This is a genomic window from Lentzea sp. NPDC102401, assembly GCF_044765805.1.
Taxonomy (GTDB): domain Bacteria; phylum Actinomycetota; class Actinomycetes; order Mycobacteriales; family Pseudonocardiaceae; genus Lentzea; species Lentzea sokolovensis.
In genome coordinates this window covers 169810-211123 of sequence record NZ_JBIWKS010000016.1, presented here as the reverse complement: position 1 = coordinate 211123, position 41314 = coordinate 169810, and the positions used below count along the sequence as shown (strand labels likewise).

The 41314-nt window shown below is 69.3% G+C and carries 40 protein-coding genes (1 of these 40 cut by a window edge); 20 read left to right on the top strand and 20 right to left on the bottom strand.

The features are described from left to right. Positions 1–341: 341 nt before the first annotated feature. The 6 genes from ACIRG5_RS41220 to ACIRG5_RS41195 form a co-directional block, all read right to left on the bottom strand. On the bottom strand, positions 342–1469 hold the full coding sequence (locus tag ACIRG5_RS41220) for a sensor histidine kinase (RefSeq protein ID WP_402915604.1): 1128 nt from the start codon (positions 1467–1469) through the stop codon (positions 342–344). A gap of 3 nt (positions 1470–1472) precedes the next feature. Beyond that, complete coding sequence (locus ACIRG5_RS41215; protein WP_093599437.1) at positions 1473–2156, bottom strand: response regulator transcription factor; 684 nt, start codon at positions 2154–2156, stop codon at positions 1473–1475. Between the two features lie 46 nt (positions 2157–2202). Then, positions 2203–2844: an SPFH domain-containing protein gene (locus ACIRG5_RS41210; protein ID WP_402915601.1), complete on the bottom strand. Its 642-nt coding sequence runs from the start codon at positions 2842–2844 to the stop codon at positions 2203–2205. Positions 2845–3066: 222 nt separating this feature from the next. Then, on the bottom strand, positions 3067–4971 hold the full coding sequence (dxs, locus tag ACIRG5_RS41205; RefSeq protein ID WP_402915599.1) for a 1-deoxy-D-xylulose-5-phosphate synthase: 1905 nt from the start codon (positions 4969–4971) through the stop codon (positions 3067–3069). 62 nt (positions 4972–5033) lie between these two features. After that, positions 5034–6239, bottom strand: a complete 1206-nt coding sequence (locus tag ACIRG5_RS41200) for a class I SAM-dependent RNA methyltransferase (protein WP_402915596.1) — start codon at positions 6237–6239, stop codon at positions 5034–5036. Next, on the bottom strand, positions 6236–8221 hold the full coding sequence (locus ACIRG5_RS41195; protein ID WP_402915593.1) for an APC family permease: 1986 nt from the start codon (positions 8219–8221) through the stop codon (positions 6236–6238). Before ACIRG5_RS41195 ends, ACIRG5_RS41200 begins: the two co-directional genes overlap by 4 nt. Before the next feature lie 82 nt (positions 8222–8303). Here ACIRG5_RS41195 and ACIRG5_RS41190 point away from each other — a divergent pair, with 82 nt between their 5' ends. Beyond that, positions 8304–8966 carry a potassium channel family protein gene (locus tag ACIRG5_RS41190; RefSeq protein WP_402915591.1) on the top strand — a complete coding sequence of 221 codons (663 nt, stop codon included), beginning with the start codon at positions 8304–8306 and terminating at the stop codon, positions 8964–8966. After that, positions 8966–9622, top strand: a complete 657-nt coding sequence (locus ACIRG5_RS41185) for a TrkA family potassium uptake protein (RefSeq protein ID WP_319978216.1) — start codon at positions 8966–8968, stop codon at positions 9620–9622. The genes ACIRG5_RS41190 and ACIRG5_RS41185 overlap by 1 nt, the downstream gene beginning before the upstream one ends. Here the strand turns inward: ACIRG5_RS41185 and ACIRG5_RS41180 are convergent. Next, complete coding sequence (locus ACIRG5_RS41180) at positions 9619–10113, bottom strand: RICIN domain-containing protein (protein WP_402915589.1); 495 nt, start codon at positions 10111–10113, stop codon at positions 9619–9621. The two genes, ACIRG5_RS41185 and ACIRG5_RS41180, sit on opposite strands and share 4 nt — an antisense overlap. An 89-nt stretch (positions 10114–10202) precedes the next feature. Between ACIRG5_RS41180 and ACIRG5_RS41175 the strand changes: the two genes are divergently transcribed. After that, on the top strand, positions 10203–12749 hold the full coding sequence (locus tag ACIRG5_RS41175; RefSeq protein WP_402915587.1) for an AAA family ATPase: 2547 nt from the start codon (positions 10203–10205) through the stop codon (positions 12747–12749). Between the two features lie 43 nt (positions 12750–12792). After that, positions 12793–15339 carry a LuxR C-terminal-related transcriptional regulator gene (locus tag ACIRG5_RS41170; protein WP_402915585.1) on the top strand — a complete coding sequence of 849 codons (2547 nt, stop codon included), beginning with the start codon at positions 12793–12795 and terminating at the stop codon, positions 15337–15339. Between the two features lie 363 nt (positions 15340–15702). Here ACIRG5_RS41170 and ACIRG5_RS41165 read toward each other — a convergent pair whose 3' ends face one another. After that, positions 15703–16464, bottom strand: a complete 762-nt coding sequence (locus ACIRG5_RS41165; RefSeq protein WP_402915583.1) for a DUF3159 domain-containing protein — start codon at positions 16462–16464, stop codon at positions 15703–15705. Next, positions 16461–16841: an OB-fold nucleic acid binding domain-containing protein gene (locus ACIRG5_RS41160; protein ID WP_030474780.1), complete on the bottom strand. Its 381-nt coding sequence runs from the start codon at positions 16839–16841 to the stop codon at positions 16461–16463. Before ACIRG5_RS41160 ends, ACIRG5_RS41165 begins: the two co-directional genes overlap by 4 nt. Positions 16842–16910: 69 nt before the next feature. On the opposite strand from ACIRG5_RS41160, the gene ACIRG5_RS41155 reads away from it, so the two are divergent. After that, positions 16911–17567 carry an alpha/beta fold hydrolase gene (locus ACIRG5_RS41155; RefSeq protein WP_402915580.1) on the top strand — a complete coding sequence of 219 codons (657 nt, stop codon included), beginning with the start codon at positions 16911–16913 and terminating at the stop codon, positions 17565–17567. On the opposite strand, the gene ACIRG5_RS41150 is transcribed toward ACIRG5_RS41155, so the two are convergent. Both ACIRG5_RS41150 and dut read right to left on the bottom strand, forming a co-directional pair. Beyond that, a complete protein-coding gene (locus tag ACIRG5_RS41150) occupies positions 17564–18181 on the bottom strand; it encodes a DUF3710 domain-containing protein (protein ID WP_402915577.1) in 618 nt (205 codons plus the stop codon). The two genes, ACIRG5_RS41155 and ACIRG5_RS41150, sit on opposite strands and share 4 nt — an antisense overlap. 4 nt (positions 18182–18185) lie before the next feature. Further along, positions 18186–18659: a dUTP diphosphatase gene (gene dut, locus ACIRG5_RS41145; RefSeq protein ID WP_319978224.1), complete on the bottom strand. Its 474-nt coding sequence runs from the start codon at positions 18657–18659 to the stop codon at positions 18186–18188. A 24-nt stretch (positions 18660–18683) separates the two neighbouring features. On the opposite strand from dut, the gene ACIRG5_RS41140 reads away from it, so the two are divergent. Next, on the top strand, positions 18684–19145 hold the full coding sequence (locus ACIRG5_RS41140) for a DUF3093 domain-containing protein (protein ID WP_402915574.1): 462 nt from the start codon (positions 18684–18686) through the stop codon (positions 19143–19145). Between the two features lie 63 nt (positions 19146–19208). On the opposite strand, the gene ACIRG5_RS41135 is transcribed toward ACIRG5_RS41140, so the two are convergent. Then, positions 19209–19508, bottom strand: coding sequence for a DUF4193 domain-containing protein (locus ACIRG5_RS41135; RefSeq protein WP_030474775.1), 300 nt, complete (start codon positions 19506–19508; stop codon positions 19209–19211). Between the two features lie 421 nt (positions 19509–19929). On the opposite strand from ACIRG5_RS41135, the gene cei reads away from it, so the two are divergent. Beyond that, positions 19930–20658: an envelope integrity protein Cei gene (cei, locus tag ACIRG5_RS41130; RefSeq protein ID WP_402915571.1), complete on the top strand. Its 729-nt coding sequence runs from the start codon at positions 19930–19932 to the stop codon at positions 20656–20658. Positions 20659–20760: 102 nt separating this feature from the next. On the opposite strand, the gene ACIRG5_RS41125 is transcribed toward cei, so the two are convergent. Continuing rightward, complete coding sequence (locus tag ACIRG5_RS41125; protein WP_402915569.1) at positions 20761–21567, bottom strand: inositol monophosphatase family protein; 807 nt, start codon at positions 21565–21567, stop codon at positions 20761–20763. 115 nt (positions 21568–21682) lie between these two features. Between ACIRG5_RS41125 and ppgK the strand changes: the two genes are divergently transcribed. The 5 genes from ppgK to ACIRG5_RS41100 all read left to right on the top strand — a co-directional run bounded on the left by ppgK (position 21683) and on the right by ACIRG5_RS41100 (position 25565). Further along, positions 21683–22444: a polyphosphate--glucose phosphotransferase gene (ppgK, locus tag ACIRG5_RS41120; RefSeq protein ID WP_402915566.1), complete on the top strand. Its 762-nt coding sequence runs from the start codon at positions 21683–21685 to the stop codon at positions 22442–22444. A gap of 218 nt (positions 22445–22662) precedes the next feature. Then, positions 22663–23985: an RNA polymerase sigma factor gene (locus ACIRG5_RS41115; protein ID WP_330277993.1), complete on the top strand. Its 1323-nt coding sequence runs from the start codon at positions 22663–22665 to the stop codon at positions 23983–23985. Positions 23986–24053: 68 nt separating this feature from the next. Further along, positions 24054–24281: a nucleotidyltransferase family protein gene (locus ACIRG5_RS41110; protein ID WP_402915563.1), complete on the top strand. Its 228-nt coding sequence runs from the start codon at positions 24054–24056 to the stop codon at positions 24279–24281. A gap of 144 nt (positions 24282–24425) precedes the next feature. Beyond that, positions 24426–24968, top strand: coding sequence for a helix-turn-helix domain-containing protein (locus ACIRG5_RS41105; RefSeq protein WP_402915561.1), 543 nt, complete (start codon positions 24426–24428; stop codon positions 24966–24968). Positions 24969–25385: 417 nt separating this feature from the next. Further along, a complete protein-coding gene (locus ACIRG5_RS41100) occupies positions 25386–25565 on the top strand; it encodes a hypothetical protein (protein WP_231642793.1) in 180 nt (59 codons plus the stop codon). Positions 25566–25636: 71 nt separating this feature from the next. On the opposite strand, the gene ACIRG5_RS41095 is transcribed toward ACIRG5_RS41100, so the two are convergent. The 4 genes from ACIRG5_RS41095 to ACIRG5_RS41080 all read right to left on the bottom strand — a co-directional run bounded on the left by ACIRG5_RS41095 (position 25637) and on the right by ACIRG5_RS41080 (position 30225). After that, entirely contained in the window at positions 25637–26791 is a 1155-nt protein-coding gene (locus ACIRG5_RS41095) for an ROK family protein (RefSeq protein WP_402915559.1), read from the bottom strand. A gap of 4 nt (positions 26792–26795) precedes the next feature. Continuing rightward, positions 26796–28226 carry a sugar ABC transporter permease gene (locus tag ACIRG5_RS41090; protein WP_402915556.1) on the bottom strand — a complete coding sequence of 477 codons (1431 nt, stop codon included), beginning with the start codon at positions 28224–28226 and terminating at the stop codon, positions 26796–26798. 23 nt (positions 28227–28249) lie between these two features. Then, on the bottom strand, positions 28250–29023 hold the full coding sequence (locus ACIRG5_RS41085) for an ATP-binding cassette domain-containing protein (RefSeq protein ID WP_402915553.1): 774 nt from the start codon (positions 29021–29023) through the stop codon (positions 28250–28252). A gap of 77 nt (positions 29024–29100) precedes the next feature. Beyond that, positions 29101–30225, bottom strand: coding sequence for a substrate-binding domain-containing protein (locus ACIRG5_RS41080; protein ID WP_402915550.1), 1125 nt, complete (start codon positions 30223–30225; stop codon positions 29101–29103). Positions 30226–30471: 246 nt separating this feature from the next. On the opposite strand from ACIRG5_RS41080, the gene ACIRG5_RS41075 reads away from it, so the two are divergent. Next, positions 30472–31260: a class I SAM-dependent methyltransferase gene (locus ACIRG5_RS41075; protein ID WP_402915547.1), complete on the top strand. Its 789-nt coding sequence runs from the start codon at positions 30472–30474 to the stop codon at positions 31258–31260. 31 nt (positions 31261–31291) lie between these two features. Here ACIRG5_RS41075 and ACIRG5_RS41070 read toward each other — a convergent pair whose 3' ends face one another. Then, a complete protein-coding gene (locus ACIRG5_RS41070) occupies positions 31292–32977 on the bottom strand; it encodes a DEAD/DEAH box helicase (protein WP_245822203.1) in 1686 nt (561 codons plus the stop codon). A 141-nt stretch (positions 32978–33118) separates the two neighbouring features. On the opposite strand from ACIRG5_RS41070, the gene ACIRG5_RS41065 reads away from it, so the two are divergent. Next, positions 33119–34222, top strand: a complete 1104-nt coding sequence (locus ACIRG5_RS41065) for a YihY/virulence factor BrkB family protein (RefSeq protein WP_402915544.1) — start codon at positions 33119–33121, stop codon at positions 34220–34222. A 76-nt stretch (positions 34223–34298) separates the two neighbouring features. Here ACIRG5_RS41065 and ACIRG5_RS41060 read toward each other — a convergent pair whose 3' ends face one another. Beyond that, positions 34299–34550, bottom strand: coding sequence for a DUF3039 domain-containing protein (locus ACIRG5_RS41060; RefSeq protein WP_090006425.1), 252 nt, complete (start codon positions 34548–34550; stop codon positions 34299–34301). 31 nt (positions 34551–34581) lie between these two features. On the opposite strand from ACIRG5_RS41060, the gene ACIRG5_RS41055 reads away from it, so the two are divergent. After that, positions 34582–35472 carry a pseudouridine-5'-phosphate glycosidase gene (locus tag ACIRG5_RS41055; RefSeq protein WP_319978237.1) on the top strand — a complete coding sequence of 297 codons (891 nt, stop codon included), beginning with the start codon at positions 34582–34584 and terminating at the stop codon, positions 35470–35472. Further along, positions 35469–36347: a carbohydrate kinase family protein gene (locus tag ACIRG5_RS41050; RefSeq protein ID WP_402915542.1), complete on the top strand. Its 879-nt coding sequence runs from the start codon at positions 35469–35471 to the stop codon at positions 36345–36347. The genes ACIRG5_RS41055 and ACIRG5_RS41050 overlap by 4 nt, the downstream gene beginning before the upstream one ends. A 283-nt stretch (positions 36348–36630) precedes the next feature. On the opposite strand, the gene ACIRG5_RS41045 is transcribed toward ACIRG5_RS41050, so the two are convergent. Beyond that, complete coding sequence (locus tag ACIRG5_RS41045) at positions 36631–36945, bottom strand: DUF3099 domain-containing protein (protein ID WP_330278003.1); 315 nt, start codon at positions 36943–36945, stop codon at positions 36631–36633. Positions 36946–37022: 77 nt separating this feature from the next. Here ACIRG5_RS41045 and ACIRG5_RS41040 point away from each other — a divergent pair, with 77 nt between their 5' ends. The 4 genes from ACIRG5_RS41040 to ACIRG5_RS41025 form a co-directional block, all read left to right on the top strand. Continuing rightward, positions 37023–38507, top strand: a complete 1485-nt coding sequence (locus ACIRG5_RS41040; RefSeq protein ID WP_402915539.1) for a PucR family transcriptional regulator — start codon at positions 37023–37025, stop codon at positions 38505–38507. 28 nt (positions 38508–38535) lie between these two features. Continuing rightward, complete coding sequence (locus ACIRG5_RS41035; RefSeq protein WP_402915536.1) at positions 38536–40005, top strand: methyltransferase; 1470 nt, start codon at positions 38536–38538, stop codon at positions 40003–40005. After that, positions 40002–40427: a D-aminoacyl-tRNA deacylase gene (gene dtd / locus ACIRG5_RS41030; protein ID WP_402915534.1), complete on the top strand. Its 426-nt coding sequence runs from the start codon at positions 40002–40004 to the stop codon at positions 40425–40427. The genes ACIRG5_RS41035 and dtd overlap by 4 nt, the downstream gene beginning before the upstream one ends. Before the next feature lie 250 nt (positions 40428–40677). After that, positions 40678–41314, top strand: the 5' portion of a protein-coding gene (locus ACIRG5_RS41025; protein WP_258950595.1) for a sigma-70 family RNA polymerase sigma factor. It continues 353 nt past the right edge of the window; 637 of the gene's 990 nt are visible here — the first part of the coding sequence; its start codon is at positions 40678–40680; its stop codon lies beyond the right edge, outside the window.

Here is a 41314-nt window from a genome sequence, read left to right as displayed (position 1 = left end):
CAAAGGAACTACCTCGACGAGGAGGTAATTCATATATTACTGGCTGTGTTTCGGCACGCTGTTGAGTTCTCAAAGAACACGCGCACACCGCAGCTCATCTCCGAGGAGAGTCACTTCCGGGGCTGTGTCAGGCTTAGAAGTCTTTCGCCGCACTCCGTTCCGGCTGTGTTTTCCGGCCCGTTCCGTGCTGGCATGGAGAAATTTACACGGGCACCCCAGGAGATCCAAATCGGGGGTCACTAACGGCGTAACCGCAGGTCAGACACTACGCGGACGGCCCAAACCCGCCAAGATCGACGCACAGTGTGACCGGGGCCACGCCGACAATCTTGTATCCGGCGTCAGCGAGGTGCGGCCGGCAGGTGCACGGAGACCGACAGACCACCGGTCGGCACGGCCACTGCCTGCGCAAACCCGCCATGAGCGGCCACCGCGGCACGCACGATCGAGAGCCCGAGACCCGTGCCGGACTGGCTGGTCCGGTCCTTGCCCCCGCGGCGGAACGGCTCGAACAGCTCCTCCACCCGGTCCGGCGGGATCAGCTGACCGGACGACGACACCCGCAGCACCGACCACTGCGGTCCCGTCTCCACCACCGTCTCGATCCATCCGCCGACGTGGTTGTGCCGGATGGCGTTCTCCAGCAGGTTGCCGGCGATGCGCTCCAACAGCGCGGGATCCCCGACCGCGAGCGCCGGCACACACCGGAACACCGCGCGCAGGTTCCGTGCCTCGGCCTCGGCCCGTGTCGCCTTCCACGCGGACTCGACCACCGCGGACAGATCCACTGGTTCACGAACCGCGAGCCCGATGCCGTCCGTGCGCGCGAGCAGCAGCAGCGCCGACACCAACTGTTCGGCGCGCTCCCCCGCCGCACGCACGACACCGGCCATGCGTCGCAGCTCTTCGACGTCGGCGTCTGGATCGGACAGAGTCACGTCCAGTTCGGTGCGCACCACTGAGAGAGGAGTGCGCAGTTCGTGCGATGCGTTCGCCACGAACCGGCGCTGCGAGTCGAAGGCAGCTTCCAGCCGGTCGAGCATCGAGTCGAACGTGTCCGCGAGCTCCGCGACCTCGTCACGCGGACCCTCCAGCCGCAATCGCGACCCCAGTGACTCCGCCGACAACCGGCGGGCGGCACCCGTCACGTCGTGCAGTGGCTGCAGGACACGGCCGGTGAACGTCCACGCCAGGACAGCAGCAGCTACGACCATGCACGCGAACGCGATCAGTCCGGCGCGCAGCAGGTCCTGACGCGCGGTGGCCGTCAACGCGTCGGTCAGCACCTTCACGGTGACGGTGACGCCGTCGACCGTGACCTGGGTGTCGGAGGGGAACGACGGCGACGAGTCGAAGACCCGTCCGACCAGCGTCCAGCCGAGGAAGAGCAGGACAGCACTCACCACGGCGACGAGCGCGGTGGTGAGCAGCGTGATCCGGAGACGCAGTCCTGGCCCGCGTCGGCGCACAGGTCAGTCCTCTGCAGAGCCGTTCGAGGCACTGGGGACCCGATAGCCCGAGCCCACGACGGTGTCGATGATGCCCGGCTCGCCCAGCTTCTTGCGCAACGTCATCACGGTGACGCGCACGGTCGTGGTGAACGGATCGGCGTTCTCGTCCCACACGCGCTCAAGCAGCTCTTCGCTGCTGACGACCGATCCCTTGGCCGCGAGCAGCACCTCGAGGACGCCGAACTCCTTACGGGTCAGCTCGATCGGCTGCCCGCCGCGCGACACGGTGCGCCGCGCCGGGTCCAGTTCGACGTCCTGAGCGGCGAGCACGGGCGGCGTCGCCGGGGTCGCGCGCCGGGCCAGCGCCCGCACGCGCGCGACCAGTTCGGGGAACGCGAACGGCTTCGCGAGGTAGTCGTCCGCGCCCAGCGACAGGCCGGACACGCGATCTTCGATGGACCCGCTCGCCGTCAGCATCATGACCCTGGTGAGCGCGCCGGAGCTGAGGATCTCCTTGCACAGCTCGTCGCCGGACATCCCAGGGAGGTCGCGGTCGAGCACGACCACGTCGTACCGCGTGACGGTCGACTTCTCGTGCCCGCTCTCGCCGTCGTAGGCGACGTCCACGGCCATGCCTTCGCGCCTCAGGCCGCGAGCGATCGCGTCGGCCAGAGGCGCCTCGTCCTCGACTACCAGAATCCGCACGCCTCAAAGGTGCCACATTCACCTGAGAAGGCGCTTAACGACACCTTCACTTCCTGCGTGCAGGCCGATCGACCACGACCGTCGAGGCGGTCTGCAGTGCGCGGATCTCCAGCAACGCCGGGTGCTCCTCCGCCAGCCGGGCCGCGTTCAGCAACGACCGCAGCGCCGCCGTCTCCCCACGCGCCCGCTCCAGAGCCGCACGTCCCTCGGACGCCGCCACCAGCTCGGCCAGCGCCGCACGCCGCAGCTCACCGGGCATGACGACATCGCGAACGGCCAGGTCGGACACGGTGACGCCGAGTTCGGCGGCCCTCGCGGCCACGGCGACAAGCACCTCGGCGGCGATGGCGTCGCGCTCAGCGTCAACCGCCGAGTGCACGCGCGTCAGCACCGCACCGCGCAACGCCAGCTGCACGGCCGTGTAGAGCTCGGCCTCAGGCCCGGCGGACGCCACCACGAACGTCGTCGCCGAGGACACGGCCCACCGCACGACAACGGTCACGCGCACAAGCACGCCGTCAGACGTGGGTACGTCCTGTGCGGCAGGAGTCATCGTGCGCGGACGAACGTCGACACGGTGCAGCACCACGTGTCGCGGGAACTTGTGCTGGCCGGGCTCCACCTCACCCACCAGAACACCGCGATCGAACCGAACACCCCGCTCCCACGGGTACAACGTGTGCTTCATCGTCTCCACCTCGTCCGGACAGACCACGACCCCGGCCGGCGGAGCGGCGAACGGGAGTCCACAAGGGACTCGCAAAGTTCGTCGCCCCCGTGTGCGGCCGGGGTCGTGGCGCTCAGGAGTTGAACCCGGTGCCTCTCAGCGCCAGCGCCGCCCCGACAGCGGAACCCGGCGAGGAAGTCCTGCCGGGCCGCGGAAGGCGGCGCGAGGTGGAGATTAGCCGAACTACTTCTCCGCGGGCGCGTCCATTTCCACGGGCAGGCACTCCAGGCGAGCGGCCCACTCCGTCACGCGCCGTGCGACGTCCTGCGCGGTGATGCCGCACAACGCCAGCACTTCGCCACGGTCACCGTGGTCGTGGAAGCGCTGCGGCAGAGCGATGTCGCGCAACGGTACGTCGACGTCGGCATCGCGCAGCGCGGCCGCGAGAGAGGAGCCGAAGCCACCGTGGCGGCCACCGTCCTCGACCGTCACCACGAGCTTGTGCGACGCGGCCATCTCCACGAGGTCCACCGACATCGGGTAGATCCACCGCGGGTCGACGACCGTCACGCCGATGCCCTGGTCCTCCAGCCGTTGCGCGGCCTCGAGACCAAGCCCGCCCAACGCGCCGACCGTCACCAGCAGCACGTCGTTGCCCGAGCGCCGAAGCACGTCCACGGAACCCACGCGCTCCAACGCGGGCAGGTCCGGGCCGACCGAGGCCTTCGGGTAGCGGATCACCGACGGCGCGTCCGAGATCGCCACGGCCTCGCGCAGCTCCTCGACCAGCGTGCCGGCGTCACGCGGCGCCGCCACGTGGACGCCGGGGATGACGCCGAGGATCGACATGTCCCACATGCCGTGGTGCGACGCGCCGTCCGGACCGGTGACGCCGGCCCGGTCCAGCACGACCGTGACGCCCTGCTTGTGCAGCGCGACGTCCATCAGCAACTGGTCGAACGCGCGGTTGAGGAATGTCGCGTAGACGGCCACGACCGGGTGCAGACCGCCGATCGCCAGACCGGCTGCGGACGTCAGCGCGTGCTGCTCGGCGATGCCGACGTCGAAGAAGCGCTCCGGGTACGCCTTGGCGAACGGGTCGAGTCCGGTGGGCCCCTGCATCGCGGCGGTGATCGCCACGATGTCGGAACGCTCGCGGCCGACCTGCACCAGCGCGTCGGAGAACACGTGCGTCCAGGTCCGGCTGGACGGTTTGACGTCCTCGCCGGTGATCGGGTCGATGACGCCGGTGGCGTGCATCTGGTCGGCCTCGTGGTTCTCGGCCGGCGCGAACCCCATGCCCTTGCGGGTGACCGCGTGCACGATCACCGGGCCGCCGAACGACTTGGCGCGCTGCAGTGCTGCTTCCAGCGTCGCCATGTCGTGGCCGTCGACCGGGCCGATGTACTTGAGGCCGAGGTCCTCGAACATCGCCTGCGGCGCCAGCGCGTCCTTGATGCCGCGCTTGGCGGCGTGCAGCGCGGCGTAGAGGGGCTTGCCGAAGAACGGCGTCTGCTGCAGCGCGCTCTTGCCCTTCTCCAGCACGCGCTCGTAGCCGGGACGCAGCCGCAGCGACGACAGGTGGTCCGCGAGACCACCGATCGTCGGTGAGTACGAGCGGCCGTTGTCGTTGACCACGATCACGACGGGACGGGTCTTGTCCGCCGCGATGTTGTTCAACGCCTCCCAGCACATGCCGCCGGTCAGCGCGCCGTCACCGACGACGGCGACCACGTGGCCGTGGGCGCCGTTGATCTGCTTCGCCTTCGCCAGGCCGTCCGCGTAGGACAGCGCCGTGGAGGCGTGCGAGCTCTCCTGCACGTCGTGCTCGGACTCCGACCGCGACGGATAGCCCGACATGCCGCCCATCTTGCGCAGCCGGTCGAAGCCGTCGCGGCGGCCCGTGACGATCTTGTGCACGTACGACTGGTGACCGGTGTCGAACACGATCGGGTCCTGCGGCGAGTCGAAGACCCGGTGCAGTGCCACGGTCAGCTCGACGACACCCAGGTTGGGGCCCAGGTGCCCGCCCGTCTTGGACACCTTGTCGACCAGGAAACGCCGGATCTCCTCACACAGGCGCGACAGCTGCGCCTCGTCCATCCGTTTCAGATCAGCTGGTCCGTGCACGGACTCCAGCAGGGTCACCACGCCCACCTCACTCCTGAAGACTTCGGCTCAGTCTACGGAGACGCGACTGAGACGCTGCCTCAGCTCGTCTCAGGCACGAGCAGGGCGATGCACTCCATGTGATGGGTCATGGGGAACGCGTCGAACGCCCGCAGCTGCGCGAGCCGGTACCCCTGAACTGTGAATTCGGCCAGGTCGCGGGCCAGCGCGGCGGGGTCGCAGGCGACGTAGACGACCCGTTCGGGACGGCGTCGTGCGACTTCAGCCACAACGACCTTGCCCGCCCCCTTGCGAGGGGGGTCGAGGACCACGACGTGGGGGTTCTCGACGGGCAGTTTGCGGGTCACGGCGAGCTCCACCTTGTCCGCCACCCACTCCACCTGTGACATGCGGCGGAGGTTGCGCCGGCCGTCCTCCACGGCACCGGGGAAGGACTCCACGACCAGCACGGATCCGCTTTCGCCGACCTGCCGTCCCAGCACGGACGCGAAGAGGCCCGCGCCACCGTAGAGGTCCCACGCGCGTTGCCCCGGCTCGGCCGCGGCCCACTCCCCCACGACGGACGCGAACGTGTCCGCGGCGGCCGGGTGGACCTGCCAGAAACCATCGGCCGAAACTCGCCACTTTCGTTGGGCGGCGGTCTCGACGGCCGTACCGGTTCCGGCGCGTCGCGTGGTGTGTCGGCCACGCACCTCACCCACATGACGGTTGCCGTCACCGTCCTGGACGATCGTGAGCTCCTGCGCCCGCCACTTTCGGTCGGTCACCGACTCGACCATGCCCGGCCGGGAGATCACACAGTGGTCGATCGGGATCACATCGTGGGAACGCAGACCGCGGAAGCCCGGCTTTCCGTCACGGCCGACGGCCATCCGGATCCGGGTCCGCCACTCCAGCGGGCCGCCCGGCAGCGCCTCCACGACCACGTCGCGTTCGATCTTGGCGAGCCTCGCCAGCTGCTCGCGGACGACCTCGGCCTTCAGCTCCCGTTGCGCGTCCCACGAGACGTGCTGGAAGTCGCAGCCACCGCACATCCCCGGCCCGCTGAACGGGCACGGCGCCTCGACGCGGTCCGGTGACGGCTCCAGGATCTCCACGGCGTCGGCACGGCAGAACGAGCCGCCGTTGTCCTCGTACACCGACACCACGACGCGTTCGCCGGGCAGCGCGTGACGCACGAACAGAACGCGCCCCTCGTGCCGTGCGACGAAATGCCCGCCGTGGGCGACAGGTCCTACTTCTACTTCGAACTTGCGTCCGGTCCAGTCTTCCTTGGTGGTGCTCATCGGTCGTCAAGTCCCCTTCGGACAGCGCCGGGCGCGATGACGTCCTTGTCCTTGACCTTCACCGAGGATTCGAGCTGCCACGGGACACTGGTCACCATCACACCCGGCTGGAAAAGCAGCCTTCCCTTGAGCCGCAACGCGCTCTGGTTGTGCAGCAGCTGCTCCCACCAGTGGCCGACCACGTACTCGGGAATGAACACGGTAACAACGTCGCGCGGGTTGTCCGTCTTGACGCGCTTGACGTAGTCGAGAATGGGCTTGGTGATCTCCCGATAGGGAGACTCGATCACCTTCAGCGGGATCTTGAAGTTCTCCTTCTCCCACTCCGCGACGAGCCGGCGCGTGTCGTCGTCGTCGACGTTGACCGTGACGGCCTCCAGCACGTCGGGACGCACGGCCTTGGCGTAGGACAACGCCCGCAGCGTCGGCATGTGCAGTTTGGACACCAGCACCATCGCGTGGTTGCGCGCGGGCATGGTGCGCACGCGCTCCTGCTTGCGCAGTTCCTCGGCGACGGTGTCGTAGTGCTTGCGGATCGCCGTCATCAACGCGTAGATGGCGGCCATCGCGGCGATGGCGATCCAGGCGCCCTTGGTGAACTTGGTGATCAGCACGATGACCAGCACGGTCGCGGTCATGACGAGACCGAACGTGTTGATCGCCTGCGACCGCCGCATCCGCCGGCGTGCCTGCTCGTCGGTCTCGGTCTCGAGCAGCCGGTGCCAGTGCTTGATCATGCCGAGCTGGCTCAGCGTGAACGACACGAACACGCCGACGATGTAGAGCTGGATCAGCCGGGTCACCTCGGCGTCGAACGCGATCACCAGCACGACCGCGAACCCGGCCAGGAACACGATGCCGTTGGAGAACGCCAGCCGGTCGCCGCGGGTGTGCAGCTGCCGCGGCAGGTAGCGGTCCTGGGCGAGGATCGAGCCGAGCACCGGGAAGCCGTTGAACGCGGTGTTCGCCGCGAGCACGAGAATCAGCGCGGTCACCGCGGTGACGAAGTAGAAGCCGGGCGGGAAGTTGTCGAACACCGCGCCCGCGATCTGGGCCAGCATCGTCTTCTGCTCGTAGTCCGCAGGGGCGTTCGTGATCTGCTGTTTGGGGAACTCGGCCATCCGCACGTCGGTCAGCTGGGCGAGCACGATCAGGCCCATCAGCATGGTCACCGAGATACCGCCCATCAGCAGCAGCGTCGTCGCGGCGTTGCGGGACTTGGGCTTGCGGAACGCGGGCACGCCGTTGCTGATCGCCTCGACGCCGGTGAGCGCGGCACAGCCGGACGAGAACGCCCGCATGACCAGGAACGCGAAGGCGAGGCCCATGAGGTGGTCCTGCTCGGCGTGGATCTCCAGGCCGGAGCTCTCCGCCCGCATGTCGTCGCCCATCACGAAGCCGCGGATGAGGCCGTAGCCGATCAGGCCCATGATGCCGATCATGAACGCGTAGGTGGGGATGGCGAACGCGGTGCCGGACTCACGGATACCGCGCAGGTTGATCGCCGTGAGAACGACGATCGCGGCGACCGCGAACTCCGCCTTGTGCGTCGCCACGAACGGGATGGCCGAACCGATGTTCGCCGCCGCCGCCGAGATCGACACCGCGACCGTGAGGATGTAGTCGACGAGCAGGGCGCTCGCCACCGTGAGTCCTGCTCTGCGTCCCAGGTTGACCGTCGCGACCTCGTAGTCACCGCCGCCGGACGGATAGGCGTGCACGTTCTGCCGATAGCTCGCGACGACCGTGAGCATGACCAGGACGACCGCGACACCCACCCACGGTGCCAGTGCGTAGGCGCTCAGGCCCGCCACCGACAGCATCAGGAAGATCTCCTCCGGCGCGTACGCGACCGACGACATGGCGTCGGAGGCGAACACGGGCAGGGCGATGCGTTTGGGCAGGAGGGTGTGCGCGAGGCGATCACTGCGGAACGGCCGTCCGACGAGGAGGCGTTTGGCAGCGGTGGCGAGCTTGGACACCGGCAGAGCGTAAGGGGTCCGCTCACCGGGACGGGCTAATGCTCGGTAGGTTCTGCGGAGAGTTCGCCTGAGGAGGCATGTCGTGCACGTGGTGATCATGGGGTGTGGCCGGGTGGGGGCGTCCCTGGCCAGGGCTCTGGAGCGACTCGAACACCAGGTCGCCGTGATCGACAAGGACCCGCAGTCGTTCCGCAGGCTGGGCAGCGACTTCCACGGGCAGCAGGTCGTCGGCAACGGTTTCGACCGCAATGTCCTGATCGAGGCGGGTGTCGAGCGCGCGGGCGCGTTCGCGGCGGTCTCCAGCGGTGACAACTCGAACATCATCTCGGCGCGGGTCGCGCGCGAGACGTTCGGAGTCGAGCACGTCGTCGCGCGCATCTACGACCACAAGCGCGCCGCGGTGTACGAGCGGCTGGGAATCCCGACCGTGGCGACGGTGCCGTGGTCGACCGACCGGTTCCTGCGGATGTTGCTGCCAGAAGGCGCGGCGACGGCGTGGCGCGACCCGTCCGGGACCGTGGCGGTGCTGCCGATCGAGGTCGACGAGGCGTGGGTCGGGCAGCCGGTGCGCGAGCTCGAAGAGGCGATCGGCGCGCGCGTGGCGTTCGTGATGCGCTTCGGCACGGGCGTGCTGCCCGACGGCAAGACCGTCGTGCAGGCCGACGACACCATCTACGTGGCGGCGCTGTCCGGCACGATCACCGACGTCGCGGCGGCGGCGCTGCAGGCACCGGAGGAGAGCTGATGCGGATCGCTATCGCTGGTGCGGGAGCGGTGGGGCGGTCCATCGCGCAGGAGCTCGTCTCGGACGGGCACCAGGTCATGCTCATCGAGCGGGACCGCAAGCACTTCGACCCGAACTCGGTCGAGCAGGCCGAGTGGGTGCAGGCCGACGCGTGTGAGTTGTCCTCTTTGGAGGACGCGGGCATGCACCTGTGCGACGTGGTGATCGCCGCGACCGGTGACGACAAGGTCAACCTCGTGGTGTCGCTTCTGGCCAAGACGGAGTTCGCGGTCCGTCGCGTCATCGCGCGTGTGAACGACCCGACGAACGAATGGCTCTTCACCGAGTCGTGGGGTGTCGACGTCGCCGTGTCGACGCCACGGCTGTTGGCCGCCATGGTCGAGGAGTCCGTGACGATCGGTGACGTCGTACGGCTGATGACGTTGCGTCAGGGCCAGGCGAACCTCGTGGAGATCACGCTCGACGAGTCGACGCCGTTCGCCGGCCGTGCGGTCTCGGAGCTGGAGCTGCCCCGTGACGCCGCTCTGGTGACGATCCTGCGTGGCGGGCGGGTCATCGTGCCGCAGCCGGACGACACGCTCGAAGGCGGCGATGAGCTGTTGTTCGTCACCACCGCCGCCGTCGAGCAGGACATCAAGACCGCGCTGGGGTACTAGGCCCACCAGTACTGGTTGCCGCCTCCGTGGCAGTCCCACAGCTGCACGGAGGCGCCGTTCCACCAGTTCGAGCCCGCGATCTCGACGCACCGGTTGCCGGACTGCCACGACCGGATCCGGCCGACCTCCGCGGTCGTCGAGGCGGGGCGGTAGAACAGCTGGAAGGCGTTGTTGCTCGCCTGGCAGTCGTACATCTGCAGGTGGGCGCCGTTGTCGAGGTTGCCCCATGCGGCGGTGAGGCATCTGCCGCCGTCGGCGTTGCGCAGTCTCAGCCCGTCCCAGTACCAGCGCTGGGTGAGGGCGTTCTGGCAGTCGACCATGATGACGCCGGCACCGTTCTGCCCGGTCGCCGCCGTCATGCACCGGCCGTTGAACTTCGACTGGACGTAGATGGTGTTCTGCGCCTGCGCCACGGAGGACGTCACGAGGACGCCACCGGCGACGAGGGTCAGTGCTGCCAGGATCGCGGCCTTGCGTTGGAGAAGGTTCATGGACTTTCGACGTCTGCCGCTCACCGCCTGATACAGGGCATGCTCGTCCGGTCCGGTATCTGCGCATCGGAAGCGAGCACTTACCACCTGTGAGCGATCAGCTGCCCCTGGTCGGGCGCGAGAGAGAGCTTCGGACCGCGTTGCGGGCGTTGGCCGTGGACGGCGCGGTGCTGCTGTCCGGTCCTCCGGGCGTGGGCAAGACACGTCTGGCCGCCGAGGCGCTCGCCGCCGTGCCCCACCCGGTGGTGCGTTGTTACGCCACGGTCGCCACGTCCCGGATTCCGCTCGGCGCGATCGCGTCGCTCGTGCCCATCGACCTGCCTGTCTCGCGGGGGTCGATCCTGCCGTCGTCGTCCGTGCGCGCGGCCGCAGAACATCTCTCTCGTGGCGGGCGGCGGGTGTTGTCGGTCGATGACGCGCATCTCCTCGACGAAGCGTCGTTGTTGGTGTTGCAGCATCTTGTGCGTCACCGGCTGACGCGGGTCATCTGCACCGCACGGTCCGGTTGGGGCATGGAGGGGTTGACCGTCGTCGGGGTCGACGCGCTGGACCAGGAACGCGCGGGCGCGTTGCTGGCGACGGCTCTCGGCGGACCTGCCGACGCCTCGACGCGGAACCTGGTGTGGGTGAACAGCCAGGGAAATCCGTTGTACCTCAAAGAACTCGTCGCCGCGGGACGGCACTCCGGCGCGCTGACGGAGACCGTGCGCGGGTGGCACTGGAGCGGGCCGCTGGAGCTGTCCGGGCGGCTCGCCGAGCTCGTCGACCTGACGCTGGGGCGGCTCGCGGAACCGCAGCGGCGGGCGTTGGAGCTGCTCGCGTACGGCGAACCGCTCGAATCCAGGTTGTTGCCCGTTCCGCAGGACCTCGTGGACATGGGGTTCGTGCGCGTCGGTGATGACGGACGTGCGCGCGTCGCGCATCCGCTCTACAGCGCGCGCCTACGAGCGACGTGCCCGACTCTGCGGGCGCGAGCGCATCGCCGCGCACTGGCCGACCGGCTCGAATCGGAAGGCGCGGACCGGCCTGATGACGCGGTGCGCGTCGCGACGTGGCGGCTCGACAGCGGGACGGCCGAGTCGCCGGACGTGCTGGCCCGGGCCGCCGAGCACGCACTGTCCGCTCAGGACTGGGAGCTCGCGGAACGGCTCTCGCGCGCCGCCATGGCCCGTGGGGCGACATTACGCGTGGGGCTCGTGCTGGGTCTTGTGCTGATGTACCAACGTCAGTGCGCACAGGCCGAGGAGGTGCTCGCCGAGACCATGGCAGCGGGCGGCGACGTGCTGACGGTGATCCAGGTCGGCTGTACGCGCGCGTACAACCTGTTCTTCGGCCTCGGTGACGAGGACGCCGCCGTGGCCGTGCTGGATCTCGTCACCGCACGGGAGCTGCCGGCCGAGTCGGAGCATGCGGTGCTGTTCTTCGCACTGACGTTCGCGCTGGAGGCAGCGCCGTTGGGAATCGCACGGCTCGGTGGAGAGCTGCTGATCGCCGAGGGCGGTTGGGCGGCGACGGCGGGACGGCAGGTGCTGGCGTTCGCAGACCAGTTCGCGGGCCGCTACACCGAGGCCATCGCACGGGTCGAGGACAACCATGAGGCCGTGCTGGCGACAGCGGGGCGGTTCCCGTCGTTGATGAGCGCGGCGAACGGTGTGCGCAACGAGAGCACTCTGCGGTGCGGTGATCTCGTGGGGGCGGAGAGGCAGGGCGCGCAGACGCTGGCCGAGGTGATCGAGGAGGACCGCTGGCCGGTCACGCAGGTGCCGCCGCGGGTGTTGCTGAGTCAGAGCGCCCGGTTGCGGGGAAGGGCCGCGTCGGCGGTGCGGATCACCGCCGAGGGCGTTCCGGACCCGGCCGCGCTGCCGATGATGTGGGACGTGCTGCTGCTGGCCGAGTTCGCGGCCGGTGCGGCGTTGCAGGGGCAGTCGGATCGCGCCTTCCGCGCGTTGGCTCGCGCAGAAGCCGGGTTGCGTCCCGCGTGGCGTATCACGCAGTTCGCCGTGGGGACCGCACGGTCATGGGTGCTCGCGAGCGCCGGGCGCGTCAACGAAGCGATGCAGACCGCGTTGGACAACGCGGCCTTGGCTCGGGCGCACGGCGCGTATTCCGAGGAGATCGGGTCGCTGCACGACGCCGCACGGTTCGGCGCGGACACCTCGCCTCGTCTGCTGGAGCTCGCGAAGTCGCGCAAAGATCCGCTCACGACCGCGTACGCCTCGCACGCCCAGGCGCGCGCGTTGCGTGACCCGGCGGGGCTGGAGGAGGTGGCGGCGGCGTTCACGGCGTGCGGTGCCGCGTTGTACGCGGCCGAGGCGCTCGCAGAGGCCAGCAGGCTCTCGCGGTTGCACGACCGGCCTCGTGACGCGGACCGGCTGGAGCGGCAGGCTGCGGCGCTCGCGGAGTCGTTCGACGGCGCGACCACGCCCGGTCTGGTGGTGACGAGCACGCTCGCCGCGTTGACGCCACGCCAGTTGGAAATCGCGCGGCTGGCTGTGGCCGGGCTGACGAACGTGGAGATCGCCGAACGGCTGGCGATCGCCAAACGCACCGTGGACAACCATCTGCACACGACGTACGCGGCGGTGGGCGTGACGGGACGGGGTGGCTTGCGCGCGTTGTTCGGCCAAGGCGCGTAAATCGATGTGCGCGGTGAGCCGGACCTTCGGCACACTGCGAGTTGTGTGGCCGTTCGTGGGCAGAGTACGGGAGCTCGAGGACGTGATGTCCACGCTCACCGCAGCCGACGAGAAGGGTGCCGCACTCGTCGGTCCCGCCGGTGTGGGCAAGACCCGGCTCACGGACGAGGTCGTGGCACGGCTGGAGCGCACCGGTCTGACCGTGCGGCGCTGTTACGCGACGGTGGCGACGTCGACGATCCCGTTCGGGGCGATGGCCGCGATGCTGCCCGCCGACATGCGCACGGCGAACCCGCTCGGTCGCGCCGTGGAGCATCTTCTGGATTCGCCGCGGCCGTTGACGATCGTGGTGGACGACGCGCATCTGCTCGATGACGCCTCCGTCGCGTTGCTGCACCACGTGATCCGGCACGGACACGCGCGGGTGCTGGTGACTTCGCGGCCCGGTGAGCGCACGGAGCTGTGGCAGGAGGGATTGCTGCGACGCTACCCGCTGGGCGACCTGTCACGGGCCGAGTCCGATCTGCTGCTCGAACGCGCGCTGGACGGACCGATCGACACCCCGTCGGCGTCGCTGCTGTGGTCGGGCAGCGCGGGAAACCCCTTGTACCTCAGGGAACTCGTCGTGTCGGGCCGCGCGATGGGAGCGTTGCGCGCGGAGGACGGCATCTGGTCGTGGCACGGCGCGATCGAGCTCGGCGGACGGCTCGCGGAACTCGTGCGGTCCAACCTAGGCCGGCTGGAACCGCCGCACCGGCACGCGCTTGAACTGCTCGCCTATTCCGAGCCGGTGGAACTGGACCTGCTGGCGTCACTGGTGCGGGAAGAGACGCTCGACGACCTGGAGACGCGCGGGTTGATCCGTGTCGTGCCGTCGGGGCGCCGCGTGGTCGTGCGGCTCGGGCACCCGTTGTACGGCAGCCTGCTTCGCACGACGTGCCCGACGTTGCGCGCGCAGTCACACCAACGCGCATTGGCCACCGCACTGGAAGCAACGGGCGCACGCCGCCGTGAAGACCTGATGCGCATCGCCACCTGGCGACTGGACGGCGGCTCGCTCATCTCGGTGAACCTGCTCGCCGCGGCCGCCGAACAGGCCTGGGCCGCACAGGACGTGGCGCTCGCCGAACGCCTGTGCCGCGGCGCCGTCGATGCGGGCGGGCTGAACCGCGTCGGGCACGTGTTCGGCCAGGTCCTGATGCACGGCCGCGCACCCGACCAGGCCGAGGTGACGCTGGCGGACGTGATGGCGGGCCCGCTGTCGGCGGAGGACCTGAGCCGCCTCGGCGCCACCCGGTCGATGAACCTCCACTTCGGCCTCGGCGACGCGGACGCCGCCGCCGCGGTGCTCGACCGCGTCGACGTGCCCGGCCTCCCCGCCGACCTGCGCGACTGGCTTCAGGTCGTCCGGGTGATCGAGGCCGCGCAACACGGCCACGTGGCGACAGTGCTGGAGAGCACCTATCAGCCCGTGGCCCCGCATCTGACCGTCCACTTGCGACGCACCAGAGCGCTGTGCCTCCTGCACGCGGGCCGCTATCGCGAGGTTTCGGAGGAGATCGCCGCCTACGAGGCGTTGGAGGACTTGTCCGAGCCCGACGATGGCGCTCTGCGCATGCGTTGCTTCGCGCTGGCGTTCGCCGGCAACCTCGCCGAGGCGGAAGCCCTCGCGCTGACGATGCACAACCGAACGTTCGACGAGTTGGCCTTCACCGGCGCGACGTCGCTCTACGGCGTGCTGTCGTTCTGCGCGCGCATGCGAGGCCACGGCTCCCAAGCGCTGCGTCTGGCCCGCGAAGGCAGCCCGAAATCCCGCTCGCGTCCGTTGATCTTCGACGCCATCGCACTGGCGAACCTGGCCGGCTCTGCGGCGATCTGCGGCGACGCCGCCCTGGCCCAGGAAGCCCTGGCCCGCGCCGAGAAGGCCCGCCGCCCGGCGTGGCGCCTGACCGGAACCACGGTCTCGGTGACCCGTTCCCAGGTGCTCGCCGGCACCGGCGATCTCCGCGCCGCCGCAGACGCCGCGATGGCCGCCGCCGACGAATGCGCCGAACTGGGAGCGCGCGGAAACGAAGCGATGGCCCTGCACAACGCCGCCCGTCTCGGCGTGGACACGTCCCTGCGCCTCACGACCCTCACGGCCACGATGAACGACCCGATGACAGCGGCCTACGTGGCACACGCGACCGCCCTCGCGCACGCCGCACCGACCGCGCTGGAGGCCACGGCAACGGACTTCCAGCGCTTGGGCGCCACCCTCTACGCCGCCGAGGCCCTCGCCGCCGCCACCCGCCTGCACCGAGCCCAGGGCAACGCCCGCGCCGCCTCCCAGGCCTCCGCCCGCCAGGCCCTGCTGATGCGCGACTTCGACGGCGTCCGCACCCCGGCCCTGCGCGCCGACGACCTCACCCACCTGACCCGGCGCCAGGCCGAGGTCGCCCGCCTCGCCACGTCCGGGCTCACCAACCAGCAGATCGCCGAACAACTCCACACGTCCAAGCGCACCGTCGACAACCACCTGCACGCGATCTACGGGGTTCTCGGCGTGACGGGGCGCGACGAACTGCGAACCGTGCTCGGCCCGTCCTGACCCGTCGCCGACATCCGATATATCGCGCTCTCAGCCCTGGCCTCACGCGCCTACATGCCCTTTCGGGCACCTTTGCAATGAGTCTTTTGCGGACGTCCGCAAACGTTTTTTGCATCCGGGCGGGCGGCGGCGTGAGCAAGGACGGGCGAAGACGAGCAGGCGCCCCGAGCCGATATATCGGATATCAGCGTCTGACGGTCACGCCTGGGCACACGTGGTCGAGACTCCGGCGACGCTCCCTGACGGCGATCAGCCGGGCGACCTCATCGCCACCGAGCGGCCCCTTCATCGACATGCGCACAACCGAACGCGGCCGCCCCCCCCAAATTGGGAGGCGCCGGCCGCGTCAGAAGTGGAGCGGGGTCAGTCTCTGGACTTGTCGCGGGACTCGGCGTCGACGACGCGCTTGAGCTCGTCCATGTCCGGGGTGAGCAGGTCGTCGGCCGTGCGTGCCAGCACGTCCTCGGCCTCGGCCTCCGCCTTGACCTTGGCCTCGGCCTCCTCGGCTGCCTTGAGGCGCTTGTCGGCGCGGCGAACCGCCCAGACCGTGGCGAGCAGGGCGATGGCCATCAGCGGGTAGCCCATGCCGAGGCGGGCGACGGCGAGCCAGCCGACCTGGTCCTCGTCGTAGAGCCAGCGCTGGACCACGAAGCGGGCGAAGAAGACCAGGGCCCACACGAAGGTCGCGATGTCGTAGTCGCGGACCGAGGCCTTGTCGTCGCGCCAGGAGCGGTCTCTGCCGTTGAGGAACGTCCAGATCACGCCGGCGAGCGGCCGGCGCACGATGATCGACAGCAGGAACGCGCTGCCGTACACGACGCTCTGCCAGATGCCGAAGAGGAAGAACCCCTTGGCCTCGCCCGTCTTGTAGGCGATGAACGCCGCGACGCCCACGCCGAAGACGGCGGAGATCGCGGGCTGGATGGTGCCCTTGCGCACGGCCAGGATCACGCCGATGACGACGGCGGCGGCGAGCGAGCCGATGATCGCGGCCATCAGGTTCTTGGTCGCGAAGTTGATGATCACGAAGACCAGGACGGGCAGCGACGAGTAGAGCATTCCGCTCACGCCGCCCATCTGTTCTAGGACGGTGGGCGGCTTTTCTTCGGTCTCAGCTGAGGTCATGAAGCGTTCTGCAACTCGTAATAGGGGTTGTAGAGCACCTTGCGCCCGTCGCGCACGGCGATGCGGCCCCGGGCCTTGATCGTCCGACCAGGCTCGATTCCCGCGATGCGACGGCGGCCGAGCCAGACGAGCGTGACGCCCTCGGTGCCGTCGTAGAGCTCGGCTTCCAGGGTGGCGGCCGCGTCCCGCGGGCAGAGCTCCACGCTGCGGAGCCTTCCGAGGACGGTGACCTCCTCACCGGACTTGCAGTCGCAGGCCTTCACCGCGCCGACGGCCTCCGCTTTTCGCGAGAGGTCGTCCGCGTCGAGCTCGGTGACGTCGCTGGTCAAGCGACGCACCAAGCGGCGCCAATAGCCGCTCATCCCCGACTCCTGCATTGCTCTGGTGGCCCCGTGGTGTGGGCCGTCTGACAGTGAGGGTACGCACGGGCGACGACAATCCCGGGTGTGCCTGCCGAGACCGTCCTCCTGCTGCCCGGAACCGCCTCCGACGAGGTGTTTGTCCGATCCGTGTTCACCGAGCCGTTGTCGCAGGTCGGTGCCGTTCTTGACGCACCACGCGTTCGCACACTCGGTGAACGGTTGACGGCCCTCGAAAATGCCCCGGCAAGCCACCCGATCGTGGTGGGTGGCGTCTCACTCGGCGCGCACGTCGCCGCGCGGTGGGCCGTGGCCAACCCGGACCGGTGCGCGGGGCTGATCCTGGCGCTGCCGGCGTGGTCCGGGGCCCCGGACGAGGCACCGGCGGCGCTCGCGGCCAAAGCCAGCGCGGAGATCGTCCGAACGCAGGGGCTCACGACGGCGCTCGCCGGCACGACCGGCTGGCTGCACGACGAGCTGAACCGGGCCTGGCGCGGCTACGGCGAGCAGCTCGTGCCGCACCTCGAAGAGGCCGCCGAGTCACTCGCGCCGACGCTGGACGAGCTGAGGTCGCTGGACGTGCCGACGGGAATCGTCGGGTGCACCGATGATCCGGTGCACCCGATCGCGGTCGCGCGGGCTTGGGCGGAAGCCATCCCACGCGCCGTGCTCGTCACAACGACGCTGAACGCCTACCCGCACGCACTGGGGCGTGCGGTGCAGGCGTGGCAGCGGGCTCGCTAGCCCTCTTGCTGCTGGATGTGCCGGGCGATCGCCTCGGGCAGCTCGACCGGCAGCGGCGTGCGGGGCGGCATCGGCTGCTCGCCGCGCACGACCACGGTGCCCCGCAGCATCTCGCGCAGCGCCTGCGCGTTCTGCTCGAAGTGCTCCTCGGGACCGGCCGCGACGCCGCGCAGCATCCACCGCGGGCCGTCGACGCCGACGAAGAGGATCTGCACGCCCTGGTTGCGCGCGGTGATCTCCTCGCCCCACTCGCCGTTCTCCCGGTTGATGCGGGCGCCGTCCTCCTTGAGGCCGTCGATCAGCTCGGCGCCGACCTCGCGCCAGAGACCGCCCGACTTCGGCGCGGCGAACGCGCTGACCGTCAGCTGGCCGACGGACGTGAGGACGTGCACGGCGCGCACGGAACCGTTCTGCTGGTCCATCTCGACCTGCAGCTGGGCCTCGTCGGGCATCGGCAGCTGCACCGAACCCAGGTCGAGCCGCTCGACGTCGTCCTGGGGCGCGACCGTCGAGTCCCACGGGCCTTCGACGTCGTCGAAGACCTCGTCGTGCTCGGGACCGGTGTCGACCGCCCCCGAGGAGTGACGACCGCGCTTGCGGCGCCTTCCGAACATGCCCCTACCCCTCCGCCTTCATCCGGGCGAGCACCACGTGCCCGCCGGTCGAGCCATAGCCTCCCGCACCGCGTTCCGTTTCCGGCAACTCGGTGACCTCGCGGAACACCGCGTGCTCGACGCGTTGCACGACGAGCTGGGCGATCCGGTCGCCACGCGACAGCGCGATCGGCTCACGAAGATCATGGTTCACGAGGCAAACGCGGATCTCACCGCGGTAGCCGGAGTCGATCGTGCCGGGCGTGTTGACCACGCTGAGGCCGACCCGCGCGGCCAGTCCGGACCGCGGGTGCACGAACCCGGCGAACCCGTCGGGCAGCGCGATCGCGACACCGGTTCCGACCACGGCACGCTCACCTGGTGGAATGACCACGTCCGACGTGGTGACCAGATCAGCGCCCGCGTCGCCATGACGGGCGTAGGCGGGCACGGGAACCCCCGGATCGAGCCGGGTCAGCAACACCTCGACGCTGGACACGGCGGCCGAGATTACCCTGACGACGTGAGTGAGACTGCCGTGACCGCCACTACGACCTTCCGCGAACGCCTGTACGTGACGTGGTGGATCTGGCCGCTGCCGCTGCTCGCGGCCGCGTTGCTGGCCGCCGAGGTGCACATGGGCTTTCCCGGCGTCCGTTCCTGGCTGCCGTACGTGATCCTGGTGCCGCTGACGATCGTGCTGATCGTGCGGATGGGATCGACGAAGGTGGAGGTCGCGGACGGCGAACTGCGCGCCGGTGACGCGCACATCCCGCTGGAGCTGCTCGGCGAGGTCGAGATCATCGCCGCCGAGGACCGCCGCAGGGTCATGGGCCGCGAGCTCGACCCGGCGGCGTTCGTCGTGCACCGGGGCTGGGTCAAGCCTCTCGTGCGGGTGCGCGTGACCGACCCCGAGGACCCGACGCCCTACTGGGTGATCAGCACACGTCATCCGAACGAGCTCGCCGCCGCGATCAAGTCCTGAAAGAACACAACTGGGCGCCACCCGTGAGGGTGAGCGCCCAGTTCTTTCTTCGGCGGACTGAACTCAGGCGCAGTCCCGGCAGATGTACGTGCCGCCGTTGTCCTCGGCGAGCCTGCTGCGGTGGTGCACCAGGAAGCACTTCGAGCACGTGAACTCGTCGGCCTGCTTGGGCAGGACCTTGAACGTGAGCTCCTCACCGGACAGGTCGGCGCCCGGAAGCTCGAAGTTCTCCGCGCTCGCGTCCTCGTCGACGTCGACGACGCCGGACTGCGTCTCGTTCCGCCGGGCTTTCAACTCCTCGAGGGAGTCCTCAGCGAGTTCGTCCGCCTCGCTGCGACGCGGCGCGTCGTAGTCGGTCGCCATCTTCTTCACCCCTGCGGTCTACGGAGACTGTTCGTGTCGCTGGTTAACGCTCCAGCGACCTCTTTTGTGCCCCACGTCAAGGTGACGTAGGTCTCGCACACCCGGCGGGCAAGCCAACCCCCTTGACGTGACCGTCGGCTTGATCGAAATGTGTGCGGAGCGCGCAGAGGGTAGCTCATTGCCCAGGTGGCTCGTCATCGGGTTACCCCTTACCGACCGGACGGGTGACACAACCTTTCTACGCTGGACCGATACCCTGTGCGGGAGCACGTGTGCTCGGGCGTGCAACCTGGCGCCGGACCGGTACCGTCCTGACTGTGAGCAATCAGGCCGGTGCGTTCGGTCACGCACGTCAGGGCGCGCAACAGCCGGGCAGGGCCTAGGCTGATCTCAGGGGACGGATCACGGGGAGGACTCGAACGTGGGATCCGCATCGGGAAGCTTGACGCCTTACAAGAGGCGTCGGCCCGTGCCCGCGCTCGTCCTGTTCGCGGTGCTGTTGGTCAGTTCCGTGTTCGTGTGGGTGAAGGTGCTCGGCAACGCGAGCGACGTGGACGCTGCCATCAAGTGCAACGTGCCCGGCAACGTCGCGGCGACGACCTCGGCGGTCGCGGGGGCCGATCCGGTCGGCGCCACGCCGACGGCACCGCCGCCCGCGCTCGGCACCGTCCTGGAGCACGACGCGCTCGACCGCACGAACCCGGTGCCGGTCGGCGAGGTCAACTTCAAGGTCGTCAACGCCTCGACGCAGCGCAACCACGCCAAGGCCGTCGCGACGATGTTCACCGAGCTCGGCCTGAAGCAGGCGGCCGACCCCGGCAACGACCTGGTCTACCCGGCGGGCGACATGAACTGCCGCGGCCAGATCCGCTTCGGCGCGCCCGGTGCGTCGGCCGCGAGGACGCTGTCGCTGCTGGAGCCGTGCCTGGAACTGGTGCGCGACGACCGCCAGGACGCGACCCTCGACATCGCGATCGGCAAGAAGTTCGACGAGGTCAAGCCGAACAGCGACGCCCGCAAGGTGCTCGACCAGCTCAAGGAGTGGGCCGAGCAGCAGCCGGAGCAGCAGGGCGGTCAGGTGGCCGCGGCCGCACCGCCCACGCTCAGCGCGGACAGCCTGGCCGGCGCGCGCGACGTCACCTGCTCCTGATCTTCGAACACCTCGAACACCGCCTCTTCATGCAATGAACGTTTGCGGGCGTCCGCAAACGTTCATTGCACAACCAATATATTAGCGTCCTGAACTGGGGTTTCAGACCTCGCCGAAGCCGGACTCGGCGAGCGCGCCGTACAGGGCGTCGGCGATGCCGGGCGTGGCGGCGAACGTCGCGTCCTCCCCCAGTTCGGGAGAGGAACCCGGCAGCCGCACGACCGCGCCGGCCTCCGCGGCGATCAGCGCGCCGGCTGCCCAGTCCCACCGGCCGAGACCGTGCTCCGTGTAGGCGTCGAGCCTTCCGGCGGCCACCGAGCAGAGGTCCAGCGACGCCGCGCCGGCCCGGCGCAGGTCACGCACCCGAGTCGACATCCGCGCCCACGCGTCGGCCTGCCGCTGACGCCGTTCGGGCCGGTAGGCGAATCCGTACCCCAGCAACGACAGGGACAGGTCCGTCGTCGCGGAGACGCGCAACGGCGCACCGTCCAAGAAGGAGCCGTAGCCGCGTGCGGCGGTCCACACGCGGCCGGTCGCCGGTTCCACCACGGCGCCCGCGACGGACTCGCCGTCGAGCTGCGCTGCGATCGACACCGAGTACCAGGGGATTCCGTAGAGGTAGTTGACGGTGCCGTCGATGGGGTCGACCACCCAGGTCAGGCCCTCGACGGCAGCACCGTCTCCAGGGCCGCCCTCCTCCTCACCGAGCACCGGCTCACCGGGGCGCAACTCGGAAAGACGCGTCCGGACGAGTTGTTCTGAGGCGCGGTCCGCGGCGGTCACCACGTCCGTCGATGTGCTCTTGGTGTCGAACGAGACGACGGCGGAAGCACGCATGCGCTGAACAAGAGCGCCCGCTTCCCGTCCGATGGCCGTCGCGATGTCGACGAGTGGCCGGGGATCGAACACGACCGGTTCCCTCCTGCGTCACTAGCACGGGACTATCGGAGACCGTCAGGCTAATGTCTGCGCACCACAGGTACTGAATCGAAGCAAGCAGGATCGAGTAGGAAGGACCACGGGGATGGGCATCACCCGCGGGTTCGGTGTGGACATCGGCGGCTCGGGCGTCAAGGGCGGCCTGGTCGACCTCGAAGCAGGAGCACTGGACGGCGAACGCTTGCGGATCCCCACGCCCCAGCCTTCGACACCGGAGGCGGTGGCGGAGGTCGTCGCGGAGATCGTCGAGAAGTTCCAGTGGGACGGCCCGGTCGGCGTCACGCTGCCGTGCGTGGTCAAGCACGGTGTCGCCCTCAGCGCCGCGAACGTGGACAAGGGCTGGATCAACTGCGACGCCCAGCAGCTCTTCGCCGAGCGCCTCAAGCGCAGGCCCGAGGACATCGTCGTGATGAACGACGCGGACGCGGCCGGCATCGCGGAGATGTCGTTCGGCGCGGGTGTCGGCAAGAACGGGACCGTGGTGCTGCTGACGTTCGGCACGGGCATCGGCAGTGCGGTGTTCCTCGACGGCAAGCTCGTCCCGAACACCGAGTTCGGCCACCTCCAGGTCGACGGGCACGACGCGGAATCGCGCGCGGCCGCCTCCGTGAAGGAGGACAAGGGCCTGTCCTGGGAGGAGTGGACGCCCAGGGTGACCCGGTACATCAACGTGCTCGAGGACCTGATCTGGCCGGACCTCGTCATCGCGGGCGGTGGAGTGAGCAAGAAGGCGCACAAGTGGTTGCCGTTGCTCGAGGTCCGCACCGAGGTCGTCGCGGCAGCGCTCAAGAACGACGCGGGCATCGTCGGTGCCGCGTGGGCCGCCGCGCACGGCGTCAGGCCTTGACAAGCGTTCGACACCGAAACGTGTCCGACTCGATCTAGCTGCGAGAACGCAGGTGAGAGCGCCTCGAAGCACCTCGGGGCGCAACACCGAGTCACGGACGTCGTTACAATGGAACGCACACCCGCCAAGCAAGATCGGCGGGGAGATCCCCCGAACTCTGGCGACCGAGGTTTCGCGCCCTCTGGTTTGCCTTGAACGACCGTCGCGAAAGGGCGTACGTGGCAGCCGCAGAATCCGCAACCCGACGCTCCAGCTCCGCCGCGAGCGCCGCCAGGACCACCAAGGCGACCGCGGCCGGCGAGGCCGAGGAGAAGCCGAAGCGCAAGACGACCGCTGCGGCAGCGAAGAAGCCCGCAGCCGCCGCCAAGGCCCCGCGCAAGACGGCCGGCAAGGCCGATCCTGCCGCGAAGGGCACCGCCAAGAGCGGCGACGAGCCTGACGACATCGAAGGCGCTCCCGGCGCCGAGGACCTGGTCGAGGACGTCGAGATCGTCGACGAGCCCGTCGTGGACGAGCCCGAGGAGGCGGAGGACACCGCCGACAGCAAGACGGGCGACTTCGTCTGGGACGAGGAGGAGTCCGAGGCCCTGCGCCAGGCGCGCAAGGACGCGGAGCTCACCGCCTCGGCCGACTCGGTCCGCGCCTACCTCAAGCAGATCGGCAAGGTCGCCCTCCTCAACGCAGAGGAGGAGGTCGAGCTCGCCAAGCGCATCGAGGCGGGTCTCTACGCCGCCGAGCGCGTGCGCCGTTCCGAGGAGGACGCGGAGAAGCTCACCCCGCAGCTGCGCCGCGACCTGCGCTGGATCGTCCGTGACGGCGAGCGCGCCAAGAACCACCTGCTCGAGGCGAACCTCCGTCTCGTCGTGTCGCTGGCCAAGCGCTACACCGGCCGTGGCATGGCGTTCCTGGACCTGATCCAGGAGGGCAACCTGGGTCTGATCCGCGCCGTCGAGAAGTTCGACTACACCAAGGGCTACAAGTTCTCCACGTACGCCACCTGGTGGATCCGGCAGGCGATCACCCGCGCGATGGCCGACCAGGCCCGCACCATCCGCATCCCGGTGCACATGGTCGAGGTCATCAACAAGCTCGGTCGCATCCAGCGCGAACTGCTCCAGGACCTGGGCCGCGAGCCCACCCCGGAGGAGCTCGCCAAGGAAATGGACATCACGCCCGAGAAGGTGCTGGAGATCCAGCAGTACGCGCGTGAGCCCATCTCGCTGGACCAGACGATCGGCGACGAGGGCGACAGCCAGCTCGGCGACTTCATCGAGGACTCCGAGGCCGTCGTCGCTGTCGACGCCGTCTCGTTCACGCTGCTGCAGGACCAGCTCCAGTCCGTGCTCGCGACGCTGTCCGAGCGCGAGGCGGGCGTCGTCCGGCTGCGCTTCGGCCTCACCGACGGCCAGCCGCGCACGCTGGACGAGATCGGTCAGGTCTACGGCGTCACGCGTGAGCGCATCCGCCAGATCGAGTCCAAGACGATGTCGAAGCTGCGTCACCCGTCGCGTTCGCAGGTTCTGCGCGACTACCTCGACTAGGTCTTACCCAGTCATACGCACACAGCCCCGCACCGGTTCGGTGCGGGGCTGTTGTGTTTTGCCGCGGCATGATTCTCGGCCGGCTGCCGATGGACGAACAGGTCGACGCGCTGCGCACCACCCTCGCGCGCAACGAGGTCCTCGTGGAGGTGCTGCGGAACTGGATCTTCCTGGGTAGTACCTGCCTAGGCGTCCGCCTCGAATCCAACGGCAAGTGGCGTGTCTACGCGCCGCACGGTCTCGCTGACGTGTTCAACCTCGTCGTCCGCCCCAACCCCGGTGCTCGCGTGGCCTGAGCAGGCGGAATCGAACGCATCCGAAAGATGAGTACCCCTGTACTCATGTGCCGCCTATGCGTCCGCGACACCATCAAGTGTGCGGCTGTGCCGGAGGGGTGCACAGGGACAGTTCCGGACAACGGAACGAGGGGGCGGGAGAACATGGGCAGGTCGGTGCTCGAAGGGGCTTTCTCACTGCTGGACAAGCTGATGGACGACGGTGAGCTGGGGCTCACGCAGCTCGCTGAGCGCTGCGACATGCCGAAGACGACGGTGCACCGCCTGCTGGAGCAGATGGAGGCCCTCGGCGCGGTGGAGTACGCACGGGGCCGCTACCGCATCGGCGCGCAGATGTTCCGGTTCGGGCAGGCCTGGGAACCTGCGCCGGGCATTCTGCTGGTGGCTCGGCAGCCGTTGCGGGCGTTGTCCGCGACGATCAGGACGTCGACGATCCTCGCGGTGCCTCGGCGGGACCGGGTGCTGGTAGCGGCGGCGAGCATCGTGCGGGCCGAGGACGTGGCCCGGCTGCGGCCTGGGGCGATGGTGCCGGCGGGCATGGAGTTCGTCAGCGCTCCGGTGCGCACGCCGTCCAGCAGCGTCATCGGCACGGTGTGCGCGGTGCTCGACAACGGACGCAGCGCCACGGCTCTGAGGGAGGCCGTGGGGCACGCCGCACGAGCGATCAGCGCCGCCCTCGCGAGCTGATCGAACGGGCCTGAGCAAGCGCTCGATCAGGATTTTGATCACGGTTCCGCGTCCGAATCGTGGGACGTTCGTGACCTGTTCGCGGAGGGCGGACAAGGGCAACCGATATCACACTCCCGGCCGCACGCAACCGACCGGATGGCCCGAACATGCTGCTCCACCAGCGGGTTTCTGGTTGCTCAGCGTGCGTGTCAAGACGGTGAACCGGTGGCAAACGCAGGTGTAGTCCTGCTGCAGGCGGGTAAATCCGATAGTGACGCGAGTCGCCACGTACACGGGAACACTGACTATCGCCGAAACGTCTGTCAGAGTGGAGCCAGCGAGCACCGCGCACCTGCCAGGGGCGCTGTGGTCGCAGCTTGGTAAGAGGGCACCGGAACACCTCAGTTCCGTTGCCGGGACGGAGGGAGATTCATCATGACTGCAGCACTCACCCGCCCCGAGTTGACCGCTGCCGACCGCTGCGACCGCTGCGGGGCTGCTGCCCAGGTTCGCGCTTTGCTCCCGTCCGGGGGCGAGCTGCTGTTCTGCGGGCACCACGCCCGGGCGCACAGTGAGAAATTGCGCGAACTCGCTGCTGAAATTCAGCAGGGCTGACTTCCACCCCACCTAGCCGCTCGGGGCGGAGATCCTCCAGGGATCTCCGCCCCCTTCGCTTTTCCAGGGTTTTACAGGGCGTCCAGGACGGGTTCGAAGGCCAGTTCGGCCGCTCCGACGAGCTTCGCGTCGCGACCCAGCGGCGAGATCACGACCTGGGTTCCGCCCACCGCGCGGGAGACGAGGCTGCGCACCTGCACGGCCGCGCTCACCGAGTCCACCACCGATGCCGGCAGCGCCGTGTACAGGTCGCCGAGCACGACGAGCTCAGGGCCGAGGACGTTGACGATGTTCGCGAGCCCCAGTGCGAGCCAGCCGGCGAACTCGTCGAGCACCGACGGGTCGTCCAGCGCCCGCAGTGCCGCGACGACGGCGCCGCGTGGTGCGTCGTCGGGAAGGCCCAGGGCCCGGCACAACGCCGGTTCGCCCACCTCGGTCTCCCAGCATCCGTCGCAGCCGCAGTAGCACCGCAGGCCGCGCGGGTTGACGACCATGTGCCCGAGTTCGCCGACGTAGCCGCCGGAGCCGCGCAACGGCTGCCCGGACAGGATCACTCCCCCGCCGACGCCGACGTCCGCGGAGATGTAGACCATGTCCGCGGACTCCCGCGCCGCCCCGCGCACGTGTTCCGCGAGTGCGCCGAGTTCCGCGTCGTTGCCGACCTGGACCGGCAGCTTCAGCACCGCCTCCAGGCGTTTGCCGAGCGCGACACCGGTCCAGTGCAGGTTGGGTGCCTCGTGCACGTGCCCGTCGGCGCGTCGCACGACACCGGGCACCGAGACGCCCACCCCGACCGCGGTGGCGTCGAGGTCGTCGGCCATGAGGCGCGCCGACTCGACGATGTGCGTGATCACCTCTCCCGGATCACGCGTCCGGTACAGGTTCCAGCTGTCCCGCCCGAGGATCTCCCCGCCGAGACCGACGAACCCCATCGCCACGTGCTCGACGCGCACGTCGATCGCGATGACGACAGCGGCGCTCGGCTGGGGCAGTACGAGCAGGGACGGGCGGCCCGCTCCGCTGCGCAGAGCGGGCACGCGTTCGGCGACGACACCGGCTTCGGCGAGGCCGTCCACCAGGGCCTTGATCGTGCTGCGGTTGAGACCGAGCTCAGCCGCGAGCGACGCCCTGGTGGACGGTCCGTCGACGTGCAGGCGGCGCAGCAGCGCCGTCCTGTTGTGCCTGCGGATCTCGTCGGGACGAGTGCCGGACGTAGGTCCTGTCACCTCGTCAGCGAGCCGACGTGGCCGCCCGGCGGCGGGACAACGCGTCGACGCTCGCGGCGAGCAGCAGGACCAGGCCGGTCACCATGAACACGACGGCGGAGGGCTGCTTGAGCAGGCCCATGCCGTTCGCGATGACCGCCAGTACCGCACCACCGATGACGGCGTCACGCAGCCGGCCCTTGCCGCCGAACAGCGACGTACCACCGATGACGGCCGCACCGACCGACATGAGCAGGGTGTTGCCGCCACCGGCGTTCGGGTCGACGGAGCCGACCTTGGAGGAGTAGACGATGGCGCCGATCGCCGCCGCCGAGGAGGCGATCACGAAGACGCTCATCCGGATCTTCTCCACGTTGATGCCAGCGCGGCGCGCTGCCTCCTTGTTGCCGCCGACCGCGTAGAGGTGACGGCCGTAGCTGGTGCGGTCGAGCACGAACGTGCCGATCACCAGCAGGACGAGCACCAGCGGCACGACGTACGGCACGCCCGCGATCACCACGAGGGTGCTGGGCGACCGGTTCTGCGTCAGCGCGAAGGTGGCGACCGCTGCGAGCAGCGCCAGGCCACCGATCTTGGTCAGCACCAGCGCGGTCGGCTGGGCGACGAGTCCCTTGCGCAGCCGGGTGAAGTGCCGGTTGAGCACGAGGGCCGCATAGCCGCCGACCGCGACCACGCACAGGATCCACGACCCGGCGGTGCCGATGTTGCCGTTGGCGACCTGGAAGATCGTGTCGTCACGCAGGCCGAGCGTGCCGCCCTGGCCGATGAACTGCAGCACCACACCGCTCCACACGAGGAACAGCGCCAGGGTCACGACGAACGACGGGATGCCGATCTTCGCGACCAGGTAGCCGGTGATGCAGCCGATCGACGCGCCGACGCAGATCGCCAGCAGCATGCCGATCCACGCGTTCGCGGGCACGCCGAGCAGAGCGATGAGCAGCGCGATGCCGGACAGCACGGCGCCGGTCCACAGGCGCATCAGGAGCGAGAGACCGACCGCGAGGACCAGCCAGCCGCAGAAGACGTAGAAGACCCCGTCGCCCATGCCACCGAGCAGGTTGCCGCCGTGGATCAGGTCCAGCGCCATCACCGAGGCCGTCACGCCGGACGCGGTGCCGGCGGACAGGTCGATCTCGCCGAGCAGCAGCACGAACACCAGGCCCATCGCGATGATGGTGATGCTGGCGCCCTGCTGGAGCAGGTTGGCGAGGTTGCCGAGGGTGAAGAACGAGTCGGACAGCGAACTGAACACGATGAGCAGCACGATCAGTCCGAGCAGAGCGGGCAGTGAGCCGAGCTCGCCGCCGCGGACGCTGGCCCAGTAGTCCCTGACGGCTTCGCTGGTGGAGCGGGAAGTCGTGTCGATGCCGAAGTCGGAGATGGCGCCCTGCTGGGCAGCCTCCGACTCGTGAGTTTCGGTGGTGTCGGTCATGCTGCTCGCCTCTTCGGTACTCATCAGATCGTCGCCGCCTCGGGGCGGGCGATGCCCAGGTCGCCGGAACGACCGGCGGTGATCAGCTCGACGATCTGGCCGTGGGTGACGTCCTTGGACGACACGACGGCGGCCATGCGGCCGAGGTAGAGGCACGCGATCTTGTCGGCGACCTCGAAGACGTCGTTCATGTTGTGGCTGATCAGCACGACCCCCAGGCCCTGCTCCGCGAGCCTGCGGACCAGGTCGAGCACCTGCCGCGTCTGGGCGACGCCGAGTGCGGCGGTGGGCTCGTCGAGCAGCACGACCTTGCTGTTCCACAGCACGGCCTTGGCGATCGCCACGGTCTGGCGCTGACCGCCGGACAGCGACGACACCTGCGTGCGAACCGACTTGACCGTGCGCACGGACAGCGACGCCAGCGTCTTGCGCGCCGCCTGCTCCATGTCGGTCTCGTCGAGCAGGCCACCCTTGGTGCGTTCGCGGCCGAGGAACATGTTCTGGACGATGTCGAGGTTGTCCGCCAGGGCCAGGTCCTGGTAGACGACCTCGATCCCGAGGTCCGCGGCGTCGCGCGGGCCCTTGATGTGCACCGGCTCGCCGGCGAACAGGACCTCGCCCGAATCAGTCGGGTGGATGCCCGCGATGCACTTGACCAGCGTCGACTTGCCCGCGCCGTTGTCGCCGACGAGGGCGGTGACCTCGCCGGGTTGGACGACGAGGTCGATGTCGTGCAGGACGTGCACGGGACCGAAGCTCTTGTTGATGCCGCGCAGCTCGAGAATCGGCTCGCTCACTGGGTTTCCTCCGTGGTTACCACGCGGCGAGAGGCGGGGTGCGTCAGACGCGCACCCCGCCTTCACCGCGAGCGGTCTTACTTGATGCCGAGCTCGGTGCAGGCAGCCTGGGTGTCGGCCACGCAGATCTCAGCGGCCTTGACGAAGGCGGCGTCGACGACGGACTTGACCTTGTCCTTGGTGATCAGCTGGGACGTGAGCAGCACGGACTTGACGTCGCGGCTGCCCTTGGTGTCCTTGGTGACGCCCGAGGCCAGCTTGTCGGCGCCGGCGGTGTCGCCCTTGGCCAGCAGACCGGCCAGCTTGGCGGCGGCCTCGGCCTCTTCCTTGATCGGCTTGAACACCGTCATGTACTGGTCGCCGCGGAGCACGGCCTGCAGGCCGTCCGGGGTGGCGTCCTGACCGGTGACCGGAACCTTGCCGTTGAGGCCGACCTTCTTGAGGACCGTGATCACAGCGCCGGCGAGGCCGTCGTTCGCGGCGACGACGCCGTCCACCTTGCCGCCGTTGCCGGTCAGGATCTGCTCGAAGACCTGGCCGCCCTTCTGGTTGTCCCAGTCGTCGATCGGCTGCGACTGGACGAGCTTGAGCTTGCCCGAGTCGTACAGCGGCTTGAGGACCTTCTTCTGGCCGTCCGCGAAGAGGGTCGCGTTGTTGTCCGTCGGCGCGCCCTCGATCTCGATGACGTTGGCGCCCTGCGGCTTGTCCTTGAGCGCGTCGGCCAGACCCTGGCCCTGCAGCTCGCCGACCTTCACGTTGTCGAACGACACGTAGTAGGACGAGGAGCCACCGAGGTTCAGGCGGTCGTAGTCGATGACCTGAATGCCCTGGGCCTGCGCCTTCTTGGCGACGGAGGCACCGACCTCGCTGTTGGGCGTGGCGATGATCAGGACCTTGACGCCGTTGTTGATCATGCCGTCGGCGAGGGTGCTGAACTTCTGGACGTCGCCCTGGGCGTTCTGGATGTCGGGGTCGAGACCCTCGGCCTTCAGAGCGGCCTCGAGGAGAGGCTTGTCGAAGCCCTCCCAGCGGGCGGAGGTCTTGGTCTCGGGCAGGATCACGCCGACCTTCGCGCCCGTGCCGCTGCCAGTCTTCGTTTCGGTGCTTCCTCCGGTGTTGGAGGACGTGTTGGCGCCGCACGCCGTAACCGCCAGGGCGAGGCCCGCGGTAACAGCGATGGAAGCGAGAGTCTTGCTGCGCATCCGCCATCCCTTTCACTGCGCTGTGTCACAGAGAATGTTGTGGCGCACAACGTATGCCGGACATATGCGTGACCGGAACCACACTGGATCGATTAAGTCGCAACGATGCGGTAACCCTGGCGAAATTAAGTCACTGAGAGTTGTGAGAGCGTTACCACCGCGCTACTGATTCCAGCGGCGATATATCGGATATCGCCTGCGGCGAACACTCGCCTGTCACCTCCCGGACACCCCTAGGTTGGGTGCATGACCGTCGACAAGGAAGCCGCCGAAAGGCTGGCGAACTCGTTCGGTGCCGACGCGGCTCGCTACGACCGCACCCGTCCGGCCTATCCGGGCGAGCTGGTGCGGAAGATCATCGCGGTCAGTCCGGGGCCCCGCGTCGTCGACGTCGGCTGCGGCACCGGCGTCCTGTCCCGCCCACTGCTCGCGGGCGGGTGCGAGGTGCTCGGTGTCGAGCACGACGAGCGCATGGCCGAGTTCGCCCGCGGCACCGGGGTGCCCGTCGAGGTGTCGAAGTTCGAGACCTGGGACCCCGCCGGCCGCGAGTTCGACGCCGTCGTCGCCGGGCAGTCGTGGCACTGGGTCGACCCCGAGGCGGGCCCGCGCCAGGCGGCGCGGGTGCTGCGGCCCGGCGGGGTGTTCGTGGCGCTCTGGCACGTGTTCGCTCCGCCGGAGCCGATCTCCCAGGCCATCACCGGCGCGTACCAGAAGGTGGCGCCGGAGCTTCCGTTCCGCGCCGGCCAGACCCGCGAGGAGGCGTTCGAGGCCTACCAGGCGGGCTGCGTGCGCACGGGCGAGGCGTTCGTCGGCACAGGAGCGTTCGACAACGCCGAACAGTGGCGGGCGGACTGGGAGCACAGCTACACGACCGCCGAGTACCTCGACCTCATGCGCACGATGGGTCCGATGGCCCTGCTCGGCACAGAGCAGGTCACCGGGCTCCTCGACGCGGTCGGCGGCGCCATCGACGCCTTCGGAGGCAGCTTCACCATGCACTACAACACGCTGGCCGTCGCCGTCACCCGCAACTGACATATCGGATATCAGTTGCGGGAACCCCGTCCTACCAGGAGCGCAGCGTCGAGATCCGCTCTTCGAGCTGCTCGATGGTGGCCATCGCGGTCGGTGGCCCACCGCAGTACTCGCGCAGCTGGTTGTGGATCTTGCCGTGCGGCTTCTTCGTGCGGTGGTGGTGCATCGCGACGAGGGTGTTGAGCTCCTTGCGCAGTGACGCGAGGCGTTCCTGCACGCCGACGGGCCTCGCCTCCCGCACCGCGACCTCGGGCTTGGGGCGCTTGGCGGCGGTCGCCATCTGCTCCTCCTGCCGCTGCAGCAGCAGGGTCCGCACCTGGTCGGGCTCCAGCAGTCCCGGCAGGCCGAGGTACTCCTGCTCCTCCTCGGAGCCCGCGAGGGTCGGCGCGCCGAACGACGAGCCGTCGAAGATCACCTGGTCGAGCTCGGCGGTGGTGCCCAGGGCGGTGAAGGCGCGTTCGTCCTCACCGGGTTCGTCCTTGGTCTGATTGGCCGCCGCCATCAGCTCGTCGTCCCAGCCGTCCTTCTCGCGGTGCGGCTTGCCCAGGACGTGGTCGCGTTCGGCCTCCAGCTCGGACGCGAGCGCCAGCAGCACCGGCACCGAGGGCAGGAACACCGAGGCGGTCTCACCGGGCTTCCGGTTGCGCACGAAGCGGCCGATGGCCTGGGCGAAGAACAACGGCGTCGACGACGACGTGGCGTAGACGCCGACGGCGAGCCGCGGCACGTCGACGCCCTCGGACACCATGCGGACGGCGATCATCCAGCGTTCGTTCGTCGCGGCGAACTCGGCGATCTTGCCGGAGGCCTTGGGGTCGTCGGAGAGGACGAGCGTGGGGATGTGCCCCGTGACGCGCTGGAGCACCTGCGCGTAGGCCTTCGCGACGGTCTGGTCGGTGGCGATCACCAGGCCGCCCGCGTCGGGCAGGCCGTTCTCGCGCTTCTGGGTGAGCCGCTGGTCGGCGGCGCGCAGCACGGACGCGACCCAGTCGCCTGCCGGGTCCAGGGCGGTGCGCCACGCCCGCGCGGTCTGCTCCTGCGTCAGGGGCTCGCCCAGGCGCGCGGTGAACTCCTCGCCCGCACTGGTCCGCCACGACGCCTCACCGGAGTACGCCAGGAACAGCACGGGCCGCACCACGCCGTCGCGCAACGCGTCGGAGTACCCGTAAGTGTGATCCGCCTTGGACGTCTTGAAGCCGCCGTTGCTCTCCTCGTACTGCACGAACGGGATCGGTGAGTCGTCGGAACGGAACGGCGTGCCGGTCAGGCAGAGGCGGCGCACGGCGGGCGTGAACGCCTCACGGATCGCGTCACCCCACGACTTGGCGTCGCCGCCGTGGTGCACCTCGTCGAGCAGCACGAGCGTCTTGCGGTTCTCGGTGCGCACCCGGTGCAACGTCGGATGGGCGGCGACCTGCGCGTACGTGACGGCCACACCGTGGTAGTCGCGGGAGGTCATCGCGTTGGTGTTGCGGAAGTTCGAGTCGATGTGGATGCCCTGCTCGGCAGCCGCCTTCGCCCACTGGTGCTTGAGGTGCTCGGTGGGTGTCACGATCGTGACGGCCTCGATGGTCCGATCTGCCAGCAGCTCGGCGGCGACACGAAGTCCGAACGTCGTCTTGCCCGCGCCCGGCGTGGCGACGGCGAGGAAGTCCTTCGGCTTCACGGCCAGGTACTTGGTCAGCGCGCGGCGCTGCCATGCCCGCAGCGGTCGCATTGCTGCTGTCGCTGTCACAGACGTGTTTCTCCTCATTTATGCAGGTCAAACAAGGCAATACCCTCAGGCGGACGATGGCCGAGGGCACCGTGACTCTACCTGTTCCGAGCGTCGATGCCGCGAAACGTGGCGGTATGCACCATGCTTGTCACTGCGATGGGTTCGCCTTCCGACAACGACGCACGCAGGTCCGGCCGCAAGGGGCCGCTGCGTCTACTCGCGCGCACGCTGTCGAAGGCGTGGCAAGGCAACATCTTCTCAGAAGCCGCCGAGGCCGCGTTCTGGCAGACGCTGTCGTTCCCGCCACTGCTGCTCGGCGTGCTGGGCTCGATGGGCTGGATCGGCACCTGGTTCGGCCCCGAGATCGTCCTCTCCGTCCAGGAGAAGATCATCGGATTCACCCGGACGATCTTCAGCGGCGACGTCGTCAACGACGTGATCCAGCCGACGGTCGCGGAGATCCTCTCGACCGGCAAGGGCGAGATCGTCTCCATCGGCTTCCTGATCTCGCTGTGGGCGGGGTCGTCGGCCATGTCGTCGTTCGTCGACGCGATCACGGTCGCCCACGGCCAGTACGGCGTGCGCAACGAGCTGTGGCAGCGGATCTTCGCCCTGCTGCTCTACATGGTGTCGCTGGTGGCGCTGGTGATCGGCCTGCCGGTGCTGGCACTCGGCCCGGACGTCCTGCCGCAGTTCTTCCCCACGTCCTGGCAGCCCTACATCGCGACGTGGGTCGGCCGGTTCTACTACCCCGGCGTAGCACTGCTGCTGGTGCTGTCGCTGTCGCTGCTCTACAAGGTCGCACTGCCGCGAAGGCTGCCGTACCACCGCGTGCTGCCCGGCGCGATCCTCGCGATGGCGGTGTTCATCCTGTCGTCCATCGGGCTGCGCCTGTACATCCAGTGGATCACCACCACCGGCTACACCTACGGCGCGCTGGCGACACCGATCGCGTTCCTGCTGTTCGTGTTCTTCATCGGCCTGGCCATCACGATCGGCGCGTACTTCAACAGCGCCATCCAGGACATGTGGCCCGCCCGCATGACCCGCCGCCAGCGCCGCCGCTGGCGCAGGCTCGAGATGGAGCGCGCGGCGTCCCGCATCCGCGAGGAGACCGAGCAGCCCGCACCGGAAACGAACGACACGGTCTACTCCGCGCCCTCCCCAGCCGACACGCAGCTGACGACGCCGCTCAAGATCCAGGAGCAGCGCCAGCACTCCGAAGAGGAGAAACAGCGGGGCTAGCGGGCACGAGAACAGCAACGCCCGGCGTCTCAAGTCGACTCGAGGCGCCGGGCGGGTGAAGTTCTGGGGGCGAGGCTCAGTCGCCGTCTCCGCCCGGAGGCAGGTTCTCGTAGATCTTCTTGCAGTCCGGGCACACGGGCGAGCCGGGCTTCGGCGACCGCGTGACCGGGAAGACCTCGCCGCACAACGCGACCACGTGCGTGCCCATCACGGCGCTCTCGGCGATCTTCGCCTTGCGCACGTAGTGGAACATCTTCGGCGTGTCGTCCGAAGACTGGTCGGTCTCGTCCGGCCGTACGTCGACCTCAGGAAGAGTCTGGGTGCTCACGCGCCCAGGGTACCTGGGATGATGTCCCCTCGTGACCACGCTGCACATCGCCGATGAAGTTGCCGCCGCACTGGCCGAGAACCGGCCCGTCGTCGCTCTTGAGAGCACCATCCTGTCCCACGGCCTGCCCGCGCCGCGCAATCTGACCGTCGCCGCACGCCTGGAGAAGGTCGTGCGGGAGGCAGGCGCCGTTCCCGCGACGATCGCCGTGCTCGACGGCGTTCCGCACGTCGGCCTCACCTCCGCCGAGCTCGACCGCGTCTGCAACCAGGGCGACCTCGTGAAGCTCTCGTTGCGCGACCTGGGCCCCGCCTACGCCCTGGGCCGCAGCGGCGCGACGACCGTGGCCTCGACCACGGCACTGGCCCACCAGGCGGGCATCCGCGTCTTCGCGACCGGCGGACTCGGCGGCGTGCACCGCGGCGCGCGTGAGACGTGGGACGTGTCGGCCGACCTCGACGTGGTGGCGACGACGCCGGTGCTGATCGTCTGCTCTGGCGTGAAGTCGATTCTGGACATGGGCGCGACCCTGGAGGTCCTCGAGACTCGTTCGGTGCCGGTCGTCGGCTACCGGACGTCCCGCTTCCCCGCCTTCTACCGCCGCGAGTCGGAGTTCGACGTCCCGTGGCGCGTCGAGACCGCCGCCGAGGCCGCCGCCGTGTTCGCGGCCGGTGGTCGCGGCATGCTGCTGGCGAACCCGATCCCCGCCGCGTTCGAGATGGACACCGCCCTGCACGACCGCCTGCTCGCCGAGGGCCTGCAGAAGCTCGTCGACGGGGACGTGCGCGGCAAGGACGTCACGCCCGTCCTGCTGGAGCACTTCCACACCGCGAGCGAGGGCGTCAGCCTCGACGCCAACGAGGAACTCGTCGTCAACAACGCCTCGGTCGCCGCCGCAGTCGCCGTCGAGCTGTTCCGATGAGGCCGATCGTGGTCGTCGGTGACGCGGGCCTGGACGTGGTCGCCCGCCACTCCGGCCCCATCGCCCACGGCGGCGACGTGCGCGCGAAGGTCACCATCGAGCCAGGCGGCGCCGGCGCCAACACGGCCGTGTGGCTGGCCGCCTGCGGCGCCTCACCGGTCCTGGTGGCCCGAGTGGGCGCCGACTCGGCCGGACGCCAGGTCCACGCCGAACTCACCCACGCCGGCGTCCAGTGCGCCTTCGCGGTGGACCAGGACCTGGCGACCTGCTGCGTGGTCGTCCTGGTCGACGAGAACGGCCAGCGCTCGATGCTGCCCGACCGGGGCGCGAACGCCCGCTTCTCCCCCGCCGACCTCGACCCGGGCCTGCTCACCGGCACCGACGGCCACCTGCACCTGTCCGGCTACGTGCTGCTCGACGCCACCTCACGCCCGGCAGGCCTGGCCGTGCTCGCAGCCGCCCGTACCGCGGGCTGGACGACGTCCGTGGACCCCCAGGCGGCCGTCCTGATCCACTCGGCCGAGGCATTCCTCGAAGACGTGCGCGGCGTCGACTTCCTGCTCCCCAACGCCGACGAACTCCTCGCCCTCACCGGCTCCTCCGAACCGGCCGCGGCGAAGTCCCTGCTGTCCCACGTCGGTGCTGTCGTGGTCACCTCAGGCCCGGACGGAGCGGCGTGGGTCGACGCCGACGAGCTGATCTCAGTCCCCGCTGAAGTCACCGAGTGCGTCGACTCGACCGGCGCCGGCGACGCCTTCGACGCGGGCTTCCTCGCGTCCTGGCTGTCCGGTGCGTCGAAGCGCGACGCGCTCCTCGGCGGCGTCCGGGCAGGCTCCCGCGCGGTCAGCGTCGTAGGCGCCCAACCACCCCGCTAAGCCACTGGGACAAGCCGATATATCAGCTCTCGGGCTGATATATCGGCGACCTCAACGCGCCCGCCAACCTCGCCTCCGAGGCCATCAGCCCAGGTCGCCGCGCCCTCCTTGGCCAGCCGGATGCAAAAAACGTTTGCGGACGTCCGCAAAAGACTCATTGCAAAGGCGAGCCAGCGCGGGCGCGGCCCTAGCAATGACTCGTTTGCGGACGAAGTCCAAAGAGTCGTTGCAAAGGGGTGGGCGGCATTGGGCGACGGCCTGGCCGTGCGGGATTCGGCGGCGGTCAGCCGTCGATGACGGTGGTGCTCTTCTGGGTGATGGCGCGGCGCTCGACCTCGTAGCGGTTGGCCTTCTCGGTCTTGCGCGGCGGCCTGTCGTTCGCGATCAGCACGGCCATCCACGGCAACGGCACGGACAGCACGATGAAGAACAGGGCAAGCCACCAGGTTTGAGCGAACAGCGCCGCGAGGATGAGGCACGGGAAGCGCAGGCTCATCATGATCGCGTACTTGCGGCGCCGAGCGGCGTGCTGTTCCTCGTAGGACGGGGCCGCCTCGGTGATCAACACCGGGGTGTCGTTCCGGTCGGGACTGCTCACGACACCACCTCCACGTGTCTCATGCTCCCACGTCCGAGTGACCGCCGGGACACCCGGTCGGCGGTTAACATCCGCGGGTGGTCGCCCTTGATCGCCTCGTGGACGTGCTCGGCAGTCTGGGCACGCATCTGGCCTGCGCGCCCAGGGGCCGTGACGCCGAACTGCGCGGGGTGGCTCTGCACGATCCGGCGGAGAACACGCCGGCCACGGCGGGCGATGTGCTCCTGGGGCTGGGCACACCATCGGTGGCCGCCGCGGCGCGTCTGGTGTCCTCCACCGCGGCTTCCGCCGTGGTGTTGCACGGGAAGCCGCCGCTCGACGAGCGGGTGATCGCCGCCGCCAAGAAGTCCGGTGCGGCGGTGTTGCTCGTGGATCCGTCGGTGCCGTGGGGGCAGCTCGCGAACGTCACGCAGACGCTGGTCAACGGCGGTACGCGGACCGGCGACCTGTTCGGTCTGGCGGATGTGATCGCGGGTGTCGTGGGCGGGCCGGTGACGATCGAGGACCAGCAGTCACGGGTGCTCGCGTACTCCTACCGGCAGGAGGACGTCGACCCCGTTCGCGTGCAGACCATCCTGGGGCGGCGTGTTCCGGAGGAAGCGCGGCGGGCGCTGGACGAGTTCGGCGTGTTCACGCACCTCGCGTCGTCGGACGAGCCGATCTTCGTGCCGAAGCTGACCCCGCAGCTGGGCAACCGGCTCGTCGCCGCGGTGCGGGCGGGTCGTGAGCTTCTCGGGTCGGTCTGGGTCGAGGTGACGGGGCCCGTCGACGCGGCCCGGAGTGCCGCGCTGGTCGACGGGGCGCGCACGGCGGCGTTGCACCTGCTGCGATCGCGGGCGTCGACCGACCTCGAACGCCAGGCCGAGGCCGACCTGGTGATCCGGCTGCTCGAACATCCGGAGTCCGCCGACGTCGCGCGTCTCGGCCTGCCGACCGCCGACCTGCGGGTGATCGCGGTCCAGGCCCACGCTGGCGAGGGCGAGCACGGGGCGGCGGTGCTCGCGTTCCAGCGGGCCACCGCGGGCTTCGGCTGGTCGCGGCCTGGGCGCAGCGCGTTGTTCGGCAACGTCCTCTACACGGTCATCCCGGCCGCCGATGACGCCGCCGGGTGGGTGCGCTCGCTGGTGCGCGAACTGCCCGCCGAGGCGACGGTGCTGGCGGGAATCGGTGGTCCGGCCGAGGCGACGCAGCTGCCGACGTCACGGCAGGAGGCGGATGAATGCCTCGCGCTCTCCACCGGTACACCCGTTGTGTACGACGACGCGTGGGCGAAGGTCCTGCTGCACAGGCTCGCCGCTGTCGCCGAGGCCGGACGGTTGCCTACCCGCGGGCCGATATCCAATATATTGCGGTACGACGCCGAGTACGGGACGCAGTACGCGACGACGTTGAAGGCGTGGCTCGCGGCTCAGGGCGACGTGCGGGCGGCCGCGAAGGAGCTCAACGTGCACCCGAACACGTTGCGGTACCGCATGCAGAAGATGTCCGAGGTGACGCCGCTCCCCCTCGACGATCCCGACCAGCGGCTCGCGATGGCCATCGCCCTCCAGATCACGCGATGACCCAGGCGGCGTGAAAGCATCTCCACCCGTGCACCCCGATCTTTCTGTTGACCTCTGCGCCCGTTTGCGCGGGGCGTTCGAGACCGCCGGCTACACCGCGGACGGCGTCGTGGAGGCGCTCGGCGCCCAGGCCCACTCCGCGCTCGGCCGAGGTGAGCCCGAACCCGCCCGCCGCGCCAGCAAGGACGCCGGGACGCTCGGCACGCTGATCCGCCTCTTCCTGCTGGGCGACCACGAGCCGGAGCAGGACGTCCGCAAGGCGCTCGACGGCGTCGGCATTGACGTCCTCGTCGCCAACGAGGTCCTGGCCCCCGCCCTCGACGCCGCGAGCCTGAAGGCCGGCCTGGACGTGCGGCCGTACGAGGACAACTGGTGGGTCATCGCCGACCTCGACTCCGACCTGCGCGGCAGCGCCGTCCCCGAGGACCACGTGCTCGGCGTCGGCCACGCGTCCATCAGCCTCGCCCGCGCGACCAAGCGCACGCCGGTCGGCACGCTGCTCGACCTCGGCACCGGCTGCGGCGTCCAGGCGCTGCACGCCAGCACGCACGCCGAGCGCATCACCGCGACCGACCTGTCCGAGCGCGCGCTGAGGCTCGCGCAGGGCACGTTCCGCATCAACGGGCTCGCCGTGGAGACGCTGCAGGGCGAGTGGTTCGGCCCGGTCCGCAACCGGCGGTTCGACCAGGTCGTGTGCAACCCGCCGTTCGTCGTCGGCCCGCCGCGCGTGGACTTCGTCTACCGCGACTCCGGCCTGGGCGGCGACGACGCGTCGGCACTGGTCATCCGGCAGCTGCCCGCGTTCCTCAACGAGGGCGGCGTCGGCCAGCTGCTCGCGTCGTGGGTGCACCGCAGGGGTGAGGACTGGGAGGAGCGCGTCTCCGGCTGGCTGCCGCGCGGTGGCATCGACGCGTGGTTCGTGCAGCGCGACATCGCCGAGCCCGCCCTGTACGTCGGCACGTGGCTCAAGGACGCGGGCGTCGACCCGCGCAGCCCCGAGGGGCGGCAGAAGGCAGCGGCGTGGCTGGACTGGTTCGAGGAGAACGACGTCCAGGGCGTCGGCTTCGGGTACGTGACGCTGCGGCGCACCGACGAGATGCACTCCCAGGTCATCTGCGAAGACCTGCGCCACGCCTACGACGACCCGCTGGGCCCGGAGGCGGCGCGCTGGCTCGACAACGTCGCGTGGCTGCGCGCGAATCCCGACCTGCTGAGCCGCCGGTTCCGGGTCGCCGACACCGTCCTGCTCGAAGAGGTGTCCGAACCGGGCGACGAGGGCTGGCGCAAGGTCGTCGCGCGCCTGCACCGCACCGACGGGCCCGGCTGGCAGCACGAGGTCGACGAGGCGACCGCCAGGCTCGTCGCCGGTTGCAACGGCTCTCTGCCGTTGGAGGACCTGCTCGCGCTACTCGAGTTCGCTTACGGAGAAATCGACGCGGAAGCGGCCTTGCCGATCGTTCGTGATCTCATCCGGCACGGAATGTTGATTCCCGCGTGAAAGCAGTTGTGGCGCGCGTCACAGAAGCGAGTGTCGAAGTCGAAGGGGACGTCGTCGGCGCGATCGACGAGCCCGGATTGCTGGTGCTGCTCGGCGTCCATCACGACGACACGGCCGAGCACGCTCGCAAAATGGCACAGAAGCTGCATGGTCTGCGCATCCTCGACGACGAGCAGTCGTGTGAGTCGACAGGTGCTCCACTGCTGGTCGTCAGCCAGTTCACGCTCTACGGGGACACTCGCAAGGGCCGCCGTCCGTCCTGGACGGCGGCCGCCCGGCCCGAGCACGCGGAACCCTTGGTGAACGCCGTCGTGCAGGAACTACGCCAAAAGGGCGCGCGCGTCGAAACGGGACGATTCAGAGCCGAGATGAAGGTACGGAGCGTGAACGACGGTCCGTTCACGGTGATCGTCGAGCTCTGACTAAACGGTTCTCAGGCAATCCTCAGATTAGACGCGCAACCGCTGTGACAGCGATGACGTCTTCAGGTCATGGAAGTCGGGAACGAATTCGGAATCGTCTTCGTTACCCAGGTATCAGCCAGCTAGCGATGGGATCCCGAGCGGGCCCGCCGCAACCGGCAACCAGGGCGCAGCGCCGCGCCGCCTTGACCGCCACGCGCGACTGTCCTGACCGACAGCAGCGTCGCCCGCACCAGGGGGAGGGAGATCCATGACCGTCACGAGGATCTCCGACCGTGAAGTCGGAGAGAACACGCCCGCCGTCGTCGAGCACGAACTCGACGCGCAGGGACCAGCAGCCGACCTCGTTCGAGTCTACCTGAACGGAATCGGCAAGACCGCGCTCCTCACGGCTGAGGAGGAGGTGGAGCTCGCGAAGCGCATCGAGGCAGGTGTGTTCGCGCAGCACGTCCTCGAGACGGCCAAGCGCCTCACCCCCACCCGCCGCGACGAGATGGGGGCGCTCGTCCGCGACGGCCGCCGCGCCAAGGACCACCTGCTCAAGGCCAACCTGCGCCTCGTCGTGTCGCTGGCCAAGCGCTACACGGGCCGTGGCATGCCGCTGCTGGACCTGATCCAGGAAGGCAACCTGGGGCTGATCAGGGCGGTCGAGAAGTTCGACTACACCAAGGGCTTCAAGTTCTCGACGTACGCGACGTGGTGGATCCGCCAGGCCATCACCCGCGGCATGGCCGACCAGGGCCGCACCATCCGCCTCCCCGTCCACCTCGTCGAGCAGGTGAACAAGCTCGCGCGGATCAAGCGCGACCTGCACCAGACGCTCGGCCGCGAGGCGACGAACGAGGAGCTCGCGAAGGAAGCCGGCCTCAACCCCGACAAGGTCGCCG

Coding starts and splice junctions, on each gene's coding strand:
- ACIRG5_RS41210 (WP_402915601.1), bottom strand. CDS start 2,844: ATGAAGCACACGTTGTACCCGTGGGAGCGGGGTGTTCGGTTCGATCGC.
- ACIRG5_RS41200 (WP_402915596.1), bottom strand. CDS start 6,239: ATGAGCACCACCAAGGAAGACTGGACCGGACGCAAGTTCGAAGTAGAA.
- ACIRG5_RS41185 (WP_319978216.1), top strand. CDS start 8,966: ATGCGGATCGCTATCGCTGGTGCGGGAGCGGTGGGGCGGTCCATCGCG.
- ACIRG5_RS41180 (WP_402915589.1), bottom strand. CDS start 10,113: ATGAACCTTCTCCAACGCAAGGCCGCGATCCTGGCAGCACTGACCCTC.
- ACIRG5_RS41165 (WP_402915583.1), bottom strand. CDS start 16,464: ATGACCTCAGCTGAGACCGAAGAAAAGCCGCCCACCGTCCTAGAACAG.
- ACIRG5_RS41160 (WP_030474780.1), bottom strand. CDS start 16,841: ATGCAGGAGTCGGGGATGAGCGGCTATTGGCGCCGCTTGGTGCGTCGC.
- ACIRG5_RS41150 (WP_402915577.1), bottom strand. CDS start 18,181: ATGTTCGGAAGGCGCCGCAAGCGCGGTCGTCACTCCTCGGGGGCGGTC.
- ACIRG5_RS41135 (WP_030474775.1), bottom strand. CDS start 19,508: ATGGCGACCGACTACGACGCGCCGCGTCGCAGCGAGGCGGACGAACTC.
- ppgK (WP_402915566.1), top strand. CDS start 21,683: ATGGGCATCACCCGCGGGTTCGGTGTGGACATCGGCGGCTCGGGCGTC.
- ACIRG5_RS41110 (WP_402915563.1), top strand. CDS start 24,054: ATGATTCTCGGCCGGCTGCCGATGGACGAACAGGTCGACGCGCTGCGC.
- ACIRG5_RS41105 (WP_402915561.1), top strand. CDS start 24,426: ATGGGCAGGTCGGTGCTCGAAGGGGCTTTCTCACTGCTGGACAAGCTG.
- ACIRG5_RS41100 (WP_231642793.1), top strand. CDS start 25,386: ATGACTGCAGCACTCACCCGCCCCGAGTTGACCGCTGCCGACCGCTGC.
- ACIRG5_RS41090 (WP_402915556.1), bottom strand. CDS start 28,226: ATGACCGACACCACCGAAACTCACGAGTCGGAGGCTGCCCAGCAGGGC.
- ACIRG5_RS41080 (WP_402915550.1), bottom strand. CDS start 30,225: ATGCGCAGCAAGACTCTCGCTTCCATCGCTGTTACCGCGGGCCTCGCC.
- ACIRG5_RS41075 (WP_402915547.1), top strand. CDS start 30,472: ATGACCGTCGACAAGGAAGCCGCCGAAAGGCTGGCGAACTCGTTCGGT.
- ACIRG5_RS41070 (WP_245822203.1), bottom strand. CDS start 32,977: ATGCGACCGCTGCGGGCATGGCAGCGCCGCGCGCTGACCAAGTACCTG.
- ACIRG5_RS41065 (WP_402915544.1), top strand. CDS start 33,119: ATGCTTGTCACTGCGATGGGTTCGCCTTCCGACAACGACGCACGCAGG.
- ACIRG5_RS41050 (WP_402915542.1), top strand. CDS start 35,469: ATGAGGCCGATCGTGGTCGTCGGTGACGCGGGCCTGGACGTGGTCGCC.